The sequence below is a fragment of the Lactobacillus gigeriorum DSM 23908 = CRBIP 24.85 genome (assembly GCF_000296855.1).
GTDB lineage: Bacteria > Bacillota > Bacilli > Lactobacillales > Lactobacillaceae > Lactobacillus > Lactobacillus gigeriorum.
Genome location: NZ_CAKC01000059.1, coordinates 57,672 through 101,757 on the forward strand (window position 1 = coordinate 57,672; position 44,086 = coordinate 101,757).

45 protein-coding genes, 2 tRNA genes, 1 other RNA gene and 2 pseudogenes (1 of these 50 running past the window's edge) are annotated in these 44,086 nt (G+C 35.9%); 4 read left to right on the forward strand and 46 right to left on the reverse strand.

Annotated elements, in window-relative coordinates; all coding sequences use genetic code 11:
- The 9 genes from BN52_RS05700 to BN52_RS05740 all read right to left on the reverse strand — a co-directional run.
- A protein-coding gene (locus BN52_RS05700) for a F0F1 ATP synthase subunit delta (RefSeq protein WP_008473399.1) crosses the window boundary here: on the reverse strand, positions 1-210 show its 5' portion. It extends 339 nt beyond the left edge of the window; the window shows 210 of its 549 coding nt (coding positions 1-210); the start codon lies at positions 208-210; the stop codon falls past the left edge of the window.
- Positions 210-716: a F0F1 ATP synthase subunit B gene (atpF, locus tag BN52_RS05705; protein ID WP_008473400.1), complete on the reverse strand. Its 507-nt coding sequence runs from the start codon at positions 714-716 to the stop codon at positions 210-212. The genes BN52_RS05700 and atpF overlap by 1 nt, the downstream gene beginning before the upstream one ends.
- Before the next feature lie 33 nt (positions 717-749).
- Positions 750-977, reverse strand: coding sequence for a F0F1 ATP synthase subunit C (gene atpE / locus BN52_RS05710; protein ID WP_008473402.1), 228 nt, complete (start codon positions 975-977; stop codon positions 750-752).
- Between the two features lie 17 nt (positions 978-994).
- Positions 995-1,708: a F0F1 ATP synthase subunit A gene (gene atpB / locus BN52_RS05715; protein WP_008473403.1), complete on the reverse strand. Its 714-nt coding sequence runs from the start codon at positions 1,706-1,708 to the stop codon at positions 995-997.
- Positions 1,709-1,828: 120 nt separating this feature from the next.
- On the reverse strand, positions 1,829-2,458 hold the full coding sequence (gene upp / locus BN52_RS05720; protein WP_008473404.1) for a uracil phosphoribosyltransferase: 630 nt from the start codon (positions 2,456-2,458) through the stop codon (positions 1,829-1,831).
- An 87-nt stretch (positions 2,459-2,545) separates the two neighbouring features.
- Entirely contained in the window at positions 2,546-3,553 is a 1,008-nt protein-coding gene (locus BN52_RS05725) for an L-threonylcarbamoyladenylate synthase (RefSeq protein WP_008473405.1), read from the reverse strand.
- 3 nt (positions 3,554-3,556) lie between these two features.
- Positions 3,557-4,399 carry a peptide chain release factor N(5)-glutamine methyltransferase gene (gene prmC / locus BN52_RS05730; RefSeq protein WP_008473406.1) on the reverse strand — a complete coding sequence of 281 codons (843 nt, stop codon included), beginning with the start codon at positions 4,397-4,399 and terminating at the stop codon, positions 3,557-3,559.
- Positions 4,392-5,480, reverse strand: coding sequence for a peptide chain release factor 1 (prfA, locus tag BN52_RS05735; protein WP_008473407.1), 1,089 nt, complete (start codon positions 5,478-5,480; stop codon positions 4,392-4,394). Before prfA ends, prmC begins: the two co-directional genes overlap by 8 nt.
- A 13-nt stretch (positions 5,481-5,493) precedes the next feature.
- The gene (locus BN52_RS05740; protein WP_008473408.1) at positions 5,494-6,093 is read right to left on the reverse strand and encodes a thymidine kinase; all 600 of its coding nucleotides are present in this window, start codon (positions 6,091-6,093) and stop codon (positions 5,494-5,496) included.
- Positions 6,094-6,235: 142 nt separating this feature from the next.
- On the opposite strand from BN52_RS05740, the gene BN52_RS05745 reads away from it, so the two are divergent.
- Positions 6,236-7,588 (forward strand): MurT ligase domain-containing protein, encoded by a 1,353-nt coding sequence (locus BN52_RS05745; RefSeq protein WP_008473410.1) that lies wholly within the window; start codon positions 6,236-6,238, stop codon positions 7,586-7,588.
- A gap of 483 nt (positions 7,589-8,071) precedes the next feature.
- Here the strand turns inward: BN52_RS05745 and BN52_RS05750 are convergent.
- Positions 8,072-8,144 (reverse strand) — tRNA-Gln (locus BN52_RS05750).
- Between the two features lie 7 nt (positions 8,145-8,151).
- A tRNA-Glu gene (locus tag BN52_RS05755) sits at positions 8,152-8,223 on the reverse strand.
- Positions 8,224-8,307: 84 nt separating this feature from the next.
- Here BN52_RS05755 and BN52_RS05760 point away from each other — a divergent pair.
- A complete protein-coding gene (locus BN52_RS05760) occupies positions 8,308-9,330 on the forward strand; it encodes a serine hydrolase domain-containing protein (RefSeq protein ID WP_008473412.1) in 1,023 nt (340 codons plus the stop codon).
- A gap of 67 nt (positions 9,331-9,397) precedes the next feature.
- Here the strand turns inward: BN52_RS05760 and BN52_RS05765 are convergent, their stop codons facing one another.
- The 4 genes from BN52_RS05765 to BN52_RS05780 form a co-directional block, all read right to left on the reverse strand.
- Complete coding sequence (locus BN52_RS05765; RefSeq protein ID WP_008473413.1) at positions 9,398-9,592, reverse strand: hypothetical protein; 195 nt, start codon at positions 9,590-9,592, stop codon at positions 9,398-9,400.
- Positions 9,593-9,761: 169 nt separating this feature from the next.
- Entirely contained in the window at positions 9,762-11,153 is a 1,392-nt protein-coding gene (locus tag BN52_RS05770) for a DHA2 family efflux MFS transporter permease subunit (protein ID WP_008473414.1), read from the reverse strand.
- A 134-nt stretch (positions 11,154-11,287) separates the two neighbouring features.
- Positions 11,288-12,625 carry a glucose-6-phosphate isomerase gene (locus BN52_RS05775; RefSeq protein ID WP_008473415.1) on the reverse strand — a complete coding sequence of 446 codons (1,338 nt, stop codon included), beginning with the start codon at positions 12,623-12,625 and terminating at the stop codon, positions 11,288-11,290.
- 82 nt (positions 12,626-12,707) lie between these two features.
- A complete protein-coding gene (locus BN52_RS05780) occupies positions 12,708-13,322 on the reverse strand; it encodes a VanZ family protein (RefSeq protein WP_008473416.1) in 615 nt (204 codons plus the stop codon).
- Positions 13,323-13,463: 141 nt separating this feature from the next.
- On the opposite strand from BN52_RS05780, the gene BN52_RS05785 reads away from it, so the two are divergent.
- Positions 13,464-15,632 carry an LTA synthase family protein gene (locus BN52_RS05785; protein WP_008473419.1) on the forward strand — a complete coding sequence of 723 codons (2,169 nt, stop codon included), beginning with the start codon at positions 13,464-13,466 and terminating at the stop codon, positions 15,630-15,632.
- 44 nt (positions 15,633-15,676) lie between these two features.
- Here the strand turns inward: BN52_RS05785 and BN52_RS05790 are convergent, their stop codons facing one another.
- From BN52_RS05790 to BN52_RS05860, 16 genes and pseudogenes are all read right to left on the reverse strand, one after another.
- On the reverse strand, positions 15,677-17,122 hold the full coding sequence (locus BN52_RS05790; RefSeq protein ID WP_008473421.1) for a sensor histidine kinase: 1,446 nt from the start codon (positions 17,120-17,122) through the stop codon (positions 15,677-15,679).
- An 8-nt stretch (positions 17,123-17,130) separates the two neighbouring features.
- Complete coding sequence (locus BN52_RS05795) at positions 17,131-17,862, reverse strand: response regulator transcription factor (RefSeq protein WP_008473422.1); 732 nt, start codon at positions 17,860-17,862, stop codon at positions 17,131-17,133.
- The gene (locus tag BN52_RS05800; protein WP_008473423.1) at positions 17,862-18,254 is read right to left on the reverse strand and encodes an SdpI family protein; all 393 of its coding nucleotides are present in this window, start codon (positions 18,252-18,254) and stop codon (positions 17,862-17,864) included. The genes BN52_RS05795 and BN52_RS05800 overlap by 1 nt, the downstream gene beginning before the upstream one ends.
- A gap of 23 nt (positions 18,255-18,277) precedes the next feature.
- Positions 18,278-19,243: a mannose-6-phosphate isomerase, class I gene (gene manA / locus BN52_RS05805; RefSeq protein WP_008473424.1), complete on the reverse strand. Its 966-nt coding sequence runs from the start codon at positions 19,241-19,243 to the stop codon at positions 18,278-18,280.
- A 59-nt stretch (positions 19,244-19,302) separates the two neighbouring features.
- Positions 19,303-20,463: a MalY/PatB family protein gene (locus BN52_RS05810; protein ID WP_008473425.1), complete on the reverse strand. Its 1,161-nt coding sequence runs from the start codon at positions 20,461-20,463 to the stop codon at positions 19,303-19,305.
- Between the two features lie 369 nt (positions 20,464-20,832).
- Positions 20,833-21,197, reverse strand: a transfer-messenger RNA (tmRNA) gene (gene ssrA, locus BN52_RS09855).
- 52 nt (positions 21,198-21,249) lie between these two features.
- Positions 21,250-22,437 carry an acetate/propionate family kinase gene (locus BN52_RS05815; protein ID WP_008473427.1) on the reverse strand — a complete coding sequence of 396 codons (1,188 nt, stop codon included), beginning with the start codon at positions 22,435-22,437 and terminating at the stop codon, positions 21,250-21,252.
- A 37-nt stretch (positions 22,438-22,474) separates the two neighbouring features.
- Positions 22,475-23,476, reverse strand: a complete 1,002-nt coding sequence (locus tag BN52_RS05820) for a class I SAM-dependent methyltransferase (protein ID WP_008473429.1) — start codon at positions 23,474-23,476, stop codon at positions 22,475-22,477.
- 188 nt (positions 23,477-23,664) lie between these two features.
- Positions 23,665-24,105, reverse strand: coding sequence for a ComGF family competence protein (locus BN52_RS05825; RefSeq protein ID WP_040473432.1), 441 nt, complete (start codon positions 24,103-24,105; stop codon positions 23,665-23,667).
- 31 nt (positions 24,106-24,136) lie between these two features.
- Positions 24,137-24,364, reverse strand: a complete 228-nt coding sequence (locus tag BN52_RS05830) for a hypothetical protein (protein ID WP_008473432.1) — start codon at positions 24,362-24,364, stop codon at positions 24,137-24,139.
- Positions 24,354-24,779 carry a prepilin-type cleavage/methylation protein gene (locus tag BN52_RS05835; RefSeq protein ID WP_008473433.1) on the reverse strand — a complete coding sequence of 142 codons (426 nt, stop codon included), beginning with the start codon at positions 24,777-24,779 and terminating at the stop codon, positions 24,354-24,356. The genes BN52_RS05830 and BN52_RS05835 overlap by 11 nt, the downstream gene beginning before the upstream one ends.
- Entirely contained in the window at positions 24,757-25,128 is a 372-nt protein-coding gene (gene comGC, locus BN52_RS05840) for a competence type IV pilus major pilin ComGC (protein WP_008473434.1), read from the reverse strand. The genes BN52_RS05835 and comGC overlap by 23 nt, the downstream gene beginning before the upstream one ends.
- Before the next feature lie 20 nt (positions 25,129-25,148).
- Positions 25,149-26,153, reverse strand: a complete 1,005-nt coding sequence (locus BN52_RS05845) for a type II secretion system F family protein (protein WP_008473435.1) — start codon at positions 26,151-26,153, stop codon at positions 25,149-25,151.
- Positions 26,119-27,096, reverse strand: a complete 978-nt coding sequence (gene comGA / locus BN52_RS05850) for a competence type IV pilus ATPase ComGA (protein ID WP_008473436.1) — start codon at positions 27,094-27,096, stop codon at positions 26,119-26,121. The genes BN52_RS05845 and comGA overlap by 35 nt, the downstream gene beginning before the upstream one ends.
- A gap of 113 nt (positions 27,097-27,209) precedes the next feature.
- The gene (locus BN52_RS05855; protein ID WP_008473437.1) at positions 27,210-27,938 is read right to left on the reverse strand and encodes a YebC/PmpR family DNA-binding transcriptional regulator; all 729 of its coding nucleotides are present in this window, start codon (positions 27,936-27,938) and stop codon (positions 27,210-27,212) included.
- Positions 27,939-28,014: 76 nt separating this feature from the next.
- Positions 28,015-28,502, reverse strand: a pseudogene (locus BN52_RS05860) (VanZ family protein).
- A 367-nt stretch (positions 28,503-28,869) separates the two neighbouring features.
- On the opposite strand from BN52_RS05860, the gene BN52_RS05865 reads away from it, so the two are divergent.
- Complete coding sequence (locus BN52_RS05865) at positions 28,870-30,495, forward strand: APC family permease (RefSeq protein ID WP_008473441.1); 1,626 nt, start codon at positions 28,870-28,872, stop codon at positions 30,493-30,495.
- Between the two features lie 73 nt (positions 30,496-30,568).
- On the opposite strand, the gene BN52_RS05870 is transcribed toward BN52_RS05865, so the two are convergent.
- The 15 genes and pseudogenes from BN52_RS05870 to BN52_RS05940 all read right to left on the reverse strand — a co-directional run.
- Positions 30,569-31,027, reverse strand: coding sequence for a DUF441 domain-containing protein (locus BN52_RS05870; RefSeq protein ID WP_040473440.1), 459 nt, complete (start codon positions 31,025-31,027; stop codon positions 30,569-30,571).
- Between the two features lie 16 nt (positions 31,028-31,043).
- Positions 31,044-32,030, reverse strand: coding sequence for an asparaginase (locus BN52_RS05875; RefSeq protein ID WP_008473443.1), 987 nt, complete (start codon positions 32,028-32,030; stop codon positions 31,044-31,046).
- Positions 32,031-32,039: 9 nt separating this feature from the next.
- Complete coding sequence (locus BN52_RS05880) at positions 32,040-32,492, reverse strand: low molecular weight protein-tyrosine-phosphatase (protein WP_008473444.1); 453 nt, start codon at positions 32,490-32,492, stop codon at positions 32,040-32,042.
- Positions 32,493-32,505: 13 nt separating this feature from the next.
- The gene (gene crcB, locus BN52_RS05885; RefSeq protein ID WP_008473445.1) at positions 32,506-32,883 is read right to left on the reverse strand and encodes a fluoride efflux transporter CrcB; all 378 of its coding nucleotides are present in this window, start codon (positions 32,881-32,883) and stop codon (positions 32,506-32,508) included.
- Entirely contained in the window at positions 32,884-33,261 is a 378-nt protein-coding gene (locus tag BN52_RS05890) for a fluoride efflux transporter FluC (protein ID WP_008473447.1), read from the reverse strand.
- A 17-nt stretch (positions 33,262-33,278) separates the two neighbouring features.
- Positions 33,279-34,094, reverse strand: coding sequence for a Cof-type HAD-IIB family hydrolase (locus BN52_RS05895; protein ID WP_008473448.1), 816 nt, complete (start codon positions 34,092-34,094; stop codon positions 33,279-33,281).
- Positions 34,095-34,202: 108 nt separating this feature from the next.
- Positions 34,203-35,288, reverse strand: a pseudogene (locus tag BN52_RS05900) (mannitol-1-phosphate 5-dehydrogenase); the annotation flags it as partial.
- 88 nt (positions 35,289-35,376) lie between these two features.
- Positions 35,377-37,188 carry a glutamine--fructose-6-phosphate transaminase (isomerizing) gene (gene glmS, locus BN52_RS05905; RefSeq protein WP_008473452.1) on the reverse strand — a complete coding sequence of 604 codons (1,812 nt, stop codon included), beginning with the start codon at positions 37,186-37,188 and terminating at the stop codon, positions 35,377-35,379.
- A gap of 217 nt (positions 37,189-37,405) precedes the next feature.
- Positions 37,406-38,758 carry a phosphoglucosamine mutase gene (glmM, locus tag BN52_RS05910; protein ID WP_008473455.1) on the reverse strand — a complete coding sequence of 451 codons (1,353 nt, stop codon included), beginning with the start codon at positions 38,756-38,758 and terminating at the stop codon, positions 37,406-37,408.
- A gap of 30 nt (positions 38,759-38,788) precedes the next feature.
- The gene (locus BN52_RS05915; RefSeq protein WP_008473456.1) at positions 38,789-39,760 is read right to left on the reverse strand and encodes a CdaR family protein; all 972 of its coding nucleotides are present in this window, start codon (positions 39,758-39,760) and stop codon (positions 38,789-38,791) included.
- Positions 39,757-40,599 carry a diadenylate cyclase CdaA gene (gene cdaA / locus BN52_RS05920; RefSeq protein ID WP_008473457.1) on the reverse strand — a complete coding sequence of 281 codons (843 nt, stop codon included), beginning with the start codon at positions 40,597-40,599 and terminating at the stop codon, positions 39,757-39,759. Before cdaA ends, BN52_RS05915 begins: the two co-directional genes overlap by 4 nt.
- 32 nt (positions 40,600-40,631) lie before the next feature.
- A complete protein-coding gene (locus BN52_RS05925) occupies positions 40,632-41,705 on the reverse strand; it encodes an ABC transporter substrate-binding protein (RefSeq protein ID WP_008473458.1) in 1,074 nt (357 codons plus the stop codon).
- Positions 41,702-42,514, reverse strand: a complete 813-nt coding sequence (locus tag BN52_RS05930) for an ABC transporter permease (protein ID WP_008473459.1) — start codon at positions 42,512-42,514, stop codon at positions 41,702-41,704. Before BN52_RS05930 ends, BN52_RS05925 begins: the two co-directional genes overlap by 4 nt.
- Positions 42,511-43,329: an ABC transporter permease gene (locus BN52_RS05935; RefSeq protein WP_040473434.1), complete on the reverse strand. Its 819-nt coding sequence runs from the start codon at positions 43,327-43,329 to the stop codon at positions 42,511-42,513. Before BN52_RS05935 ends, BN52_RS05930 begins: the two co-directional genes overlap by 4 nt.
- The coding region (locus BN52_RS05940) for an ABC transporter ATP-binding protein (RefSeq protein WP_040473435.1) at positions 43,322-44,086 on the reverse strand (765 nt) is incomplete at its 5' end. The genes BN52_RS05935 and BN52_RS05940, both read right to left, overlap by 8 nt.

Below are 44,086 nucleotides of genomic sequence, written 5' to 3' on the forward strand. Positions count from 1 at the left end.
ATCACTGATTACATTTTCAAGTAAAGTCTGCTTATCATCAGCTTTGAGAATCGGATTGCTGAGGAAACGAACAAATGTTGGATTTTCAACAATTGCATGTTTCAACTCAAGCATTTCGTCATAAACAGTATCTAAAACATCTTTTTCATTCGCAAAATCATACAATGCACGACCGTATCTAGTAGCTATTTCTTCTCTACTTAAAGCCATTAATCATTCAGCCCCTTAATAAATTGGTCAACCAAATCTTTTTGATCTTCAGCAGATAAATTCTTAGCAATTACCTTTTCGGCGATCGCTACTGAAATATCGGCAACTTGTTGACGAGCATCTTCAAGCGCCTTAGCTTTAGCTTGCTTGGCATCTTCTTCAGCTTTTTGACGAATAGATGCAGCTTCACTATTAGCACCAGCTACAATTTCAGTACTAGTCTTTTGTGCATTGTCTTTCGCATCAGAGAGAATCTTCGTTGCTTCTTGTCTTGAGTTCTTTAAAGCCGCTTCACGTTCATTTGCCAACGTTTCAGCTCTCTTACGCTCACTAGCAGCAGAATCTAAATCATTAATTACTTTTTGCCGCCGTTTTTCCATCATTTCGGAGACAGGTCCCCAAGCATACCGCTTTATTAAAAGCAATAAGAAGGCGAAGGTAATAAGATACCAAATCGTATTACCTAAGTATAAATCTGAGGCGGCAAATAATACATTTAAAGTCATTTACTGCCCTTCTCTCTTTTTTCCTAAATTTTTTTATTTTAAGAATAGGATCAGGAAGGCAACAACAACTGCCAAAATTGGGACAGCTTCGATCAAACCAACACCGATAAACATAGTAGCTCTTAAGTTACCAGCACTTTCTGGTTGACGAGCCATACCTTCAAGAGTCTTTGAAATAACCTTGCCGTTACCGAAGGATGCAGCTAAAGCTGCTAAACTAGCTGCAATCGCTGCAGCAAGATATTTTAAACCTTGTGACATAAATAAACCTCCAAAAATTATTCTTTTGTAACCTTTTTACCAATATAAACCATGGAAAGTGTTACAAATACATATGCCTGGATAGAGCCAATGAAGACAGAGAAACCTTGCCATATCATGGCCAATGGAGCTGTTAGAACCATCGTTGATATTCCCAAACTTGGAGCAAGGCGATTACCAATCAAGGTCAACAAAACTTCACCAGCGTAGATATTACCGTACAAACGTAGGGAAAGAGTTAAAAAGTTAGTAAACTCTTCGATTATATTTACTGGAAGTAAAAACCAAACCGGAGCAAGGTAGTTCTTCAAATAGCCACCTGTACCAAACTTTTGAATTCCAAACGTAAACGACAGAAGCAAGGTCATCATTGCAAACGACATTGTTGTCACTGGATCCGCCGTTGGCGATTTAATAATCATAAAATCATCTACTTTGACTTCTAGGAACAAACCCAACTGGTTCATAAACCAGATAAATAAGAATAAGACGAATGCATAAAGCGACAAATGCTTTTGCGCATCTACATCTTCAACATTGTCTCTCACAATGCCATCCGTAAAATCAAGTAGATACTCAAGAACATTTTGCTTTTTATTAGGTCTCATCTCAACTTTTCTAGAAAGCCAAATGCAAATGAATAAAACCACTAATGCCATCAGAGTTGAGCCAATTATTCCTACTAAATCAAACTTTAGGCCCAGAAACTCAAAAACAAATGGTTTCTCCATTTCTTCGTGACCTCCCTTCTCGTGTTGAATAACTCGACACGCTTATCATCTTAACACCAAAAACAGTCTTTGTGAAAAAATGAAAGCGATTTTTGTTAATTTTTTTACAAAAAACACTAGTTATTTTGTTCCGAAAAGCCGGTCACCTGCATCACCTAAGCCTGGGAAAATGTATCCATTATCCATTAACTTGTCATCTAGTGATGCAGCATAGATATCAACATCTGGATTTTCTTCTTGTATAGCTTTTACGCCTTCAGGAGCAGCAACTAAAACTGCAAGCTTAATGTCGGTTACTCCTCGTTTCTTAAGAGCTTCAATTGCCATATTTGCAGAACCACCAGTTGCGAGCATTGGATCGACGATTAAGCATTCTCTTTCAGCCACATCTTTAGGCATCTTGCAGAAGTATTCATGTGGCTTAAGAGTTTCCTCGTCACGATACATTCCGATAACACCTACTTTAGCTGAAGGAATCATTTCTAGTACGCCGTTAACCATTCCCATACCAGCACGTAAAATTGGAACAATGGTTAACTTTTTACCAGCAATTTCCTTTTGCACAGTTTTACCGATTGGTGTTTCAATTTCAACATCTTTCAAAGGTAAATCTCTGGTAATTTCATAGGTCATTAAACCACCAATTTCACCGACAATACGTCTGAATTCATTAGAACCCGTTTCCTTGCGACGAATAATTGTCAATTTGTGTTGGATCAATGGATGATTTAAAACTACAAATTTTCCCATAATTGTTACTGCCTCCTATTTCAATAAAAAGTAACATCACATAGTATTTTAGCAAAAAAACAAGGGGTTTAAACCCCTTGTGTCAATTTAATTATTATTTCTATAGTGATGGCCTGCAGCTGCTTTTGATAAGCGATTCATATAAGCTAGACTAGTTTCGCCTTCATCAAATCCTTGAACAAAAATTTGCTCGATTTCAGGCATTTCATCAAAATAACGCAATCCACCAAAAAGATTGTGGTCTGCTGCCGTTAAATCTTGTCCTAAACTAAACTTATTTTCAGTTGGAATTGATAATTGCTCCAAAACTGTTTCAAGCGCCATTACCCCTGTTTTTTCGCTATAATTGATTTTTTTAAAATCTTCTGGATTATCAACGATAACTACTGGAGCACTTGGAGCATAATGACGATACTTCATCCCTGGAGCTTTCGGAATATCTTTATCAGAAACTTTACCAGTATTAATTAGTACTTTTTCTCCTAAAACTGAACTTAGCTGCTCTGGAGTTATTTCACCTGGTCGCAATACAATTGGTTGTTCAACTGACAAATCAATAATTGTAGATTCCAGACCTACCCTTGTAGCACCACCGTCAATAATACCAGCGATTTTGCCTTTTAAGTCATGATAAACGTGCATTGCTGTCGTAGGACTAGGCTTAGTAGAGGTATTAGCTGACGGTCCAACAATTGGATAACCCAATCTACCAATCAAATCATGGGTTAACTGATCATCTGGACATCTGAAAGCTACAGTTGGAAGCCCACCTGTAACCGCATCAGGCAATGCACCTGGTTTAACATAAAGCAAAATTGTCAGTGGACCTGGCCAAAATGCTTTGATTAACTTTTTAGCTCTATCTGGAACTTCTTTAGCGTACTTAGCCATCATCTGTTCATTTGCAACAGTAACAATTAACGGATTATCACTGGGTCTACCCTTAGCAGCATAGACATTTTTAACAGACTGTTCCTTAGTAGCAATTGCACCCAGTCCATAAACAGTTTCTGTTGGAAAGGCTACCAATTCGCCTTTCGCTAATAATTCAACAGCATCATCTAAATTTTCCTTTTTGAAAATTTTCGTTTCCATTTACTATTTTTGCCACCTTCCATGAACCATTCGTGGCTTACCACTCATATCGTCACGAAATTCTATTTCAAAATCAGGTAATTCTTGAGCAAATAAGTTCGCGAGCTCTTCTTTTTGACTAAAGCCAAATTCCAAGAAGAATTCACCTTTACTATTCAAATGTGTTCTAACCTGCTTGGTAAACTTGCGATAAAAATCTAATCCGTTAGTACCGCCAAATAACGCCTCATGAGGTTCATTGGCCAGAACATTTTTATCCATCACTGATTTTTCTGATTCTTTAATATATGGTGGATTCGATATGATCTTGTCAAATTTGGTCAAACCAATTAGAACATTTGCTTTACGAACCATTGCGTCAATTTCATAGTTTAAAAGATTCTCTTCAGCAATTCGTAAAGCATTATCAGTAATATCTGAAATTGTAAAATTAACGTCTTGAATCTTACGTTTTTCTGCTTCTTTAGCTAAAGCAACTGTAATGCATCCAGATCCAGTACCTAGATCAAGTACCCGATCTCCCGGTTTAAGCGTTTCTAATGCCCAATTAACCAGCTCTTCAGTTTCAAAGCGAGGTATTAGCACCCCTTTTTTAACTAAAATTTTGTAACCTAAAAACCAAGCATAACCCAAAATATATTGTGGTGAATAACCCTTAAATAACTTTTTTAAGTCTTTGTTTGCTTGCTTTTCTTGATCAGGAGTTAAAACAAGATCTTGCTTTAACTGATATTCGCTAGGCGAAAATCCTAGGCGTTCTGCTAACACATAATCAATGTCTTCTTCACGAACTTCTTTGCTATTAGCAAGTGCCCATGATCGAAGTTCTCCCAATTTTTTAGGCATTTTGATCAGCCAACTCCTCTAATTGTTTTGTTTGATTGTACAAAATCAAAGCGTCAATAATTTCGTTTAATTCACCGTTCATAATACGGTCTAGTTTATTTAAAGTTAAACCAATTCGGTGATCAGTTACTCTGTTTTGAGGATAATTGTAAGTTCTAATTCGTTCTGAACGATCCCCAGTACCAACAGCATTTTTTCTCTTGGCATCATATTGATCACGGTTTTGACTTTCATAGTAATCATAAACACGTGACTTAAGAATTTGCATTGCTTTTTCACGGTTTTGCTGTTGACTACGTTGATCTTGCATTGCAACAACGATTCCAGTTGGTAAGTGCGTCATTCTAACGGCACTAGAAGTCTTGTTAATGTGCTGACCACCGGCACCTGATGAACGATAAACGTCTACTCTAATGTCTTTTGGATCAAGATCAATATCAACTTGTTCATATTCAGGCATAACTGCAACTGTTGCAGTTGAAGTGTGTACTCTACCTTGAGATTCAGTTACAGGAATTCTTTGAACTCTGTGAGCACCATTTTCATACTTTAACTTCGAGTATACTTTATCACCAGTAATCATTACCGCAACTCGTTTATAACCACCAACCTCGGTCATTTCTGAGTCAACCAAAGAGATTTGCCATCCTTGTTGTTCAGCATATTTTTCATACATACGCAATAAGTCACCAGCAAATAATGATGCTTCATCACCACCTGCAGCACCTCTAATTTCCATGATGATATCTTTATCATCATTAGGATCTTTAGGCAACATTAGAATTTTGATACGTTCTTCTAATTCAGCAACTTCTGTTTCAAGGTCGTTATTCTCTTCCTTAGCCATTTCTACTAATTCTGGATCTGATTCATTAGAAATGATTTCCTTGTTATCAGAAATTTCTTGCAAGTCTGATTTATATTGGCGGTACTTTTCAACTACCTCACGCAAATCTGCTTCTTCTTTTGAAATTTCCATATAACGATTAGTATCGTTAATAACCTCGGGATCGGCCATCATTTCTTGTAATTCTTCATAATGAGCAACCAATCCTTCAAGTCTTGCCATCACTTTATCCATGTGTTTTTCTCCTTTAACGCTCTACTCCAGGATTAAAATAGTGGAAACGACAAACCGGATAATAACTTTCATCGCCACCAATTTGTACCTGTTCTCCTTCATATACCGGCATACCATAATTAACCCGCAAATTCATAGTAGCCTTATGTCCACAATAATGACAAATAGTCTTCATTTCTTCAATTTTATCAGCAAAAATCAAAAGATTCTCGCTTCCCTCAAATAATCGATTTTGAAAGTCGTTTTTTAAACCAAAAGTCATTACTGGTATTTTAAGTTCATCCACGATTTTAGCGCACTCTAAGACATGATGCCGTTTTAAGAACTGCGCTTCGTCTATCAAAACGCAAGCCAATTTACCGTCTCCACGTGCGACATCCATTTTACTTTTTTCTTTGACATAGTCAAAAATATTCATTTCTTCGGTAATCGGAACAGCTGTTCGCTGAATTCCAATTCTTGAAGCAACTGTTCCAACTCCACTTCGATCATCAACACCGCTTGTCATTAGAGCAATCTTTCGTCCCTGAGCTTCATAGTTATGAGCCACTTTGAGAATTTCGATTGTTTTTCCACTGCTCATCGCACCATAACGAAAAAATAGTTGCGCCATCACGAATTCCCCTTTTCTAATTTGATCCGTTTTATAGTATAGATGAAAAATCAAATTTATGCATTCAAAGAGTAGTAAAAAGCTATTTTTAAACTTGCTGATATGCTATAGTAAGTTTTAGTTTTAAAGTGAGGGATTAATCATGAGTTTAAAATCTGGTTTAGCAAAATTAGCAGGAAAATCATCCTATTGGTTTTTACATAACGTTTTAAAAGGCGGTACTAGTTTTCCTGGTAAATTAGCAATGAATATTGATCCGCAAGTATTAAACACGCTTGCCAAAGGATATGAAACCATTATTGTCACAGGAACCAACGGGAAGACAATGACTACCGCATTAATTGTTAACGCCTTAAAAGAAAAATATGGCGATATCTTGACCAATCCTTCTGGCTCTAATATGCAGCAAGGAATTGTTACCGCTTTTCTAGCTCATAAGAAAAAAAGAGTTAAAAGAAAGATTGCAGTTCTTGAAGTCGACGAAGCTAATGTTAGGATGGTCACTGAATTACTTCACCCTAAAACATTTGTACTCACTAATATTTTTCGTGATCAAATGGACAGATATGGTGAAATTTATACTACTTACGAAAAAATTATCGACGGTATTAAATTAGCACCTGAAGCTAAAATTATTGCTAATGGCGACGCTAGCATTTTTTCTTCTGTAGAATTGCCAAATCCCAAAGTTTGTTTTGGTTTCAGTTTGCCAAATGACAAACCAGAGAACGATTTTAAGGCTTCAGTCAATACTGATGGCGTTTTATGTCCTAACTGTAATCAAATTTTACATTACCACAGCTTGATTTACGCTAATTTAGGTAACTTTTTCTGTCCTTCATGTGGTTACCAACATCCGAAATTAAGTTATACTGTTGATCAAATTATCAAGCAAACTCCAAACAGCTCGACTTTTCGCATGGGTAAGCAAGAATATGCTATTAACATTGGTGGCACTTATAATATTTACAATGCTTTAGCTGCTTTTGCTGTTGCGCGCGAATATGGCCTAACTGAAGATGAAGTTGCTGATGCTTTTGCAAAGAACAAACGTATTTTTGGTCGTCAGGAATTAATAACTTATGCAGATAAAGAACTTAACCTTATCTTGGTCAAGAATCCTGTTGGCTTGGATGAAGTTTTACACATGCTCAATACTGAGTCCGAAGATTATTCAATGGTAACTTTGCTAAATGCTAACCACGCTGATGGTATTGATACTTCATGGATTTGGGATGCAGATTATGAAGGCCTCGACAAGACTAAAATCAAAAAAGTTTTAGTGGGAGGCCAGCGTTGGCATGACATGGGTTTCAGACTGGAGATTGCAGGCTTTGATCCAGGTGAAATGCTAATTAATCCAGATGATGATAGTTTGATCGAAGAAATCAAAACTTTGCCAACAAAGAAAGTCTATATTTTATCGACGTATACTGCGATGCTTGCATTACGTAAAAAGATGGCTGAAAAGAAAATCATTAAAGGCGGTATGTAAAAAAGATGGCTATAAAAGGCCATCTTTTTTGATTATTCATTAAAAAACCTTGATACAAAAATACCAACGCTAAAAACGTTGGTTAACATGAATACTGTATTTATATTTTGCCATACTTGCTAAATACCTAAGATTAGCCCACCTGCATATAGAATTTAAAATTTACTACAAAAAATCTAAACGCCACCAAATACACTTCAATAATTTGAAAATATGAAGTACTATCCCTTAATTACATTCAATTTGATATAATTCAAAAAATCAGATAAGGATGCAATAAGCTAATAAAAAGCCTTATTTAACCATTTTAAGGTGTTAACGAGTCTTATATATACCAATTATCAAAAATTAACAACAATTAACCAATTTCAAAAAGTGGACACCTAAAACATGCTTTTTAAAGAGTTTGAAACAATTCCAAAAAACAAAAATGCCGTAATATCGGGGCTTTTAGCTTCCCAAAATTACGGCAAAACGTATTTATTGGGATATTGGGGCTCGAACCCAAACATCCAGGAACCAGAATCCTGTGCCTTACCAATTTGGCTATATCCCAGTAATAATCACCCGTACGAGAATTGAACTCGCAATTCCACCTTGAGAGGGTGGCGTCTTAACCATTTGACCAACGGGCAAATTCAACATAGATAATTGTGCCAGTATTTATTGGTCTTGTCAAGCACTTTCAATTATAATGAAACTCAAAGGAATGATTAGAAATGATTGATTATCACCAAACTCAACATTTAATTGAATCGATGGTTTCAGAACGTATAGTTCCTGGGGTTAACTATGCTTTTATTGATGGTGAGCAAATTTTTACATCAACTGTTGGTTTTGCCAGTATCTATCCTACTGTTACCCAATTAAGTCCATTCGCTATGTATGACTTAGCAAGTTTGACAAAAGTTTTAGCAACAGAAAATATCTTACTTAAACTCTATGACCAAGGCAAAATAAATTTTAGTGAACCACTATCGGCTTTTATTCCAGAATTTAAAGATAATAGAGTTCGTCTATCCCACCTTCTAACCCATACTAGCGGTATTAAAGGATGGATTCCACATCGTGATGCACTTAATCACGATGAACTAATTAAAGCAATTATAAATCTTCCTGTAACCGACGAATTCAATCAAATAATGCGTTATGCTGATACTAACTTTATCCTATTAGGATTAGTCATCAAGAGTTTATACCACGAACCGGTACAAACCGTAGCAGTTAACGAAGTGATTAAACTTATGGGCTTAAAACATACGTCCTTCTATCCCAGAGTAGACTCGTGTGTTCCAACTGCAATCGTCAATAATACTGTTTTACAAGGAATACCCCATGATCCCAAAGCACGTCAGTTAAGAAGCGATTGCGGTTCTGCTGGTCTTTTTTCCTCGATGGAAGATTTGATCAAATTTGCACAAGGATATCTCGGTCTTCGCAATAATTTACCGTTTAGTCAAGAAACCACTAGCTTATTATTCGACAATAAGGTTGCCAAAAATATTAAACCTAGGTCATGGGGATGGGATATAAGATTTGATCCTGAATACCAATATCCGATTATTCTTCATACTGGATTTACAGGAACTTTGATAATTTTAGATCGCCACCGCCAAACAGGTTTAATTTTGCTCACTAACCGAATCCATCCTACTGGCCACAACACAATTTTCCTTGCAATGCGTGAAAAAATCATTCAAACTTTTATCGAAGAAAATAGTTTTGAGACAAGAATTAAGTAAAAAAGACGGCTGGTGTTCAGTCGTCTTTTTCTTACATTTCATTCATCCACGTATATTATAATCTATCTTACATCCGATTTTCCATTAATTTTTTTGCCCATGAGGGAAATAAACTAACAAGCAGATCCATAGTTGCTTGAAGGAACATCCCACCTGCCATCCAATACATTGCTACCATCATTTGACCAGTAAATGTATAGTAAACCGTAAAACCGTAAACCACTACCCATAATAGCTTCAAAAACAAATTGTCTATCATCATAATAAATTACCTCTTTTATTTTTAATTGCTTTAAAGCTATTATATCGCTTTTTCTTGGCTATGTAAGCGATTTCTATATGTTATTTATTGACACGTTGTCAAGATCGTGATGGTTGCTATTCTATTAGCTATACTTTTTTCAAAAATATCAAAATATTTTTTATCATCTTTATTTTCCAACTTTTTTGTGAATGTTGTAATTAAACAGTTTGATGTAACAAAAGATGATTATAATTAACAATCCAACTGTTAGAGCAAAAGCTAGTTGACTTCCCTTCGCGGTAGCTAATCGATAATTGCTTGCATTTACTTGGTTAATACTAATAATCGCAGCTAAGATCGCTGTTCCAAGTGATCCAGCTAATTGTTGAGCTGTCTGTCCCACTGCTGTAGCGTCTGACTTGAGTTGATCATTCTGTCTTTTTAACATTTCAGTCATCGTATTACTGAACGCCATTTTATGGCCAAAGGTAAGAAAAGCATAAAAGACGATGATCATCCAAACCGTTAACTTGAGACCTAACAAGGTAAAACAAAGCGTTCCTAATAACATCATACTAGCGCCACAGAATAAGGGAAGCTTTCCACCAAAGCGATCATACATTCTGCCAAAACAAGGATTCATTAATGCAGAAATTATACTTCCAGGTAATAACAATAAGCCACTTACCAATGAACTTTGCTGGTTCACAATTTGAATATAGTTGGGTAAAACAAAACTTGTCCCGATATTGATGAATTGCAACAAAAAATATGCTACTAAACCCAAGGTAAAAGGATGATTTGCAAACACTTCTAAATTTATTAGGGGTATCGCTACCTTGCTTTCATGTCTAACAAAAGCAATAAAGCAAAAGACCGAAACAACAAAATATAGCCATGATTCCCAATGAGCGAACCCTTGACTTAATTGATTAACTGCTAATGTTAAAGAAATAAAAGCCAAGGCAAGTATCATAAAACCGATCAAATCAAATTTAACTTTTTCTGTATCATGATAATTCTCTAAAACTAACAAACCAGCAATTAAAACTACTATTGCAAAAATTAGTGCAATAATAAAAATATATCGCCAATTAAGATAATAACTAACCAGCCCACCAAAAGTAGGTCCTAAAGTTGGTGCTAGTGCAATCACTAAACCAGCTATCCCCATATAACTCCCCCATTTTTCTTGAGGCATGATCTCAACAATTAAGTTAAACATTAATGGTGTTGAAATACCCGCACCTGTTGCAGATAAGATTCTTCCTAATAACACCCACCCAAAACTAGGACCAACCGCACTAATTAAAGACCCAAGAGAAAAGCCAAGTACTGCTGTAATAAATAATTTTCTAGTTACGACTCTACGATTTAAAAAAGATGACGTAACCATAACAATAGCAATCGTTAATAAATATCCTGTTGTCGCCCATTGAACGGTATTTAAGCCAATTTCAATTTGCTTCATCATTGCTGGATATATCACATTTAAACTCGTTTCAGTTAATATCCCCAAAAATGACATCAATGCGACAGAAATTATTGCGATCGTAGTTTTATATTTTATTTTTTTCATGCAAAACCTCTATCAAAACATTGTAAATAAAAAAGTAGAAACGACAAAAAATCGTTTCTACTCTTTCTTTAGTTATGCCTAATGCAAACTATATTAAATGTATAAGCGTTAGTCTTATACTGAGTGTATCTATCTTATAAACGCTTAGCTAAGTCATCGTGCAAATCTTCGTAACCTGGCTTGTTCAATAAACCAAACATGTTACGCTTGTAAGCTTCAACACCTGGTTGGTTGAATGGATTAATACCGTTTAAGTAACCTGAAATAGCAATTGCTAATTCGAAGAAGTAAATCATGTAACCCAAAGTGTGTTCGCTTTGATCTGGAATGTTAACAGTCATTACAGGAACGCCACCATCAGTGTGAGCTAAAACAACACCTTCGTAAGCACGGTCATTTACGTAGTTCAAGCTCTTACCTGCCAAGAAGTTCAATTGATCCAAATTCTTTTCATCATCTGGAATAGTAACGTCATGACGAGGATCTTCTACACAAATAACAGTTTCAAATAAGTTACGTAATCCTTCTTGAATGTATTGACCTAATGAGTGCAAATCGGTAGTAAAGTTTGCACTTGAAGGATAAATACCTTTTTGATCCTTACCTTCTGATTCACCCATTAATTGCTTGCACCATTCACTAAACATTCTAAGACTTGGTTCGTAGTTTTCAACAATTTCAGTTGTGTAACCCTTACGGTATAAAATGTTTCTCAAAGCAGCATATTGGAATGGTGATTCCTTAGTCAAATCAGTATCTTGGTAATCTGCACGAGCATCAGCTGCACCCTTCATCAAGGCATCAATATCTGCACCTGAAGCAGCAATTGGCAATAAACCAACAGCTGAAAGAACACTATAACGGCCACCAACATCATCAGGAACAACAAATTCTTCGTAACCTTCAGCATCTGCTTCAGTCTTCAAAGCACCCTTTTGGCGATCAGTAGTTGCGTAAATTCTCTTAGCAGCTTCTTCCTTACCATACTTCTTGATCAACTTATCCTTGAAAATTCGGAAAGCAACTGATGGTTCAGTAGTAGTACCTGACTTAGAAATTACGTTAATACTGAAGTCACGGTCGCCTAACCATTCGATCAAGTCGTATAAATATGAACCAGAAAGCGAATTACCACAGAATACTACGATTGGCATATCTGATTTAGCCTTACCGTAGAAGTTGCTGTTCAAGAATTCGATAGCTGCTTGTGCACCAAGGTATGAACCACCAATTCCGATACAAATCAAAACTTCTGAGTCACTTTGGATTTTCTTAGCAGCTGCCTTGATACGAGCAAATTCTTCCTTGTCGTATTCAACTGGCAAATTCAACCAACCACGGAAATCACTACCAGCGCCAGTGCCATCTTGTAATTCAGCATTAGCAGCATTTACCATAGCTTGCATTTCACTTAATTCGTTTTCGTGAACAAATGTACCTAATTTACTACTATCAAACTTAATTAAACTCATATATCTGCTTCCTAACTAGATAAAATTATTCTTTTCACAAGTCATATTTTAGCAATGTTATTCCAGAAATACCAGAACTTCCCTAGCAAATATTTTTAATTCTTGAAAAAGTTTTATAAATCACATATCCCAAAATCAAACCACAGGTATTGAAGAACACGTCATCAATATCAGTTACGCCCGTATCCAACACAAACTGTAGACTTTCAATAATTAACGACAGTCCTATACCAAAAACTAGCGTTCTGATGAAATTCATTTTTTTTGAAAACACAATTGGAGTCAATATTCCAATAGGAACAAAGCACAGTACATTGCCAAAAGAATTGTACAAGAAATCAATTCGACTTTGACCATAAATCAATTTCCAAGTTTCTTTCATAAATACCAGATTGATTTGATTCAACGGACGATTTAAATCTAAACTTATTTGCCAAGGAAAATATGATTTTCTAAAAGTAGTAAACATAAACAATAAAATCAAGTAAAAGGCCCAGATCCATACTCCTGCTTCAGATCTGATCGTTCTACGATGTCTAATACAAAGTAGCCAAATCAGGCGTCCAATCGCGAATATCAAAAAATAAAAAATAGTTTTATCAAGCGCTACTAAAGCCAATTTGATCAATGCAAAGTGATTAATCGTCGTTGCATAGTTTCTTACAAGATAAAAATATATTGGCTCCAAGAAAAGCATATTCTACCTCTTCCAATTAATATCATAAACACTATTATACCTATTCTATAGACTAAAAATATTAAGAAAACGGAAACTCTTCACTTTTAATTGTCTAAAAACCAAATAACCATTAAAATTGTGGTATTAAGGAGAAAAACTGTGAAAAAAGAAAAAGTTTACAATTTTATTCAAACTAGAACTGGCTTTTTAACTTTGCTAGTTATACTATTCTGGGTTAAATATATCTTCGTGGCTTATTTTGACTTTAATTTGGGCTTGAGTGATCCTTATCAACATATCATCATGTGGACAAGCCCTTTAGGCGTTAGTGTGTTCTTGCTTAGCCTTGGCTACTATTTTCCTAAGCCAATTGTTTCATATGTTGTCATGTTGGTACTAGACTTAGCTAATACGATCCTGCTCTTTAGCAATGTCCTTTATTATCGCCAATTCTCGGATTTTTTAACCGTAAAGACAATGACAAATGCAGGTAAAGTGGCTCCCGGACTTGGTAAAAGTGCAGTTGCCCTCTTACATCCCTCAGATATTTTCATCTGGCTCGATCTCATCATAATAGTTATCTTGTTGATTTTGAAAAAAATTAAAATCGATCACAAGTCTTATGGGGTTTCAAGCTCCTTTGCTATTACCTCTCTAGGAGCATTTTTGATTGGCTTAAACTTATTTTTAGCAGAGTCATCACGCCCTCGCCTTTTAAGAAACACTTTTGATCGCTCATATGTCGTTAAATATCTAGGGCTTGATACTTTTACCGTTTATGATGGCATTAAAAGTGCTCAAACAGTTGAAGTCAGCAAAAATGCCAATTCTATTGATTTATCAAATATTATTACCGATATTTCACAAAATTATGCCCAGCCTAATCCGAAATATTTTGCTGGTGAAAAAAATAAAAACGTTATTGTTATCCACTTAGAAAGTTTCCAGCAGTTTTTGATCAATTTAAAAGTTAATGGTAAAGAAGTAACTCCCTTCTTGAATTCGATATACAAAAATAAGCATACTATCAGCTTCGCTAACTTTTATCACCAAGTTGGTCTTGGTCGTACTAGTGATGCCGAAAATATGCTGGAAACTGGTACTTATGGCATCTCGGACGGTTCGCTTTTTACGTCCCTAGGTACAGAAAATACTTTCCAAGCAGCTCCACAAATTCTCCGTCAAGCTGGATATAGTTCTGCCGTTTTCCATGGCAATGTCGGTACTTTCTGGAATAGAAATGATGTATATAAAAATATGGGCTATAATTACTTCTTTGATCAAAATTATTTTTCTAATGAGCAAGACGACAAGATCGGTTATGGCCTAAAGGACAAACTTTTATTTGCTGAAAGTATCAAATATTTAGAACAAATTCAACAGCCTTTTTACGTAAAATATATCACGGTCACCAACCATATCCCATTTGATATGGACCCAGAAGACTTAGATCCATCTTTCAAGACTACTTCTACTCGGGACACTACGATTAATAATTATTTCCAGACTGCACATTATCTCGATCAAGCGATAAAAGAATTCTTTACTTATCTAAAAAAATCTGGTCTGGCTAAAAACACTATGGTCGTTATCTATGGTGACCATTACGGTTTGAGCAATTCCGAATATCAAGCACTAGCTCCAGTTATTGGGCAAAGTGCTGACACTTGGAATAACTACGATACTGTTCAAATGCAACGCGTTCCGTTTATGATATACTCGCCAAACCTCAAAGGAAAAATCAGTTATGAAGTCGGTGGAGAAATTGACGTCTTACCAACCTTGCTTCACCTATTGGGAATAAATACTAAAGATTATTTGCAATTTGGCCAAGATCTATTATCAAAACAAAACCAAAAATGGATTGTTTTCCGTAACGGAACAATCGTTAGTCAAAAATATATTATTCTTGGCAATAAAGGAATTAAAGGTACAGTTTATAACAGAATAAATGGTCGCCAAATAGTCAATTTCACTCAAGAAGAAATACGAGAAATTACTGAATTAAGTAAAAAAGCTCGTGCCTCTTTAAAGGACTCTGATTTGTTAAACAGCCATAATCTGTTACGTTTCTATACTCCTGTTGGCTTTACTCCAGTGGATCCAGCTCAATTTGATTATTTAACAAATTATCAGCAAATGGTAACTGTTCGCAAGAAATTAGGAAAAGGATCAACCTCTGTGTATAGTCACCATCACGGTTCAACAACTAAACTTTATCGAACTGATGCACCTGAATTGATCGGCAGAGAAAACGAAATTACTGATATACCAGAAAATGTCTTAGCAAATCAATTAACTAATAAGAATTCAAAAAAGAACAAATAATAAAAAATGAGTTAACTACCGCATTAAACCGTAGTTAACTCATTTTATTTTACAAATTGTTCATAGCCTTGATCATACAAGATTACCGTGAAAGTCGAACCTTCATCTGGTTTAGAGTCAACTTTTACTTTACCACCATGTTGCTCAATCAATGAGGCAACAATCGCTAGCCCTAATCCAGACTCCCCAAATCCTAACTTAGCACGTGAAGGATCGGCCTTAAAAAAACGTTCAAAAATATATTTTGTCTGTTCTTCACTCATTCCAATACCATTATCAATTACGCGGAATTCAGCGCCATGATCAATGCGATTAGCGACAATAGTAATAGTGCCATTATTAGTAAACTGAATCGCATTTTGAACCAAATTAACCATAATCTGCTTGAAACGATCAACGTCCGCATAAACTTCAATTTTTTCCGGAACGTCTAAAACTAATTTATCATTTACTTTCTCTGCATTAGACATCATTTGTGTTTTAACATCATGTAAAATCACACTCGCATCAAAAACTGTTTTTGTCAGAGCAATTTGATTGCTACGAATCTTTTCGTAATCCAGATTTTCATTGACTAAACGGATCAACCGTTTAGTCTCACGGCGCATTAAGTCGATTGATTTAGGTTTTGATTCCTCTGGAATAGCATCATACTGTAATCCTTCTAGAATTCCATTTATAGTTGTCAATGGTGTTCTCATTTCATGTGCAGCATCAGCCATGAATTGATCTCGACGTTTTTCTTGTGCTTTTATTTCTTCACTTGACTTTTTCAGTTCACGAACCATCCGGTTAAAATTGCTGGCAAGCTGATCGATTTCATCATGATCTTTATGCTTGATCTGGACGTCAAAGTCCCCCGTAGCAACTTTTTCGGTTGCTCGTGAGAGTCGCTTAATTTTTGTAGTTGAATAGTAGGCTAGAACTAAACTTAATACAATTCCCACTAACAAACTAATTAATAAAGCATTCAATAAGTTGCGTTTAGCCATCATAATTGGTTTTTCAACATTTCTAACCGTTGAACCAATCCAAACAATTCCAATCAATTTTTGATTATTAAACCACGGAATTAACACACCAGTATAGGCATCTTTAGTTTGACCAATATAGAATGATTGTACATTATTATTTTTAATCCGGATCTCGCGACCCTTTTTTAAAAGTTTAAATACTGATGAATTTAATTTCATCCCTAAAGATTTTGGATAAATTTGTTCATTCTGTGCATTAAAAATTTGAAGATGGACTTGTTCACCCTTTAAAACATATTGCAATTGATCCAAAAATTGCACGCTTAATGTATCTTCACCACTATTTTCTTGAGCTACAGCCAAACTTCCAAGCGACTGAGCATAGCCTTCCATGCGGTGGAAATTTTGCTCATAAGCCTGATTTTTAGCATAGTCTAGCTCCGCATATCCAATAATCGAAATTGTAGTTAAAATTATTAACAAAAAACTTAATAAATGTTGGTAGATTAACTTCATAAGCTGCCTTATTTGTTTATCTGTGAATCATCAAACTTGTAACCAACGCCCCAAACCGTTTGAATAACCTGTGGTCCAACTTTTTCTAGTTTTTGACGCAACTTCTTAATATGGGCATCAACAGTACGTTCTTCACCATAATATTCATAACCCCAGATTAGCTCTAAAAGTTGCTCTCTAGAAAATACTTGTTTTGGTTTTTGTGCCATTGTATATAACAAATCAAATTCCTTTGGGGTCAACGTTGTAACTGCATGGTCATCGAATAAGACCTCTCTTCTTACCTTGGAGATCTTTAAATGATCAGTTTTAATATCAAAATCATCACTGATCTGTGTCTGTTCTTCTTTAAACTGGGTTTCTTCCATCATTACTCGGCGATGAAGTGCCTTGATTCTAGCAATCAAAGCAATCGGACTAAATGGTTTGGAAACATAATCATCAGCTCCTACACCCAATCCTAAAACTTGATCGGATTCGCTTCCCCTGGCAGTTAACATAATAATTGGGATAGTTGGCGAGATCTGGCGTATTTCCTTGGCAACTTGAATACCATCTTTTTTAGGTAGGTTTAGATCAAGCGTAATCAAATCATACTTTTTGGCATTGGCTTTGAACATCTCAACTGCTTCAATGCCATCAACAGCAACATCTTGCTCCCAATTTTCTTTTTTGAAAAACATCCCCATCATTTCTGCAACGGAGGTATCATCTTCAATCATTAATATCTTCAAAGTCATTATTTATCCCTAAATCCCTTTGTACGCGTTCTTTTCACTTGATCAGGTTCTACATAATCTGGTGGCAGACTTCCATTCTCTTTCAAAAATCGTTGTAGACTTTTTTCAGTCCAAATGATTGGAAAAATTATAAATAAATAGAAAGTCAACAGCCATATCAAAAAATAGCGATCCCATCCGATCAAGTGAATAATAATTCCAAGAATTGTTTGGATCATTCCAAACAAAATATTGTATAAACTTGCTTTCTTTTGAGCAAATTTAAAACTAGCTTTATTTACTTGAGCCAAATAAGATAAGTAGCCATAAACTCTATTAGGTTGCTTAGCTGGCGATATTAGCCAAATCACCCCAATAGCTACCAAAATCAGACCACAACCGAGATAGATCACTATTTCTCACTTCTTTCATAAAACTAATTATTTCCAGGCGCAGAAATAACTAGTCTCATTTTACCAGTGAATGCAAAATTCTTCATCTGATTAGGAATAATCAAATTCGTTCCTAATTTTAATGGCCATTCATTTTTACCACTCTTTAAGCTACCTTCGCCCTTGATTACTGATACTAATAGGTATGGATGGGCTCCTAATTCTGTTTCCCAACTACCAGCTAAATCTACTTGCCACAAATAAAAATGCGGTGATACAGGTGGTTCTACTAATGTTTTTATTTCTGCATCCTGATCCTTACTATATTTAATATCAATTTTAGGATCTTGATGAGGAACAATAGTAACATCAATAGATTTTTGTGTATGTAATTCTCGTTTTTGGCCCGTCTTAGCATCTACTCGATCATAATCATAGAGACGATAAGTTACGTCACTCGATTGTTGAGTTTCAATTACTAGACTTCCTTTAGTTAAAGCATGAATTGTACCAGCTGGTACATAGAAAAAGTCTCCAGCCTTAATAGGGACTTTACGTAGCAACTCATCCCATTTGCCTTGATCGATCATGCGTTTTAATTCTTCTTTGCTTTTAGCGTGATGACCGTAAATTAAATATGCTCCTGGGTCAGCTTGTAAAACATACCAACTTTCAGTTTTGCCTGAATCATGTTCAACCTTTGCAGCATAATCATCATCTGGATGAACTTGTACAGAAAGATTATCATTCGCATCAAGGAACTTAACTAAAAGTGGAAATTCCTTACTTTTTGGGTTGCCAAATAATTCGCTATGTTGTTGATATAGATCACGTAGTGACATTCCTTTGTACTGACCATCATTAACAGTAGAAGCATCGTCCTTATATCCAGAAATTATCCATGCCTCTCCTACTTTTCCATCAGGAATATCATAATTAAAAATTGTATTTAATTTTCTGCCACCCCAAATTTTAGGTCTAAAATATGGCGTTAAAAAAATTGGTTCCATTTAAAATCACCTCAAGTAAAACTATATACTTAATCGGCACTTAAATGAAACCCTTTTCGCTATTTATTTAAAAATTTTTCTACACCTTCAGCTAATCGATTCATTCCATCTTTAACCAACTTCATTGGACAAGCCAAATTTACTCTAATGAAATCTTCTCCATTGCCACGATATACCTCTCCAGCTGAAACTATCAAACCAGTCTCTTGATGTAAAAACTCAATAAAAGTGCGCGAATCAGTTTTTAACTTGCTAATATCGATCCACATCAAATATGTAGCTGTTTCAGATATCACCTTCAACTTTGGTAATTTATCTTGAATAAATGAAGTCGCATAATCAAAATTAAGGTTTAATTGCTTAATTAGCTCATCGTGCCAAAGCTTCCCCTTAGTGTATGCAGCAATAGATGCAGGGATTGCTAATAAATTAGGTTCAGCTACTTCATCACTATTGAGTCCACGATTAACAGTTTGTCGCAAATGCTCATTAGGAACAATTACAGTTGCAGCATGTAAAGCCGCAACATTAAAAGTTTTGCTTGGCGACACTAGTGAAATAACCTGTTGCTTATGTTCAAGTGAAAATGCTGGAGTATAGTCCTCTCCTTTTCGCACAAGATCACCATGAATTTCATCAGATACGAGGACAACATGATTTTTTTCGCAGAGACTACTTAATTTTTCAAGTTCAGTTTTTGTCCAAACTTTTCCAATCGGATTATGCGGATTACACAAAATCATTGCAGTTGTAGGCGGTAAGGCTAACTTTTTCTCTAAGTCCTCCCAATCAATTGAATATTCTTGGCCGTCATAAAGCAAATTACTTGAAAGAACATGACGACCACTATTTTCAATCGAATGATAAAACATATTGTATACCGGTGCTTGCACTAAAACATTGTCAGCTATATGAGTAACTCTTTTTAAAATTGACGAAAGAGCGGGAATGACACCAGTCGCAAAAATCATCCATTCCATCTTTGGACGACTACCATGAACTTGTTGATACCATTGAGCAACAGCATCAAAATATTCTGAAGTTGGGTGTTCATAGCCAAAAGCTTGCAAAGCTACTTTTTCTTGCATAGCTTGAATTATTTCTGGACAAACTTTAAAGTCCATATCTGCTATCCACATTGGTAGATCATCAGTTTTGACATTCCATTTGATTGAATTAGTATTGCGACGATCTACCGCAGTAACAAAATCATATTTCATATTTTTTCTCCTTTGGAGTCTGATTTAAATCTAAATAATTATCCCATCTACTTCTACATTAATCCTACTACAATACCCAAATAATAGTTTTGGACTTAAAGAAAATTCTCTCCAACTAGTCGATAATCAAATAGCGATGTATATCTCATTGCATTGACTAAACAATACCAGTCATGGCAATCATAATAATTGACTTTCACGATATTTTTTACTATCTTTACCAGTAGCAATAGGGCGAAAGCGTCCTGTTGATCTCCCCATTAAAAAAGAGACTCGCATATCCACGAGCCTCTTTTTATATAAAAACTAGCATAAGAAAAAGCTTTAATACCAATGTTTTTAAACACTGATATTAAAGCTTTTTTCGCAATATGGAGATGAGGGGAATTGAACCCCTGTCCAAACGCATTCTGTCACTGACCTCTACGATCATAGTTATATTACTTCAGCTTCACTAGTCCAAAGCGCCATATAACAGGGCTAAAATGAACTAGCTAACCTGTTGAACTCTTCTTAACCATTCAGGTGAGGTAGTTAAACGTAACTCGTTAAAGTTGATACCTATAATCGGCCACGAGTAAGCTAATTATAAGCAACACATGAGCTAAATTAAGCAGCTAATGCGTAAGAATTACTGTTTTTTGCAGTTAAATTTAATTGACGTTTTTACGTAGTCGTGACCTACGAATCGCAGTCAATGCGGATCTACGCCTGTCGAATCCCAAAACATCCCCTTGAGACTCTACTATTTTAACATAATCCGCATTAAAATGCGACTTTAAGAACCTACTTATCTAAATGTGCCAATCTTACAACGTCACGTTCAATCATCAATTCTTCATCAGTAGGTACAATCAAAGCGGTAATCTTTGAATCTGGCTTAGTGATGATCTTCTCACCATTCTTGTCGTTAGCTTCAAGATCAGGTTTCAAGCCTAAGAATTCCAAAGACTTCATTACTGATGCACGTACGCCTTCGTCGTGTTCACCGATACCTGCTGTAAAGGCAATAGTATCTACTCCACCCATTTCTGCAATGTAACTACCAACGTATTTAACTACACTGTTAACAAACATCTTGATGGCTAAATCAGCAGTTGGCTTTTCACTTTGAAGCAAATCACGCATATCAGGAGATACACCAGAAATACCCAATAACCCGGACTTCTTGTTCAATACTTTGATCATTTCATCCATTGAGTAATGTTCTTTTTCCATAATAAATTGTAAAGCAGATGGATCAACATCACCGGAACGAGTAGCCATCATTAAACCTGCCAAAGGACTAAAGCCCATTGAAGTATCAAATGATTTACCATTCTTTACCGCAGTAATTGAAGCTCCTGATCCTAAGTGCAATACCAAAAGCTTCATATCCTTCAAATCTTTACCCAATAATTCTGCGGTACGTTGTGCTACATAACGTACTGAAGTTCCATGAGCACCATATTTACGAACCTTGTAATTTTCATAGAATTCATATGGTAATGGATACAAGTAATGAACTTCATCTAGAGTTTGATGGAAGGCAGTATCAAACACACCAACTTGTGGAACTCCTGGCAATAACTTCATAAATGCTTGAATACCACGACCTTCTGCAGGGTTATGCAAAGGTGCATATTCAGTCAAATCAAAAATCTTTTTGAGTTCTTCTTCACCAACAAGAACGGAGTCCTTAAATTCTTCTCCACCTGCAACAATACGGTGTCCAACACCAACAATTTCGCTGAAATCTTCAACGACATTGTATTTCTTTAAGTTGTCGAGCAACAACTTCACAGCAGTTTCTTGATCTGGAACTGGCACTTCTTCAGCGTGCTTAGTTCCATCTGGTAACTTAATTTCAAAAGTAGAGCCTTCGAGTGCGACTCTATCTGCCATACCTTCTGCTAATACCTTTTCATCTGGTAATGAGAACAATTTATATTTAAAGGTTGAACTACCTGAGTTAATTGCTAAAACCTTTTTCATGAAAAACCTCCTGGATTTTTAGATATCAATTCACAAACTAATCATTAGTTTTAGTATACCACTCATTTAGCTTAACATTAAGCTTAAACAACGCTTCTTCTTCATTATTTCCTTCCAACTTTGTGAGCATAACGTTGTCTAAGGTAGCGTTTTCACCGTGATTTTGGAAAATTAACACTGATTTTTGATTGAATTTATTTTTGAACATTTTATCTGGTAATTCGACAATTGCTTTCAAATATACTTTATTTGCTAGCCATGGCATAAAATCTGCTCCAGTTTTACCAGATAGCATTGATTGTGGCACTACTAAAAATACCATACCTCCAGGTTTAAGGTTTTTAATAATTTGTTCTGTTAATAAAAGATGTGCGAATGAATGTCCCGTCTTAGATTTAGTTGCAAAATGCTTAACGTTTTCATCAAGTGGATAAAAACCTACTGGCAAATCACTAATAATAACATCTGGTTGCTCGATCATCCATGGCAAAATTGCATCCTGACAATACAGTTCAATGTTCAAATTATTTAAATGGGCTGCTACATCTGCCAAATCTAACATTTCTTCATCATTATCAATCCCATATAGTTGATACAAGTCTTTAGAATGATTAGCAGCCTTTAATTGACTGATTACTGAATACAATAAGTTTCCTGCTCCAATTGCAGGATCCATTACCGTTAATTGGCGATTCGGCAATAGCTTTTGCATGAAGAGTGCGATTACAATCGAGATTAATTGTGGGGTTGGCATTTGATTAGCATCTCTGCCATCATCATTAATGGCTTTCAAGGTTAAATATGTAAAAACTTGAGCCTTGTCTTTTTGACTAATCTTGTCATAGTTCAAAGTTTTATACATTGCACTGAGTTGATCAACCGTCTTAGGATCTGGTGCACCCATTTCAACCTTTATCTTGCCATTTTCTAAATTGTCAAACGTTTCCGTCAAAGCTTCACCGAAGGAAACATTTAGTGCTTCTTGCAAGGTGGTAACACAATTCAAAAATTGATTAAACAAGTGTTCCATATTGTTCATAAATCTACCTACTTTCCATTTCCCTTACTATTTTAAAGAAAGGGGAAAACTGGTGCAAGTAAAGTCAATTGGCTTCCAAATATTTAATAATCAGTTGATTGCTTACCATGTTGTCATAATAGATCTGGCAATATAGCTTTAAAAATAGTAGACAAGTTATCAGTACTAACATACTACTTAAAAGTGAACTAGCCTTTACTTTCTTTTTCATTAATCGTCTTTTCTTCTTTCAATTTAAAAAATAATTCTGATTTTCGCTGATCTTTTTCTGTAATCAAGATTTTAATAGTATCTGCACTAGTTTCGAATTTTGCATCACTAACATTAAGCAATAGTGGCATATGTCCACCTTTATTTGTCGTTACCCGAATCATAGATTGATATTGTTGAATTGCATAGTGCTTTAATTCTTTTCCGCTTTTAATGGCAAAACAGCTCTTCTTAGCGTTGGAGTATTTTGGTTCTGTATAAGACTTATCACTTTTATTGGCATGTAAAAAGCGATCGAATTGAACATAAGCATATGCAATTTCATCTTGATGCATATTCCAACTATTGGCAGTTTTTAAGTTCTGAAGTAGACCTTTCAAAGTAAACATGATCGCAATAGTGATTATAAGGGCAACCATGGTCTCGCTTAATAGAAAGCCCGGTTTTTTATTAATATTTATTTTTTTCGTCTTGATATTCATGATCATGGATTGTTATTTTCTTAAGATTATTAGTTTTCATAATATGTCTGGCTAAAGCTTGATCTGTCTTTCTTTCCATTTGAAAATTATTCTCATGAGTTGCCTTAATTATGGTAGAAAAAGTTGTTACTGCAATGCTAGCGATCAAGATTGCCAGTATCGCTTCCAATAGCAAAAAACCTTTACTAGTTTTCATTGACGCTTCTCCCCCATGTCATTTGTACTTTTAAGCGTTCCTTGCGCTTACCATCCGAAAAAGTCAATGTCCTAGGATTTACAGTACCTTCGCCCGAAATTGAAAAATTGTCAAGCCCAGATACTTTTATCTCAGAGTCAATTGTTAATCGTCTGCGATACTTGTTTCCAGTAAAGGTGATAGTAGATGATTCCGCAAAATAAGTAATATCCGTCGCACGCTTAGTCAAAATACTAACACGAGTCGCTTGCTCAAAAGCTGCCCTTATTTCTCTAACAGTATTTTCAAAAATCAATTGTCTTTGATATTCTCGTAAATTAAGTGAGCCTAAGCTTACCATAGCACAGGTAATAGCTAATACAATTACTGTTTCAATTACAGAAAAAGCTGGACTAGTTTTCCGATGGCTTTTCATTATCAACAATCTTACCATCATTAGAATCAATTGTTAGTTTATATTTAGCAGCTTTAGCAACTTGATCTTGGGTTAAGTATCCGGCTTTAGCCAAACTATCAATTTTAAGTTCTTTATCCTTGATATTATCGTCCATTTTATACAGCTCCACTTGAGTCTCAAGCGTCGTCTTAAATGCATCACGACTCTTATGATCCGCATTATCTTTTTGATGAATCAAATTTGGAGCGATAATGATCAACAAAATTACGATGATTGCAATTACCACTACCATTTCAATCAAAGTAAAACCTTTTTGTTGACGATTTTTTCTTAACAATCCTACTAAATATTGCTTGAGTTTTTTCATAAAAATAACCTCTCAATTTCTTACATTCCTTGCATCATGGCATACATTGGGAGCAATAATTTCAAATACATCCCTATCACACATAGCCCGATCAGTACAAAACAAACTGGCTGAACATTGACAACCATCTTTTCAATCTGATAGGTCAACTCCAAAAATAAACTTTTTCCTAAGAGAAGGCATTGTTGACTTAAAAATTTCCTTTTAGAACCTGTTTTTAAAAATAAGATCAATGAGTCTGGTAAAAACGGTTCTTCCTTGATGATTTCAACTAGAGCCTGTCCTTGTAGTAGCTTTTTTTGGATTTTAAGCCCTAAGGCCTGTTGCAATGATCCTTTTTGTTGATCGGCTGCATACTCACACATTTTTTGAAGTGAAAAGCCACTCGCTAGTAATAATCCAATGTCATACACCAAAATATATCTAATATAAAGGGTAATAGTTGGTCCAATTAGCGGATATTTTGCTAGCTTAGTTAATGAACGATAGTCTTGTTTTTTCAATAACCAAACAATCTGCGCTATCAAGCTACTGCCGCCAATTACACAAAGGACTAATACCAATATTAAGCAATCACCGCTATGATCTGACCCATTACCTAAATTGCTTACAACAAACGTTTGCATAAAAACCAGAAGCAAAGCCATCATCCCTGCCAATACAAAGGGATATGTTAACTCTGCTTGCAATTTTCTAATTTGCGCATGCTTCAATCGATGCAAAACCGACAATTGTTCAAGACACTCGATTAGATTTCCCTGTTGTAAAGATAAATTAATTTGTACAACCGTCGTATTTGAAAATCCTAATTTGAACAATTCATCTGCTAAACTTGCACCTGTTTGCATCCTTTCACTTAAACAATTTAAAGTTGTTGCTCGCTTAGGCCAAAGGGCTGGCATAATTTCGAGACTACTATTAATTGAAAAACCATTCTTCAAACTATTTTTCAAATAGTCGATGAAGGCTAACTGCTCATCATCAGTTAATTTATCCTTCTTCAAAGAGCTTGAAAGTCTCGGCATCAATTTTATCCTCCATTTCTAGCTGTTGCAGATTTTTCTTCCAAGAAACAAAATCTGCTCGCGCAGGCTGCTCAATTGCAGCTTTTAATGTTGCACCACTTGCAATATCCAACAGGCAAGTCAACTCACCCTGATTTGAAGGAATCAGCCTTTGATAACTGGCAGCCGTTAAACAATTGGCCAATTCTGAATTGGTAATACCTAGCCCTTCAAGTCGTGTAATAGTCTGCAAGGTACTTTTAGCATGAATTGTAGCCAAAACTAGATGTCCACTTAAAGCTGCATCAACTGCTAGTCTTGCTGTCCCGTGATCTCGAATTTCGCCAATGATCAAAATATCTGGGCGATGTCTTAGAGCAGCTTTGAGCAAACTAACATAGTCAATTCCCGCTTCATTATTGACTTGAGTTTGCAAGAAACTAGTTTCATGAACTTCAACTGGATCTTCAATCGTCATCACAACTTTATCTTGTCCTAATTCTTTAGCAAGCTCATACATTGTCGTGGTTTTTCCTGAACCCGTTGGTCCGCTCGTTAAAACCAATCCACGTTTTAAGGCTAATTCTTGCAACTGCTGTATTTGTTCTGGTAAATAATATTTACTCTTATTAATTGGATAAATAATTCTAATTACTAACGATTCTGCATCATTAAAATCACCTAAACTAGATAGCCTCAAGTAGTATTTCTTATCATCAAATAAATAGATCATTGCTCCTACCTGCGGTCGTCGGTGTTCTGAAATGTCCATCTGGGCAATATATTTAAAGTAATTAATTACTTCTATCCCCCTGCTGGTCGTTAACGAATCTAAAGTCATTACTCCTGTAGACAAGCGCAAATTTAAGTGATATTTGTTTTGATTAGGTAAAAGAAAAATATCGCTTGCGTGTGCAAGAATTGCTTGTTGGATAATTTGATCAACAATTTTCCTGATCTCCATTTTTTCACCCCCTATATATATAAATACGCAAAAAATCGAAAATTTTATTTTTTTTTTGAAAAAAATGCAAAAAAAAATACACCTAGTCAAAAACTAAGTGTACTTCTAAATAATTAATCTTCGTCTGCAGCAGCTGTGTAAACGTTTTGAACATCGTCATCATCTTCTAATGCATCAATAAGATGTTCAAATTGTTCTTTCTTTTCAGCTGGAACCGGAGTGGTGTTTTGTGGCAGCATGGTCAATTCAGACACTGCTAACTTGTAGCCACTCTTTTCAAGGGCATCGCGAACTTGAGCAAATTGCTTTGGATCAGTGTAAATTTCAAAAGCATCATCACTAGTTTGTAAATCATCGCCGCCTGCATCCATAACGTCAAGTAATACTTGATCTTCATCAGCATCAGTAGTTGAACGATCAATTACAATATAGCCCTTGCGATCGAACATGTATGCAACTGAACCTGTTGCACCCAATGAACCACCGTTTCTGGTAAAGGCAACTCTTACAGCTGAAGCAGTTCTATTTTTGTTATCAGTCAAAGCTTCAACTAAAACAGCAACACCACCTGGTGCGTAGCCTTCGTAAGTAATTTCATCGTAATGTTCTTCTGAATTACCTTCAGCTTTTTTAATTGCACGTTCAATGTTGTCCTTAGGCATATTGTTTGAACGTGCCTTATCAATAACTAAACGCAATGCAGGATTCCCTGAAGGGTCAGGACCACCACTCTTTGCAGCCATGTAAATTTCACGAGATAATTTTTGGAAAATTTTACCTCTCTTAGCGTCTTGCGCATTCTTGCGGCCTTGAATATTGTGCCATTTTGAATGTCCTGACATAAAGGATCCTTCTTTCTATCTTACAAATATCATTAACGATAATAATCTTAACTCAGAGCCAGTTAAAATTCAATATTCAAGCTGATTTATCCTGCTTTTTTCTACTATGAAAGTGATTAATTGTTAAAACCAGTAAGCATAGAATAATTGCACAAAAAACACCGCTTCCATCTAACATTACATCATGCACGCTTGGTGTACGATCTCCTGTTAAAAATTGATGGAATTCATCAAAAGCAGCAAGGCCAATAACTGCCAGCCAAGTTAGTATTGGAGCTACCCAACTAATGCGAAGTATGAACTAAAATGTGCTAATTTTCTAACTACAAATTGGGTCATTCCTGCTTGACCCCCATCTGTAGCAGCATCATGCCAGCGTCCCCCATAATAAATATTAAAATTACCAACAATATTCTCTAGCCATCCTAGATAACGATGAATAAATCCCGGTCTCATTTCTTGTTGATGATACGTCATCGAACTTGAAGCAAACAGCATTATCAGCACAAGCAGTGAAAGAATTAGAAAGATTTTTTCTTTAGTAGTAAAAGTAAATTTTTGCATATTATATCCCTTCTGCAATCGATTTACTTTTATCTTACCATGCTTTGATTTCTAAATTTTATAAAGGTTTTTAATGTTTTTTAACATCGGACTTTACTTTTACAGGAACAGGATTTTTCCATTCAGTCGTTAATGCGACTAAGGTCAATAAGATAATTGCAATACCGATTAATTGATTTGTCATAAGCCATATCCCTTCTTTTTACTTACTTTTTGTAACTATTATACACACTTTCTTTTAGTAAGTAAAGCGATTAAAAAATAATTTGTACTTAGGAAACGCTTACTAGTAGCGATTTTTTTCATAATGAGTAGAATAATATTATGTTAGAAAACTTTATATATAGAAAAGGATGAGAAATAACAAGTGGATGAGTTAGATGCACTAAACCCTGCCAAAAAATATATCTCTTGGCAGACATTGTTTTTAATGGCATTATGTACCGTTATTGGTCTTGATGACATTATGTATAATTTCCAAAATCAAGGAATGTCCGTAATCTTTTCTTGGATTGTAATGGTAATTTTTTACGTATTTCCATACTCCTTGATGGTTGGGCAGTTAGGTTCTGTTTTCAATAAAGAAGGTGGTGGCCTTTCTTCATGGGTTAGAGGTACTGATGGTGAATTCCTAGGTTACTTTACTGCATGGACATATTGGGCTGCTTCTATTCCTTACGCGGTTGATTCTGCTAACGAAATCATCGTTGACGTGGGTTGGGCATTTACAGGATCAGAAAAATTCCAAAGTATGATTCCTAACTCGTTATTTGCAATCTTGACGTTTGCCATGTTCATCATCTTTATTATTGTTGAACACCATTTTTCAAATTCAATGGAATTTTTGTCAACTATCGGTGGTGGCTTGATGGTTCTTATGACCATCCTGTTCGTTATTTTAGGTTTTGCTGCTTTTGCCAAAACCGGTGGTCATATGGCAACAACCAATTTCACTTGGAAATCAATTTTCCCTAAGTTCGACTGGCATTATTTCTCAACAATTGCAATGTTGATTTATGCGATGAACGGTTGTGAATTAGTTGGACCTTATGTAACTAAGATGAAGAATCCTAAGAATGATTTCCCTAAGGCAATGATTACTTTAGCGATCATGACTGCCTTCTTAACAATTTTCGGTTCATTCGCATTAGGTATCTACTTCAATGCTAACCATATGCCAAATGACCTTAAGATGAATGGTGCTTACTATGCATTCAAGATGATTGGTCATCAATATGGCGTTGGCGACTTCTTACTTTATGTTTGGGCATGGACTTCAGTATTCTTTAACTGTGCGTTACTAGCAGTTCTGTTGGACGCAATGACAAGAATGTTGATTTCTGATACTGGTGATCGTTATATGCCAAAATTCTTGCGTAAGAAAGATAAGAACGGTTTACCAATCAACGGATACATTTTAACTGTTTCTCTATCATCATTTATTATGATCTTAGGTATCTTCTTACCAGATATGAACGATATCTTTAACTGGCTATTAAACCTTAACGGTATTGTTTCACCTGGTGTTACTTGCTGGATCTTCTATTCATTTATGCGTATTAGAAAGAGTCCTGAAAAGTATAAATCAGATTATGTCTTCATCAAGAATGATAAATTGGCTTATGGTGCTGGTTTAATTTTGTTGGTCGTAACCGCAATAGCTACGATCATGGGAATCACTCCTCAAGACGTTGCTCAAGGCTCAGCTGTTTGGTGGTATGAATTGATCATCAATATCGTTTCCGTAGTCGTTTTGATTGGATTAGGTGCGATCTTACCAGGTATTCGTCAACGCGAACGTGAATATGGCATTGCATTTACTCGTAATCAATGGATTATCATGGGGATTTTGATTGTCGGTTCAATTATTTTTGGCGTTTACATGGGTAGTTTGAAACACTTACCATTGCGTGGTGCTTACATTGCCATTGAAGCTGTTATTGCTTTAATCATTACTTGGTTAGTTGGTAGACGTAAGCCGGTAACTGCATAATTTTATAAGCATAAAAAAGCAAATCATTGATCATTTTGATCTTTGATTTGCTTTTTATGTACCCAAAATTCTTCTAGAAATGTAGATTAAATATCGAAATTATCAGATAAGTCATACCACTTGCAATCACTGGACCAGCAGCCACTCCTTTAAACGCTACCACACCGATGATTGTACCTAATACCAACATTACTGTAACCTGTGGTACAGCTGCCAATTGATCTACGCCATATTTTGATAAAATAGCTACCGCTATTCCCGCCAAAATTGCAACCCATCCTGCTGGGGTTTTAAAGGCACTAAATAAATCATTAAACCCAATTTTTCCGGTTGCGATTGGAATTAAAATAGCTATTGAAATAATTGTAACTCCCCAATTTATACCTTTGGCCTGAATTTCAGGAAACCAATTATCATAAGTGTAAGGGATTAACTTTAAAACCATAACTGCAACTGTCGCAATGATTAAAGACCTATTCTTTCCCAGTAAAGCTACTGCTAAAATTAATCCCAAAAATAACCAACTTTGCATATTTTCGCTCATTTTTCTAGTTAATTGTCACTTCTCCTACTATATTTTGATCAAAGAAATTCTGAATCTCAGTAACATTCATTCCTTGTCCTAAAGCCCACATCAACTTAGTAATTGCGCTTTCTGAGGTCATATCGCGTGCACTGATTGCTCCCTCAAGCAAAGCCAATCGTCCTACCTCATAACGAGTCAAATCACTACGCTCATATAGACATTGACTACTTGCTATAACTGGAATTCCTTGCTTGATCAATTTACCAACAGCAGCTACCATGTTTCGACGAATATAGTTCATTCCCCCTAAACCATATGCTTCAACAACAATACCGCGACAACCGCTGTCAGCCATCGCAAATAATAGTACCGGATCAAACCCTGGAAAAAGTTTTACTAGGGAAACATGGGTTTCAATATTTGTATTAAGCTCACACTTGCCGGTTCCAAGTCCAGGATCAGATATCATATCTAGACCATCAGAAGTTACTCGTGCTATCGGTGGAACATTGACGCTTTCAAACGCATTAAAGTTGGTTGTTCTAACTTTCACCGTGCGACAGCCCAACATTACTTTTCTGTCAAAAGCTAGATAAATCCCCGGTTTACAACTTGCAGCAGCTGAAAAAGCCAACCGTAGATTATGGGGAGCATCACTAAGCACTACATCCATTGGAACTTGGCTTCCAGTTAAAACAACGGGAATTTCAATTTTTTGGAGCATAAAAGAAAGCATCGATGCAGTATAAGCCATCGTATCTGTACCATGCGATAAGACAATGCCATCATATTTTGTACGATATTTATAAATTTGCTCAGCAATGAATTTCCACTCTTCTGGTTGAATATTAGATGAATCTAGTTGCAAGATATCCCTTACATCAATTTGATACGGTAAGGGACCCAACATTGACAATAAATCTTGACCAGAATCTTGTGGAACCAGCCCCTCATTAGAGGCGCGAGATGCAATAGTTCCACCAGTTGATAATAGTAGCAATTTCTTCATTTTTTCACCCTAATTCTGCAATTTAGTCAATAATCCTTCGCATCCCCGCTTAATATCTTGATAAGCTGTTTCAAAATCATTAGTATACCAAGGATCATCAATATCGCGATAACTATCACAGAATTGCAACAACTTATATTCTTTATGATCCGGATCTCCTCCGGTTATCTGATTCATATCCATGAAGTTTTCTTCATCCATACAAATTAAATAATCATAGATCTGATAATCCTCTGCTGTCATTTTTCTAGCAGCACGGCTAGTATATGGGATCATTTTCTCTGTTAAAATGCGTTTAGTTCTAGGATCCATGTCCTGTCCTAAGGCATCAGTTGTTGCAGCTGCCGATACAATTTCAAATTGATCAGCTAGCCCCTTTTGCTTAACCAAATCTTTCATTACAAATTCTGCCATTGGTGAGCGACAAATATTTCCATGACAAACAAATAGAATTCTTTTCATCCGTTTTCCACCTCTAGTTAAATAATTTTCCTAAATAGAGTCCAAGAAATAAAAGTACAATACCTCCAAGATACGTTATTAGCGCATATTTTACAAATCCTAGATACTGCTTATTGCGGAACAATGTGGCTAATTCCACATTCAACGTTGAAAAAGTAGTATAGCCACCCATCATCCCCGTACCTAATAAAGCATAGATCAATGGCGAAGCTTTAAGACCAAATAGCAAGCCTAAAAATAATGTCCCTGTCAAATTTATTACTACCGTCTGTGTAGGTGCACCTGAATGTCGTCTATTAAATTCAGCCCAATGCTTTTTACCAAAATCAGTTATCACAACTCTTAACATTGCTCCCAAGGCTGCTCCAAACCCTGCATAAAGAATTAGCATTTACTTCAGCACCTTTCTTCCCATTTTTTGTCCACAAACTGTACCAAGATAAGCTATAAGAAAGCCCAAAATTACTGTAGCTATGAAATAGCCGACAGCATTAATTGAACCTGTCGTAATCAACTTATAAGTATCCAAATTAAAACTAGAGAAGGTAGTATAGGCTCCAACAAAGCCACTTCCCAGTCCAACCGTAAGCCATGGAGCTAACCGTGGATATTCCAATAAAAAATAGGTCAAAAAAGCCAAAATAAAACAACCAGTTAAGTTGGCAATGAGCGTACCCATAAAACTATAGCTGGCTGCCAAAATTGCTCGAAGACTGCCCCCTAAAAAGGCAAAAACTCCAACACTAAGATATTTTTTCAGTTCTTCCAAATAAATAACTTCCCTTTTTATAAAACTAATTTCTTAAGAGCTTTAGCAACTCCATTATGGTCATTATCGTCAGTTACGTAATCCGCACGTGCTTTAATATCTTCAATCGCATTACCCATTGCTACCTTATAGAAATCTGGATTATTGAACATCGACATATCATTGCCTTGATCACCAAAAATCATAACTTCCTTTGGTCTGATTTTTAGTCGTTCAGCCAAATTCATTAAACCATTGCCTTTAGATGCTCCAATAGCATTGATTTCAATGCAGTTATCTAAGCTACGAACAATATCATAGGATTGAAAAGCCCAATCTGGCAGAGCTTGCCATAGTTTTTCAACTTCATCGCTTGCCCGATCACAGGTAAAACTAACTTTGTTGAAAGTAAAATCCTGTGGAATTTCTTTTTTATCACGTACTCGTAATTCATTATTAGTAAAGGCTGCATTGATTTGCATCTGCACACAGAGATTCCGATCTAAGGTCCAAAAGCATTCAGTTGTCTCGAAATGCAAGTTAGCATGACTTAAGCGTTGCATGCGTAACATAGTAGTAAAATCTTGGTAATCCATTTCTTGACTCATCAAAACCTTGCCATCCAAAGCCTGAACCACTGCACCATTGAAGACTACTGCATATTGATCCGGCCCTTTTAAGCCTAAATCGTCAGCAAATTCTTTTACTCCAGAAAGTGGTCTGCCTGAAGCTAATACGACTTTGATTCCTTGATTGCTAACTTCTTGTAAAACTTTACGGGTTTCTGTTGAAATGTAATTGCCAGAAGTTAATAACGTGCCATCTAAATCGACACCGATCATTTTAATTGCCATAAAATTCATCCCCTTTTCCACTTCATAATTATACCAACTTTTTAGCTCTAGGCAGAAAAAAGCGTAACAAACTATTTCTAGTCTGCTACGCTATTATCCTACAGTAGTTTACTTTTCTGCAGCTTGATATGAAGCTTCAATTTCTTTAATTATGGCTTCGTCCTTTAAACCAATAGTTTCTTTAATTACTTGTTCTAATGGCTCTTCTTTAAGCATTGCCTGTAATTTAACACTTTCGCTGTCTTTAGGTTCATCAAAGTGATAAATCTTGCCAACAGTTTCCATTAATGCTTGGTAACTCAAACCTCTTTCTTTCAATTCACGAATTGGGCGAATAAATCTTTCGTTATAACTTAATTTACGAATTGGCGTTCTACCCACACGGGCTATGTCATCTGAAATATATGGATTTTGGAATCTGTTTACAATCTTCTCGTGATATGCTACCAGCTCAGATTCATCAAATTCCTGATTCCATTTATTAAGAATTAAAGATCTGGTTTCTCTCAATACGCGTTTAACTTGCTTCAATACTTGTTCATCTTTGATTGCTTCACCAATTGTTGAATATCCTAAGCTCTTTCCTGTATATGCAACCGTTGTATGTCCAGTATTTACTGAGAACAATTTTCTTTCAATATATGGTTTAAGATCTGGAGCATAGTGAACGCCTTTCAAGTGGATACTCTTATTCTTCATTTGACTTTCGTCAATAACCCATTCTTTGAAGTCTTCAACAGATACAAATAACGGATCTTCATTGTGTTGAATTGGAACAATCCGATCAACAGCCTCATTTGGAAAGCCAATAAATTTATCAACTTTAACTTTGATGGCATCATCCAAATGTTTATAGACTTCTTCTTTAAGGTGTTCTGAACCACCAATCATATTTTCACAGGCATGACATCTAATGGTTGCTCATTGCCTGCTACCAATCTAGCGGTTAAGCCTTCAGCAATTAATGGTGCAATAATGGCTAAAATTTTAGGACCAATAGCAGTAGTGATAATATCAGTAGTTTTTAATTGTATCAACAACTTTTTCAGGATTTTTAGCATTATTAATTCCTGCAACATTTGAAACGTGAATTTGCTTTTTACCTGGGGCTGCTAATTCAATATCGTATTCGCCACGTTTGTTCAATTCATCAATAATCGTTTCATTAACATCAACAAAATCTATCCCAAAACCACAATTATTTAGTTGCTTGATTCCCAATCATTTACTCTTCATCAACAGCGTTTGACAGACAGCCCCTTTTTCATTATTTATTCTTATATTATTCAACTGTTACACTCTTAGCCAAGTTACGTGGTTTATCGACATCTAAGCCCTTTTCTTTAGAAGCATAGTAAGCAAGCAATTGAGTTGGCACTACCGTTAATAGCGGCGACAAGTAGTAATTCAAATCAGGTAATACCACATCGTCGTTTTCCTTAGCGAATTGTTTGCCAACAATGGTAATTACGCTTGCTCCTCTTGAAGTTACTTCTTGAATATTGCCCCGAGTCAAATCAGCAGTAACTGGATCGTTGATCAAGGCAATAACAGGAGTACCGTCTTCAATTAAAGAAATAGTTCCATGCTTCAATTCAGCTGCTGCAAAGCCTTCAGTCTGGATATAAGATACTTCCTTTAATTTCAAGGCTCCCTCCAATGCTACAGCATGATCGATGCCACGACCAATGTAAAAGGCATTTCTTGATGCAATCAAGTATTTTTTAGCTAACTCAGCAAAACGTTCTTTACCATCAACAATTTCTTGAATCCCTTCGGCTGCTAATGCTAATTGATGTTTCAAGTCAAAATCTTTGGCATCTTGATTTGCTAATTTTTCACCAACAGCTTTTGCTAAAATTGCTTGTAATGCAATTTGTGCAGTATATGCCTTAGTTGAAGCTACGGCAATTTCTGGGCCCGCTTTAAGCAACATTGTGAAATCAGCTTCTCTTGATAATGTTGATCCTTCAACATTAGTCATAGTCAAACTAGTAATGCCACGCTTGTTAGCTTCCTTCAAAACAACTCTAGAATCAGCAGTTTCTCCTGATTGTGACAAGAAGATGAAGAGTGGACGTTTACTCATGATTGGGAAATGATAACCGGCTTCTGAAGCATATCCAACTTCAGTTGGAATTCCAGTATACTTTTCAAATAAATCTTTTCCAACCAATCCAGCATGATAACTGGTTCCAGCTGCAAAAATATAAATTCTATCAGCATTAGCCACTGCATCAACAATCTTTTGGTCAACTAATGGTTCTCCATTTTCATCAAGATAGTCTTGAGAAAGACGACGCATAACACCTGGTTGTTCATCGATTTCTTTCAACATGTAGAATTCATAAGTACCTTTTGAAGCAGCATTAGGATCAATATCAAGCACATGAGGTTCGCGAGTTACTTTTTCTCCATCAAGATTTTCAATCGTGTAGCCATCTTTGGTAATATCACCAACATCACCATCTTGAAGATCAACAAAAGTCTTAGTTTGATCCAAAACTGAAATCGCATCAGAAGCAATAATATTAAAGCCATTGCCTAGGCCCAACATCATTGGTGACTTGTTCTTAGCAATATAAACATGATCAGGTTGAGTATTATCAACCAACAAGAAAGCATATGATCCTTTAACCAACTTCAATGCTTTCTTGAAGGCACTAAAGCCATCAAGATTATTTTCACGAGCTAATTTACTGATTAATTGAACAACTACTTCAGTATCGGTTTCTGATTTAAAAGTTACACCTTGAAGATACTTTTCTTTTAATTCCAAGTAGTTTTCAATCACACCATTATGAACTAAATAAAAACGCTTTGTTTCATCAAAATGTGGGTGTGCATTATCAACAGTTGGTTTACCGTGAGTAGCCCAGCGAGTATGACCAATTCCAACTAAGCCTTGTTGTTCAGGAGTTAACTTTTCTTTTAAATTGCTAATTCTACCAACAGCTTTTACCAGGTATTCATGACCTGCTAAATCATTAAGATACATACCTGCAGAATCATAGCCACGATATTCAAGATTTGTTAAGCCATTTAAAATTAGGTCTCTTGCAGATTTTCCAACTACACCAACTATTCCACACATATTAACTTTCTCCTTTTGGTCTAGTTCAATTTTCAGAACTAAACCGGTAAACTTTTTTGTTGCAACAGTAATATTATCGCTTTATAAAAAATTGGTCAAGGCAAAAATCACAAAATTGGTTTATTTTTTTAAAATGTATAGACCAATTATGGAATTGGCAAACAAAAAAGACCCAACTTGTTGTTGAGTCTATATTCTATAATCGGAAATTTAAATCTTAGGCGCCCATTTCGGCTTCTACAACTTTAACTACTCGATCAACATATGCATCAGTTTCTTCTTGAGTAGGACCTTCAGCCATAACCCGCAATAAATCTTGTGTACCTGAAGGACGAACTAAAATACGACCATTTCCAGCCATATCAGCTTCTACTTCAGCAATAGCATCAAGAATTGGTTGGTGTTCACGCCAAGTTTGCTTTTTCTTGACTGGAACATTTACAAGACATTGAGGATAGTCTTTAAAATCAGACAATAATTCAGACAAAGACTTGCCTGTCTTCTTCATTACCAACATCAAATGAAGACCAGTAAGCATCCCATCACCAGTATTATGGTAATCGCTCATAATTACGTGACCTGATTGTTCACCACCAAGGTTATAGCCATTTGCACGCATTTCTTCAGAAACGTAACGGTCACCTACTTGAGTTCTAACATTCTTTAAGCCCTTGCGTTCCAATGCCTTAGTAAAGCCTAAGTTACTCATGACAGTAGTCACAATGGTGTCCTTCTTCAATCGGCCGTGTTCTGCTAAATAAGTTCCCAGAACATACATTATGTGATCACCATCAACTTCTTTACCATTTTCATCAACAGCAATGCAACGATCTGCATCCCCATCAAAAGCCAAACCTAATTGCGCACCTTGCTTAACCACTTCTTCTTGAAGTCTCTTAGTATGAGTTGCACCAACATGATCATTAATATTCAAGCCATTCGGATGAGTAGCGATAGTCGTGAAATCTACGCCACAGTCAGCAAACAATCGTGAAATAAGTGCACTTGCAGCACCATTTGCACCATCAATCACAACCTTAATGCCACTTAAATCTTCTGGGAGAGTATTTTCAATGAATTGTAAATATTTGGCACTACCTTCATGAAAATCGGTAACAGTTCCTAATCCTTCTGCTGAAGGACGTGGTAAAGTATCTTCTTCTGCATCGATTAACTTTTCAATTTCTTCTTCCATTTCATCAGAAAGCTTCAAGCCATCGCTACCAAAGAACTTAATACCATTATCTTCTACTGGATTATGTGAAGCTGAAATTTGTACTCCAGCATCTGCACCCTGAGCTCTAACCAAATATGACAAACCAGGAGTTGTAATAACACCAACTTCAAGTACTTCAATACCGACTGATAGCAAACCTGAAACAAGAGCATATTCAAGCATTTGTCCTGAAATTCTTGTATCTCTTGAAACCAAAACTCGTGCTTGTTTGCCATCGGCTTTTTCTTTAGTTAGAACATATCCTCCATCACGTCCTAACTTAAAAGCCATTTCTGGAGTCAAGCCTTTATTAGCTTCTCCACGAACTCCATCAGTACCAAAATATTTCAACATATAAAATTACCTCTTTCAAATAAACGATAGCTAACCCTTACTAATACCGCTGCTTGCTTTAACCTTGATCTGAACCCTAATTGTTTTTGGATCAGATGAGACTACTCCGGTTGGTAGTTTGACAGGAATATCTCTTACAGTTGAAGACTTTATTTTTGCCAGATCTACTGGTAAATCAATTTTGGAAATCTTCGCAAGCGTTGCTTTTGTGCCATATATCGTTATGTAGTTTTGTTTGGCAGTTAATGAATATACTTTTTCACTATCTTCATTTCTTGTGTCTAAAACCACTTTTACCTTTTTCTGTGACAATGATATTGGCACCGTAACTCTGGCAGTTGACGGTTGAATTACTACATTCAATTGATAGCCTGCTTTATCTTCACCAATTAAAATTACTTGTCGTTCATAATCGTGCTTAATTCCATTTGGCATTGTAACTTTAGCTACAATTCGATCAATATGGTTAACTTCACCGACTGAACCTGTAACTTCCACTTGACTCGGATCAACACTCGTCTTGCCAATTTCATAGCCATTAGCTACAGCATTTTTATTATACTCTATTTGCACCGGTAAAGAACGAGACTTTCGCAATTGGATATTAACTTTTATCTTTTTTGGATTTAAAGCATAAGATATTTGTCTGCTTAAGCCACTTACATGGACATTAACAACATGCGTACCAACGGTTTTATTTGTTAAATCAATATACACGCGAAAATTCTGAGTATTAACTGCAGACGTAACCAACGCATTAGAACCTTCAAGAGTAATCTTTACCTTCTCTGGATATCCTACAACGTAGTATTTATCTGTATCAACTGATACACGTAAAGGCACCTTGATTGTTATAGTTTCACTTGCCGTCTGCTGAGTTTTAGTATCTTCACCTTTAGTAACAAAACCTGTTTGGGTGTTATCAATATAAATAACCAATAGGATAGCAATTAACAATGACACTACTTTTAGAAACCAAGATTGATCCCAAAATTTATTCATCGATTAGCACCCCATTTCCAGATCTTATCGAGTACTTTTTGATACCAACTGCGCTCTTCCTCAGCTGGAACTAGAGCAGCATTTAAATATTTCAGATATTCTTCTTGCGTCATATCCAACAAGAAGCGCCCATTTCTAGTAATCGTTACGCCACCAGTTTCTTCTGACACAACAATAGTAATCGCATCTGTTACTTCTGAAATACCTATCGCCGCTCTGTGTCTTGTACCTAAGCGTTTTGGAATAATATTGCTATCTGATAAAGGCAAATATGCTGCTGCAACTGCGATTCGATTCTTATTAATTATTACTGCTCCATCATGCAATGGCGTATTTGGAATAAAAATATTAATCAACAATTCTCCAGTTACTTTCGCATCAAGCTTGATTCCAGTCTCAACGTAATCATCAAGACCAGTTTCTTGTTGAATCGTAATTAATGCACCAATACGACGCTTGGACATATATTGTATGGCTTTATCAAGCTCTTTTACAAGCTGAACCGACTCATCATGAATGCTCTTGCCACGTCCTCCAAACATCGGCATTCGCCCTAAATGTTCCAAACCACGTCTAATTTCCGGTTGAAAGATTATGATAATTCCCACAACAGACCAAGAAACTATCTGATCAAGAATATATGTTACTGCGTGTAACTGAGTGAACCCGGCTATAATCCTGACAATAAAGATCAACACGATTCCTTTTGCCAGTTGCACTGCCTTCGTTCCACGAACTAATAAAATCAACCGATAAACCAATAGCCAAATGATTAAAACATCCAGAGCAATCGAAATATTGTTTACAGTCAAAATATTGGCTAGGTTAAAATTATTCACATTGTCCTCCTCTCAATGTCTATGTTCTCTGTCTAGCGACCATACATCTTAAATTCCAAAAACAAATCATTATATGCCTGTGTTACCTTAGGACCTAGATCACGGTATACTTGCAAGTTTTTTAAAGTTGATGGATCTGGATAAAATTGCTTATCATTTTTGATACTCTTAGGAAGTAGCTTCATTGCAGCTTCATTTGGTGTAGCATAACCAACATATTCTGCATTTTGTGCTGCATTTTTAGGATCTAGCATAAAATTAATAAAGGCATAGGCAGCTTTCTTGTTTTTAGCGGTACGTGGGATCACAAAATTATCAAACCACAAATTTGAACCTTCTTTAGGAACCACATAGTGTAAATGAGAATTATTGGCCATCATATCAGCTGCTTCACCTGACCAGCTAACACCAATGGCTGCTTCATTTTGGACCATGTACATCTTCATTTCGTCAGCAATTACCGCTTTAACATTTGATCCTAAACCATTTAATTTGGTCAAAGCTAGCCGCAATTTCAATAAATTAGTCGTATTCATCGAATATCCTAGCGATACCAGAGCAAAACCCATGATATCACGAGCGGAATCTACTAATAAAATGTTATTGCGATATTTTTTTGACCACAGATCATCCCATTTGGTAATTGAACCTGGCCGAACAAACTTATCATTGTAGATAATGCCAAGCGTACCCCAGAAATATGGAATTGAAAATTCATTTTTCTTATCAAATGATTGATGAATAAAACTGTTCCCTAAATATTTGAAGTTAGAAAGCTTATTAGGATCAATTTTGTCAAGCAAATGTGCTTTTTCCATCTTAGTAACCATGTATTCTGATGGGACTGCGATATCATAAGCGGTACCCCCTTGTTTAATTTTAGTATACATAGCTTCATTGGAATCAAAAGTTTCATAAATAATATGATAGCCCGTTTGATGTTCAAACTTCTTGATTAATGCAGGATCAAGATAATCTCCCCAGTTATAGATAATCAAGCTTTGTTTTTTAGCTTTGACTGCTGGCTGTTCAAGCCTTGAAACTTCATATCCTAGTCCAAGACATACCAATAAGATTGCAGCTACTGCATACAATATTTTTTTCATTTGATTAGCCCCCGCATCATTCGTTTAGCTTTTTTGCTTCTCTTAGTAGTCATAAAGTAATAGATTACCACCAAAACTAACACAAATAGAAACATCACTGTACTCAAGGCATTAATTTCAAGATCAATTCCTTGGCGAGCACGAGAATAAATTTCAACTGAGAGAGTTGAAAAGCCATTCCCAGTAACAAAGAAAGTTACAGCAAAATCATCCAATGAATAGGTTAATGCCATAAATAAGCCAGAGGCAATACCTGGTAAAATAGCAGGAATAATGACATTGCTAAAGACTTGATAGCCATTGGCCCCTAGATCTCGAGCAGCATCAACTAAGGTATAATCCATTTCATTTAGTCTTGGCAAAACCATTAATACTACAATTGGAACAGAAAAGGCAATATGACTTAGAAGCACTGAGCCAAAGTTTAGACCAATTCCAAGTGCAGTAAAAAATACCAAAAAACTTGCACCAATAATAACGTCTGGTGAAACCATCAACACGTTATTCAATGCCAACAGCATATTTTTATGGCGTTTACGTCGAACTTGTGAAATAGCAATCGCTCCCATAGTCCCAATGATCGTCGCAATTAAACTTGATAGTAGGGCTAAAATGATCGTTTCTAAGAAAATTGCTAATAAGCGGTTATCCGTAAACAAAGTTTGGTAGTGAGCTAACGTAAAGTGTTGAAATTTATTCATATTTTTCCCACTAGAAAAGGAAAAATAAATCAAATAAAAGATCGGAATATACAACACAATAAGAACTAAGTATAGATAAGTTTTAGCAAAAGATATTCTTTTTCTCATAGCTCCACCTTCTTTCGCTTAATTTTGCTACCTGTTAAGATCATCACTGCAACCATCAAGATGATTAAGATCACACCGATCGTTGCACCCATGTTCCAGTTCATGGTTGTCATGAAGTATTCCTCAATTGCAGTACCCAAAGTAATTACTCGGTTACCACCAATCAATCTGGTTAACATGAACAATGATAATGATGGAATAAAAATCGCTTGAATACCGCTTTCTACTCCTGGCCAAGATAAAGGCCACAAAACATATTTAAAGGTTTGCCATTTGCTTGCACCGAGGTCTTCTGAAGCTTGGATAATTACCGGATTAATTTCCTTAATCGCATTATAGATTGGCAAGATCATAAAGGGAATTTCAATATAAGTTGCTACAAACATAAAAGCAAAATCAGTAAACAGGATGTTGACTGGGCTGATTCCAAACAAACCTAAGAATTGATTTACCAAGCCACTATTACTCAATAAGCCAATAAAAGCATAGGCTTTTAACAACAAATTGATCCAAGTTGGCAAAATAATGAGCAATAACCACAGTTGTTGATTTTTCATCCTAGTTAAATAATATGCAGCAGGATAAGAAATTATCAAAGTTACCAAAGTAATCAAAAACGCATACCAAAAAGAATTTAGCATCATTCGCAAAAAAGTCCCATTGGTAAAAAATTCTTCAAAATTAACAAGCGTTAAATGCTGGCTACTATCAGTTATGGAATACCACAGAATCAACAAAATTGGCAAAATAACGAAGAGAATGATCCATAATAAATATGGAATCATAAATAAAACTTTGGTCTTTTTACTATTCATTTCTTTCTGCTCCCTCGTAACGTTCCAATCTAGCATCGAAGTCTTCTTGACTTTCGTGCTTTCTCATAACATGAATGTCCTCAGGATCAAAATACAAGCCCAACGGCTCATTTAATTTGCAGCCATTAGTCGAATGAATCAACCACTCGTTTTCATCACTGTCAAAAGCCTTAATCTCAAAGTGGTCGCCCAAAAATAGTTGAGTTTTAGCGGTTACCAATAATTTCCCGTCTTCAGGCTTGGTAATATCTAAATCTTCAGGTCGGATGACAATTTCAACCTCTTCATTAGGTTTCATCCCCGCATCAGCACATTGAAAACGTTTGTTGGCAAATTCAACTTCAAAGTCCTTAACCATAATTCCTGGCAAAATATTAGAATCACCAATGAAGCGAGCAACAAAATCATTGATTGGTTCATCGTAAATATCAACTGGGCTACCATTTTGTTCGATCTTACCATCATTCAAAACAAAGATCTCGTCGCTCATCGAAAGTGCCTCTTCTTGATCATGCGTAACAAAAATAAAAGTAATCCCTAATTTTTCCTGAATTGCTCTCAATTCAAATTGCATTTCTTTGCGAAGTCGCTTATCCAATGCTGACAAAGATTCATCCAAAAGTAAGACCTTTGGCTTATTAACAATTGCTCTTGCGATTGCCACCCTTTGTTGTTGACCACCACTAAGCTCTGAAATTTCACGGTTCGCATAGCCATCAAGCCGAACCGTATGCAAGGCATCCTTAACTAGTGGCTT

Bases quoted from the DNA above. Each gene is read 5' to 3' on its own strand.
- BN52_RS05725 (WP_008473405.1), bottom strand. From the start codon at position 3,553: ATGGAAACGAAAATTTTCAAAAAGGAAAATTTAGATGATGCTGTTGAA.
- BN52_RS05925 (WP_008473458.1), bottom strand. From the start codon at position 41,705: ATGAAAAAAATATTGTATGCAGTAGCTGCAATCTTATTGGTATGTCTT.
- BN52_RS05815 (WP_008473427.1), bottom strand. From the start codon at position 22,437: ATGAAAAAGGTTTTAGCAATTAACTCAGGTAGTTCAACCTTTAAATAT.
- BN52_RS05895 (WP_008473448.1), bottom strand. From the start codon at position 34,094: ATGGCAATTAAAATGATCGGTGTCGATTTAGATGGCACGTTATTAACT.
- atpF (WP_008473400.1), bottom strand. From the start codon at position 716: ATGACTTTAAATGTATTATTTGCCGCCTCAGATTTATACTTAGGTAAT.
- BN52_RS05875 (WP_008473443.1), bottom strand. From the start codon at position 32,030: ATGAAGAAATTGCTACTATTATCAACTGGTGGAACTATTGCATCTCGC.
- comGA (WP_008473436.1), bottom strand. From the start codon at position 27,096: ATGGAGATCAGGAAAATTGTTGATCAAATTATCCAACAAGCAATTCTT.
- BN52_RS05765 (WP_008473413.1), bottom strand. From the start codon at position 9,592: ATGATGATAGACAATTTGTTTTTGAAGCTATTATGGGTAGTGGTTTAC.
- BN52_RS05825 (WP_040473432.1), bottom strand. From the start codon at position 24,105: ATGGTTGCCCTTATAATCACTATTGCGATCATGTTTACTTTGAAAGGT.
- BN52_RS05830 (WP_008473432.1), bottom strand. From the start codon at position 24,364: ATGAAAACTAGTAAAGGTTTTTTGCTATTGGAAGCGATACTGGCAATC.
- BN52_RS05760 (WP_008473412.1), top strand. From the start codon at position 8,308: ATGATTGATTATCACCAAACTCAACATTTAATTGAATCGATGGTTTCA.
- BN52_RS05930 (WP_008473459.1), bottom strand. From the start codon at position 42,514: ATGAGAAAAAGAATATCTTTTGCTAAAACTTATCTATACTTAGTTCTT.
- glmM (WP_008473455.1), bottom strand. From the start codon at position 38,758: ATGTTGAAATATTTTGGTACTGATGGAGTTCGTGGAGAAGCTAATAAA.
- upp (WP_008473404.1), bottom strand. From the start codon at position 2,458: ATGGGAAAATTTGTAGTTTTAAATCATCCATTGATCCAACACAAATTG.
- BN52_RS05835 (WP_008473433.1), bottom strand. From the start codon at position 24,779: ATGAAAAGCCATCGGAAAACTAGTCCAGCTTTTTCTGTAATTGAAACA.
- BN52_RS05935 (WP_040473434.1), bottom strand. From the start codon at position 43,329: ATGAATAGTAAAAAGACCAAAGTTTTATTTATGATTCCATATTTATTA.
- crcB (WP_008473445.1), bottom strand. From the start codon at position 32,883: ATGCTAATTCTTTATGCAGGGTTTGGAGCAGCCTTGGGAGCAATGTTA.
- BN52_RS05775 (WP_008473415.1), bottom strand. From the start codon at position 12,625: ATGAGTTTAATTAAGTTTGATAGTAGTAAATTAGGTACATTTGTTCAC.
- BN52_RS05845 (WP_008473435.1), bottom strand. From the start codon at position 26,153: ATGCCGAGACTTTCAAGCTCTTTGAAGAAGGATAAATTAACTGATGAT.
- glmS (WP_008473452.1), bottom strand. From the start codon at position 37,188: ATGTGTGGAATAGTTGGTGTAGTTGGAAAATCTGCAAGAGACCTAATT.
- comGC (WP_008473434.1), bottom strand. From the start codon at position 25,128: ATGAAAAAACTCAAGCAATATTTAGTAGGATTGTTAAGAAAAAATCGT.
- BN52_RS05795 (WP_008473422.1), bottom strand. From the start codon at position 17,862: ATGACTTTGAAGATATTAATGATTGAAGATGATACCTCCGTTGCAGAA.
- BN52_RS05870 (WP_040473440.1), bottom strand. From the start codon at position 31,027: ATGCAAAGTTGGTTATTTTTGGGATTAATTTTAGCAGTAGCTTTACTG.
- prmC (WP_008473406.1), bottom strand. From the start codon at position 4,399: ATGCCTAAAAAATTGGGAGAACTTCGATCATGGGCACTTGCTAATAGC.
- atpE (WP_008473402.1), bottom strand. From the start codon at position 977: ATGTCACAAGGTTTAAAATATCTTGCTGCAGCGATTGCAGCTAGTTTA.
- BN52_RS05820 (WP_008473429.1), bottom strand. From the start codon at position 23,476: ATGAACAATATGGAACACTTGTTTAATCAATTTTTGAATTGTGTTACC.
- BN52_RS05740 (WP_008473408.1), bottom strand. From the start codon at position 6,093: ATGGCGCAACTATTTTTTCGTTATGGTGCGATGAGCAGTGGAAAAACA.
- BN52_RS05790 (WP_008473421.1), bottom strand. From the start codon at position 17,122: ATGAAGTTAATCTACCAACATTTATTAAGTTTTTTGTTAATAATTTTA.
- atpB (WP_008473403.1), bottom strand. From the start codon at position 1,708: ATGGAGAAACCATTTGTTTTTGAGTTTCTGGGCCTAAAGTTTGATTTA.
- BN52_RS05810 (WP_008473425.1), bottom strand. From the start codon at position 20,463: ATGAAATATGATTTTGTTACTGCGGTAGATCGTCGCAATACTAATTCA.
- manA (WP_008473424.1), bottom strand. From the start codon at position 19,243: ATGGAACCAATTTTTTTAACGCCATATTTTAGACCTAAAATTTGGGGT.
- prfA (WP_008473407.1), bottom strand. From the start codon at position 5,480: ATGGATAAAGTGATGGCAAGACTTGAAGGATTGGTTGCTCATTATGAA.
- BN52_RS05880 (WP_008473444.1), bottom strand. From the start codon at position 32,492: ATGAAAAGAATTCTATTTGTTTGTCATGGAAATATTTGTCGCTCACCA.
- BN52_RS05780 (WP_008473416.1), bottom strand. From the start codon at position 13,322: ATGCTTTTCTTGGAGCCAATATATTTTTATCTTGTAAGAAACTATGCA.
- BN52_RS05745 (WP_008473410.1), top strand. From the start codon at position 6,236: ATGAGTTTAAAATCTGGTTTAGCAAAATTAGCAGGAAAATCATCCTAT.
- BN52_RS05855 (WP_008473437.1), bottom strand. From the start codon at position 27,938: ATGTCAGGACATTCAAAATGGCACAATATTCAAGGCCGCAAGAATGCG.
- BN52_RS05915 (WP_008473456.1), bottom strand. From the start codon at position 39,760: ATGAATAAATTTTGGGATCAATCTTGGTTTCTAAAAGTAGTGTCATTG.
- BN52_RS05770 (WP_008473414.1), bottom strand. From the start codon at position 11,153: ATGAAAAAAATAAAATATAAAACTACGATCGCAATAATTTCTGTCGCA.